This window comes from Trichococcus palustris, assembly GCF_900114465.1.
Taxonomy (GTDB): Bacteria; Bacillota; Bacilli; order Lactobacillales; family Aerococcaceae; genus Trichococcus; species Trichococcus palustris.
On the sequence record NZ_FOTD01000001.1, the window covers coordinates 230,685 to 288,355 of the forward strand.

A 57,671-nucleotide genomic window follows, 5' to 3' on the forward strand; every position below is an offset into this window, starting at 1 on the left:
AGCAGCGGTATAATTAAGGGAAAGAAATGGTGCGAGCGCTATGTTAAAGGGGAAAGACGAAATGATAAATAAATTCCATGAAAATACTTTCCATTTTGAATGTCCGAATTGTGGTTATCCTTTCAAACCACCCGTACATCTCTTGTTGTTTACTTTCCATATAGGGTTTAACGTATTTCTAGTGTGTCCGCATTGCGGTTATAGAGGTTTGATGCCTGTGATAAAGGATGATAAGTGAACTGCACCCACTCAGATAAAACTTGCGGGTTTGCGCTTGAACATGAAGCTTCCTAGCAACAGGGTCTACTTGCCGGGCGTATGACTTCATTCACAGTAACCAGTTCCTTTCCCATACCCCAGACTGTCTCGGTCATTCCGATAGTAGACTTATTTCCATAAAATAAAAAAAGGGAACCTTTCAGTTATAGATGAAAGGTTCCCTTAAAGTCTTATTATGACGTTATTTCGTTTCTTTGAGCCAATAGGTCGAACCGTCTTTGTTTCGATCCATGTAGCCGAGTTCAATCAAATAACGACGGAGCATGACATAGTCAGTATAGACAGTCTTCAAGATTTCGTTCACTTCTTTCTCGGTGTATAACGCACCCGGCGAAAAACGATTGAGTGCGTGCTTCAGGATGATGACTTTCCGCTTCTCTTTGCTTGGGAACGTCTCGATGGCACCATCCAACCCATTCGTGAAATACGTTGCCAATACTTTTTCTTGTTCTTTTTCCGTGATCATATATTTTGCATCCACAATTTTGTCCTCCTTACGAACCTGTTCATATGCTTGTTCCTTGGCCAGGGTATGCATTATTGCCATGAATACTTTGGCCTGTTTCTCTTTTTCTTTCAGTTTAAACCGGTGCTGCCGGATCGTGGAAACGCTGTTCGCATTCGTCCGGTTCACTATCTCCTTATCGGTCAACCCATTATAGAAGAGCTTTAATAATTCCGATTGGACTTCAGACAGTCCGGTGTGCTTTTTATCTAATTGCAGCAACGCTTCGAATACCGAGCCGTGGCTATCCCCCAAGTGCAGAGAAACCGTCCGTTCCGCATTGAAGAAACGATCTTCTATCTGGAATATTTCATCACTGTCAAATCGTTCACCGCAAAAGAGGCATTCGTACATACCCTCTTTTCCCAACAATCTGTACCCCTTGATTAATTCATCCAGAGTTACTTCCTCTAAATCCATCAGTCTGTCACCTCCTTCTTTATTCATAAACAATTATACTATTTGTTTACGAATAAGTAAACAAATGACGTTAGAAGATTATTTTCTCGCCAAGAAAATAGCCACCGCAGTTTTCCTGCAAAAACTGCGGTGGCTATCTGTTCAGATGATTATTTCGTATAAAGCATTTATTTCGGGAATACTGCCAACCGATTTTGGGACATGCGGAGTGTCTGCACAGGCTTCTCATAGAAGCCATTCAGTATTTCCTCATTCAATAGTTCGGCGGTCTTGCCGGTCTTATAGATTCGGCCGTCTTTCAAGAGCAAAAGGTTCTTGAAGCATGGCAAGATTTCTTCCGTATGGTGGCTGACATAGATCATAGTGGGTCCGGAAGGGGCATCCGCGATATGTTGGATGTCTTCCAATAATTTTTCTTTGGCGAAAAGATCCAGTCCATTGCAGGGTTCATCCAGAATCAATATTTCCGGTTCCGCCATCAAAGCACGCGCAATCAGGATAATTTGCTGCTGGCCTTGGGATAGAATGCCGTAGCGCTTGCCTATGAGCTCTTTGCCCCCGCATTTGACCAGCAATTCCTTGGCTTTCTCTTTTTCGGCTTCTGTCGTTAGGGCCCAGACGCCGATGGTCGCAAACTTTCCACTTAACACAATACTTTCGGCGATATCATTCGGACTGATCTGTTGCTGCAAAGCGGAACTTACCCAGCCGATCCTTTTCCGTAACGCAGGGATTTCCGTTTTGCCGAACGTTTCCCCGAGAACGATCAAGGTACCGCTGCTCGGCCAAATATATCCATTCAATAATTGCAGAAGGGTCGTTTTGCCGGATCCGTTCAAGCCCAGGATCGCCCAATGCTCTCCTTTTATGACATGCCAATTGATGTCATTCAGAATCTTCCGATTATCGCGTACCACATTTACATGATCAAATCTGATCATTCCCATCACCCCGCCTAATATTCTGTGCAGCCATCGTTTCTATTGAAAATATAACATAACTGAATTGTAAATTAAAGTTTCCGTTTGATCGGCTCTGCTGCATCCAAATAGGCACCCATGGAGAAACGACACCTCGTTTGTAAGGGGACAACGACTGGAAAATGAGATAAAATATTCGCAATCGCTCCCGATCATCTGACATCGGAAGAATCGGGAGAAATGTTCAGCGATTAGAAAGCTAGTATGGTTACGCTGCACACATCCCCTCCATTCGGCTTTTTTTCCGAACAATTAGAATTTAATGAAAATAAAATGAAATAAATTGTTGACACTCTCATGTAAATCTTATATGATTATATCAATCACTAACCAATACAATTAAAAAATAAAACAGAGATCAGGTATCCCATATGAAAAAGTCGAAACCACTTAACATTATTATTGTCTTAATAATCTAGGAGTTAAACACTGTAGAATTTATGCAGATTGTTTAAGTCCTATTTGTGGTAATCAAATGGGATGAAGCATCCCATCATATAGATGAGGATGCTTTTTTTATAACCTTGGTCCTAAAGGAATGCCGAATAAACGAGAAATGGGGAGATTATTATGGAACCAGAAATGAAAACTAAAACAAAACTAGGCGTTACCCTTCTTGTTGAAGCCTTAAAAAAAGAAGGCGTCGAAGTATTATTCGGTTACCCCGGTGGTGCCGTACTTCATATTTATGATGAATTCTTCAAAACCGAGGCCAATCACATCCTGACGAGACATGAACAAGGCGCTGTCCATGCTGCCGACGGTTATGCCAGAGCAACAGGAAAACCGGGTGTCTGCATCGTTACCAGCGGACCAGGGGCCACAAATGCATTGACCGGTATCGCTACAGCTCAGATGGACTCCATCCCGCTGATTGTCATCACGGGCCAAGTGGCTGAAGACGGAATCGGAAAAGATGCTTTCCAAGAAACCGACATGATCGGTATGACGACACCCGTCACAAAATATAACTATCAAGTACGCAATGCCAAAGACATCCCTCGCATCGTCCATGAAGCTTTCTATCTGGCGAATACAGGAAGAAAAGGCCCTGTTGTTATCGATATTCCAAAAAACATCGGCGTGCAGGAGGTTGCCTACGAAGAATATGCCAGCCAAAAAATGAATCTGCCGGGATACAATCCAAACGTCTTCCCTGTTCCTGGACAGATTGAAAAAGTGAACGAAGCATTGGCAGTCAGCAAAAAACCGGTTATTTTGGCTGGACAAGGCATCATCCATGCCCAGGCAGAAAAAGAATTGTTGGCATTCGCTGAATACTACGGCATCCCGGTTGTAAATACCTTGCTTGGTCTGGGAAGTTTCCCAGTTCAACACGAACTGGCCTTAGGTATGGGTGGCATGCATGGCTCTTACGCATCCAACATGGCCTTGATGGAATGTGACCTGTTGCTGAACTTCGGTTCACGTTTCGATGACCGTCTTGCCAGTAATCCTAACAATTTTGCGCCAAACGCAGTCATTGTCCATGTCGACATCGATAATGCTGAAATCGGCAAAATCATGCATACGGATATCCCCGTTTTATCGGACGCCAGATTGGCGCTTGTGCTGTTGAACGACACAAAACTGGAAAACCCTGCCGATATCTCGGAATGGTTCAACCATGTGATGGAAAACAAGAAGAAACATCCGTTCCACTATGAATCATCGGAAGAATTCATCAAACCGCAGCACGTCATTGAATATGTCGGCAAACTTACGAATGGGGAAGCAATCGTCGTAACAGACGTTGGCCAGCATCAAATGTGGACGGCGCAGTATTATCCATTCAAGCATGGGAAACAGCTATTGACCAGCGGCGGTTTGGGAACGATGGGCTTCGGCATTCCTGCCGCAATCGGCGCACAGATGGCCTATCCAGATAAGACCGTTGTCTGCTTCGTCGGAGACGGCGGATTCCAAATGACGACCCAGGAATTGGCGATCTTGAATTCAAACAACCTGAACGTGAAATACTTCCTCCTAAACAATGAAGTGTTGGGCATGGTTCATCAATGGCAAAACAAATTCTATGACAGCCGTTTCTCTCACTCCGAAATTCCCGATTCACCGGATTTCGTAAAACTTTCCGAAGCTTACGGTGTTGCCAGCGCACGCGTTTCCGACCCTAAAAAAGTTGACAAGGCGATTGAAACAGCGTTGAATTATCCTGGAGCCTATGTACTGGAAATCATGATTTCAAAAGATGAATTGGTATTGCCGTTTGTCATTACCGGAAGATCAAATAACGAAATGGAAGGTGTGTAGCCGATGTTAAGATTAATCCAAACTAAAGTTGTGAATAAACCAGGCGTGTTGAACCGTATCACACAGGTTATTTTAAAACCGCAATACAATATCGATACATTGACCCTTACCGGTACCGAAGATTACGATGTTTCCATGATTACGGTCGGAATCAGTTTTCAAAATTTGGCGGAAGCCGAACTTTTGACGAAGCAGCTTGAAAAACAAGTCGACGTCATCAGCGCGACCGATATAACGGAAAAACGATTCGGTAAGTATTGATCGTTTCCGTCCTACTCTGCTCCACCCTATCAATTGAATCAAATTGCTTTTTTAAGCATTGATAATAAAAAAAAAAACAGGAGGTCATTTAAAATGACAAAAGTATACTACGATCAAGACGTAACAGTAAAAGCACTAGAGGGCAAAAAGATTGCCGTTATCGGATATGGTTCTCAAGGACACGCACACGCACAAAACCTACGCGATAACGGAAATGATGTTATCATCGGAATCCGTGCAGGTAAATCATCAGATAAAGCAAAAGAAGACGGTTTTGAAGTATTCCCAGTTGCTGAAGCTACAAAACAAGCGGATGTCGTTATGATCCTTATCCCGGATGAACAACAAGCTGATGTTTATGCAGCTGACATCGCTCCAAACTTGGAAGCTGGAAATGCTATCGCATTCGGTCACGGCTTCAACATCCATTTTGGAACGATCCAACCTACTGCTGATATCGATGTATTCATGGTTGCTCCAAAAGGCCCAGGCCACATGGTTCGTCGCCAATTCGTTAAAGGCTCTGCTGTACCAGCACTTTTCGCAGTTAAACAAGATGCTACAGGCAACGCTAAAAACATCGCACTTGCTTGGGCACAAGGAGTCGGCGCAACACGCGTAGGCGTTTTGGAAACAACCTTCAAAGAAGAAACTGAAACGGATTTATTCGGCGAACAAGCTGTTCTATGCGGCGGTACAACTCACTTAGTGCAAGCTGGTTTTGAAACATTGGTAGAAGCTGGATACCAACCAGAAATCGCTTATTTTGAAGTATTACATGAATTGAAATTAATCGTTGACTTGATGTATGAAGGCGGCATGGAAAAAATGCGCTACTCTATCTCAAATACAGCTGAATATGGCGACTATGTTTCAGGCCCACGCGTCATCACTCCGGATGTGAAAGATCGCATGAAAGATGTTTTAACAGACATCCAAACAGGCGCATTCGCAAAACGTTTCACTGATGATTACAAAGCTGGATTCCCTGAATTCCACAAATTACGTGCAGAACAACAAGGACATCAAATTGAAGCAGTCGGTGCTGAATTACGTAAAATGATGCCTTTCGTAAACGAAGAAAAATAATTCGTTTGATCAGTTGAGAGCACCCTTATTTTTAAGCCTTCTCTCTTCATCATTGAATTTATAAAGATAAGGAGCAGATAGAATGACGGATGATTTAGTGAGCAAAGAAGACGTACTAAAAGCGTATAAAGTACTTCGCACGGTTGTCAACCAGACACCCATGCAGCATGACGCGTATTTATCTCAAAAATACCATGCCAATATTTTTTTGAAGCGTGAGGATTTACAGATAGTGCGATCGTTCAAATTAAGAGGTGCCTATTACGCCATTTCACAGCTAAGCGAAGCAGAAACAGAAAACGGGGTCAGCTGTGCTTCGGCTGGAAATCATGCGCAAGGCGTAGCCTACACTTGTCATCGCTTAGGCATACAAGCAACCATCTTTATGCCTACAACAACACCGGCTCAAAAAATTGATCAAGTCCGTTACTTCGGTAACGGTAATGTGGAAATTAAATTAGTCGGTGATACCTTTGATGAGTCCAATGCTGCGGCGCATGTTTATTCAGTGGAAAACAATTTGACATTCATTGAGCCCTTTAATGACAGAAACGTAATTGCTGGACAAGGTACGATTGCTGTGGAAATTCATCAGGACCTCGTTGCTGAAGGTGAAACGGCCGATATGGTCTTCGCTGCAATCGGTGGCGGTGGTTTGATTTCCGGTGTCAGCAGTTACATCAAAGAAGCAATGCCTGAAACAAAAGTCATCGGCGTTGAATCGCTGGGGGCACCATCCATGAAGGTTTCTCTCGAAGCAGGTGAAGTTACGACTTTGACCGATATTGATAAATTCTGCGATGGTACGGCCGTTGCTACAGTAGGCAGCCTTACCTTCAAACATTGCCAAAAGAATGTCGATGACATCATCATCGTTCCGGAAGGTCAAGTTTGTGGGACCATCATAGATTTATACACTAAACAAGCCATTGTGGCAGAACCTTCCGGTGCACTCTCTGTATCTGCTTTAGAACAATACAAAGATGAAATAAAAGGAAAAACGGTGGTCTGTATCGTCAGCGGAGGAAACAATGACATCAATCGGATGGCTGAAATTGATGAACGCTCCCTGCTTTATCAAGGCATGAAGCACTATTTCATCGTCAATTTCCCTCAAAGAGCCGGCGCTCTACGTGAATTCGTAAACGATATTCTAGGCCCGGATGATGATATCACCAAGTTTGAATATACCAAAAAGGTGAACCGCAGCGAAGGACCGGTATTGATCGGCGTTCTTTTGAAGAACAGTTATGATATCGAAGGTCTGCTGTCTCGATTAGAGAAATTTGACCCTCACTATATAGCTGTCAATGAGAATTCTAAGCTATACGCCTTCTTGGTCTAATGTGATCCTGATTGAAAAATAAAAGGCTTCAGAGCGCCAAAATGACGCTCTGAAGCCTTTTTTAATCCATCCGCAAAGAGGAGATTGTTTAACTCCAAAAAAAAACCGGAAAGGGCAGCCCTTTCCGGTTTTTTTGGTTTATCTTTTATTTTTCGAAATAAGCTCTGCTTAAATCAAATTCATTCCCAACGGAGTGGAAAAGGATTCCTTTTAATTTAGGGTTGCGCAATTGTGTTTCAGCTTCTTGATATAACGGAATGACTGCGGAATCTTCCATTATTAATTTGTGTGCAGCCATTAAGTCTGCCCAACGTGCTTCAGGGTTGTTTGCATCTGTTGTTTTGGATAGATCGATCAATGCGTCGAACGCAGCGTTTTTGTATTGGCCTTCGTTATAAGCGGATGTGCTGTACAACAAGTCCATATAATTGATGGCATCAGCAAAGTCAGCGCCCCAACCAGTTTGCAATAGGTCAAATTCATCTTGATTCGCTAACTCTAACCGGTTTTTCTTAGGTACGTTGCGTAATTCCACGGTAATGCCTTCCAAGTTGTTTTGGATTTGGCCTTGGATGTATTGGCTGATTTTCTTGTTCTTTTCATCGTCATCCCCGACAAGAGAGAACTTGATTTTATCGACGCCCAATTCAGCTTTTGCTTCCGCCCATAATGTTTTGGCAGTTTCGACGTCATAACCCAAGGATGAACCAGCTTCTGCTGCGAAATCTTCCCCGGTTGTCGGATCGCTGACAAAATCAGCAGGCAGGAAGCCGCCGATTGCAGTGGAACCATCGCCGATTACATTGTTTACCAATTCATCACGGTTGATGACCATAGCTAAAGCCGTTCTTAATTTCTTGTTTTGTAGGTACGGATTATCATGGTTGAATTCAATGTAGGCTGTACGTGCTTTCTTTTGAACAACGACATTAGGGTCGTCTTTGAATTGTTTAACCATTTCGCCGGTTACTTGGGCGTTATCAACTGCTCCCGATTGGAACAAGTTTACAGCAGTGCTTGTTTCTTTGATTACTTGAACCTTGATTTCATCGATGACAACTTCGTCAGCGGCATAGTAATCTTTGTTTTTAACAAGATCCCATGTTAAGCCAGTACCATCCCAGTTTTCGATTGTGAATGGTCCGTTAGCTAAAATAGCTTCGCTGCTGGTCCCGTATTTATCGCCTTGTTCTGTAACAAAAGCTTCATTTTGAGGGTAGAACGCTGTGAAAGCCAATAATGATTCAAAATAAGGCGTGGGTTGTGACAATTCAATTTTGATTTCATAATCGCTGACAGCCGTTACGCCCAATTCAGAAGGAGCTTTTTCCCCTGCCATGATTTCTTTGGCATTTTTGATTGTTTCTGCCAGATAAGCATAAGATGCACCAGATTTCGGATCCACTAATCTTTGCCATGCAAAGACAAAATCTTTTGCTGTTACAGGCTCGCCGTTTGACCATTTCACGTCTTCACGAAGTTTGTAGGTATAAGTCAAACCGTCTTCAGAGATGGTTCCGGCTTCTGCAGCGATTGCAGGAACGGCTTTCCCTTCGGCATCGATCTTCAATAACCCTTCAATTATATGGCTGATATAGTTCGAGCTGTTGATATCTGTCATTAAAGTTGTATCCAACGTCGACAATTCTGTCGGTGCCGTGTAGTTTATTACTTGTCCGCCACCTGTTGTACCAGTGCTTGCTGAGCTATCATTCGTGGCATTTCCTCCACATGCCGCTAAAACAAGAGCTGTTGTAGCTAAAATTAAAGAACTTTTCCATTTTCTCATATACTTCTCTCCTTTTTATATTGCGATTTTAACATTATACTATATTTTCTAATCTAATTCTACAAAATGAGGGTAAAATGAGGAGGTAAATTGTGAAAAAATGATAAATTGACGCTATTTTTGTGATTATTAAAAATTCGGGATAATAAACTCAGTCCTTAGAGGTCCTGACCCTCATTATGTATTGGGTTGGAGCCTCTTATTCATGTATCTTTCCCGTTCATTAATGAGCGAATTAAGTCATAAAAAAGCATCCAACCAAACGGCTGGATGCTTTTTCCGACAAGTATTCGATTGCTTCCCGGTACTTCTCGGCCCTGTCCTTATCCTTTTTTCATAATCTTTACCAAACGCCTCTCATCTGAATGATGAGCCAAATCCGCCGACTTAACAGTCGTGGCCAGTTTGTTCATTTATACGCCGGCAAAACACGGCTTCGACAACTGTTTTCGGAAGTCCTTTTGCCAATAATTAACTGTCTGTCATGTTTCAGACATCTCTGCTATTGATTCAAAATATCCTCTGTTGTCCCGAGTCCAATCTGCCAGGTTACCCCATATTTATCCGTCACGATGCCGAAGTGCTTCGTATAGAACGTTTCATGAAGCGGCAACTCAACGATTCCATCTACTTTGAGTGCATCAAAGTAGGTATGCAGCAACAAAAGATCTTCGATCACCATCGATAGGCTGATATTTTTCCCGGGAACAAATTTTGTTCCTAATGGGATATCCGCAAACATGATGATACTGTCTGCAATCTGCAACTTCGTATAGATGACTCGGTTATTGGCTGCTTCAGATTGCGGGCTGTTCGGATCCTGCGGAACATCACCATATGTCTGGAATTTCGGTTTCTCAATGCCAAAAACTTCTGCATAGAATCCCACAGCTTCTCTGCAGTCCCCATTAAAATTTATGAACGGATAAATCATAACCAATCACTCCTTATTTTTTTCTAATCGAATCATCCATTTACAGCAGCTACTTGCCTCTGGTCTAAAGTATCTTTTGCATGACAGGAAAGGATGGGATATGCCGAAATAGTTGTTTTCACAAAGTGCGCTGTCATCATAACTTTTCTATTACAAGTCAAGTATAGCGATTGCGAAAACGCTTTACAAATTTTAACGGCGAAAAACGTACGGAGTGATTAATGGAACGGTTCTTGGCGAATAACCAACAGGAATTCCTTTTGTTTCCCAGGCTATCAACCAAGCTTATCCACCCAAACGTTAAGCTGCAGTATAAGCACTGTTACGACTACAGAAATAAACCGCCTTTCGCTTCAAAAAATCTGAAAGCGATAGGCGGTTTATTTGATGAAGCGATGAGGTGGATTTGCACATCAGGAAAAATGTTCCATGATTTTTGCCCAGTTTTTTTGTGTCTCAGCAAATTCATGGTAGTGTTTCTTGGCATTTTTATCGTATTTATCCAATTCCTTTAAAATGTTCATGAATTTGGGTTCATCAAAATAAGCGCAGATTTCCGGAAGCGTCTTGATCAACTGTTCCCGCATCTCCATGATTTTTTGATCATATTCATCCCTCTGGGTAATGAAAAGCAGCAGCGGTTTATAGCGAATCCAGCCAATACAGGCTTTGTAAAAACGATTGACCACATGCTCATCATCGGCTGATATGAATTTCAACTGGATGGGCAAAACCCCCTCCAGAATGTTCTTGTAGGTGGAAAAGCCATCATGGAAGGCATAACAAGGTATGCGCAACACTTTACGGTCCGTCAGCAAAGTGCTTAAAAAGGTATCCTCACCTCGCGCTCCAGGCGGATTGTAAAACGGAAATACCCGACTCGGGTTGGTCAAATTGATGCACAGATTAGCTCCCGTAATGAACTTCGCGTGGTTCGTTTCCGGTACCTCGACAGCGATTTCGCTGGTCAAAATATCCGTATCAGCGTAGGTTACGCCCCCTCTTTCCATCGTTGCCTTGATCGAATCCCAATTGATGACATCATTGCTGATGGCCTCAATGAAGAAACGGAAATGCTCCTCCGGCAATGTCTCATTGAACTTGATATAGGGGATGGGGGATATGTAACCGCAGTGGTAACCATTCGTTATGTCCGCTTGAGCAATATGTTTCAAATGTTCCGTCAGGACGGATTGACCTCCCCAAATGGCTGTCTTCCGCGTTTTTGTAACGGCGACAGGATACTCATCATCATCCAGAAAAATCAGATAATCCATCCCTTGTTTAATGGCAAAATAAGAGATAGCATTCCGCTGGCCGGCATACCCTTTCCCAAAAATCCTTCGCGCCTCTTCATCATTCAGAACATTATTATGAACCAAACGTTCCGTCTCTTCCGTAATATCTTTAGCGCCAATGAATTGGGCGCTATCCAGTTGTTCCGCCAAATCCGGGCGGATGTTGGTGTAGTCCCGGACGTTTGTTTTATTATACGTGAGATCGTATGCCACAAACAGATTCAGACTGATTTCCTTATCATCCACTAACCCGGATTCTTCCCAGGTATGTATAAATGTTCTCAAGATCTTTTGAAAGCTTTTCCTCCCGGTTGCAAAACCGATCCCAACCTTTATTAATTTTTTTTCTGACAATGTCATCGCTACCTCTCATCAAACCTGTTGCAATTGCAGTTGTGTTCCCGATTGGCTTAATTTATTGGTTTCCATACATGCTCTTGCTTCCATTGTAACACATCCAACAAAGGGCCTCAGAAGCCTTGGGGGAGGTTTACCCGATGTATTCCTGCAGTATCAAGAAGTAAGGCTCTCGTCGTCTTTTTGCGAAGCTAAATTAACCGATTGACATTTCTGAAACCTTACGCGCAGAATTCTTCCGCAAAAAATCTCCGGAGAGTGGTTTCCCTGGAGATTTTTTCTTATATAATTTTTTCAAAAAGCTAGCGGTTCCGTTTGGTGAATAGACGGAAATTACCATTGTCTCCGAAGCCGTATTCAATGGATGGGCTTTATATAGAAGGGGAATAACTGAGACGCATTCTGAGACGTTTTCGAGTGCTGCCGCGGGTATTCCATCACGGAACAACGCCAAAACGCGTTATTTTAATCCCGCTGAAAATGACCGCGATATCCGGACGATCTTTGCGTATTTCATGGAAAGCCGCCCATTTTGTTTTCCTCATCCAAACAGATTCATCAGAATCCGAAGTCGATTTTCTTGTAGACGTTATTGATATTTTCTTGCGTGATATCGATGTACCGTAAGGTGACGGCTTGCGAAGAATGTTGGAAAATCATCTGGAGCAAGGAAATGTCGATGCCTTGTTTATAGGAATGATAGCCAAAGCTCTTTCGCAAGGAGTGGGCGCTCAGCGTGATGCCGATCATATCCCCAGCATTCGCGATGATGCGATGGGCCTGCGTCCGCTTGATATGCGATTTTTTGTTCATGTTCGAATAGAACAGATAATCGTCCGGATGCAACCCTTCTTTTTTAACATAATCGGCAATCGATTTTTTTAAACGGTCATGGATCGCCAATTCCTTCTTTTTCCCAGTCTTCTTCTCTATAACTTCATAGGAGTCTTTCCCTAAAACTTGTTTTACTTTTACGTTCAGAATATCGCTGATACGCAATCCTGTCCGGATCGCATATTCCAGCAACAGCCGGTTTTTCGAATCGGTTGGATAAACGTCCATCAAATCTTGCATTTTGCTCAAATCTTTAATCGCATGTGTGGTATTCAAGAATTTGCCCTCTTTTTCTTAATTTTTTAACCCCTTTTTTATGCCTTTTTCGCTAAAAAAAGCATACCATTTTGCCCTTGATATGACAACCTTTTTAGGGGAACACAACTATACATGTGTTCCTCTTTTTCAGGGCGAAAATCAGCGGATTATGCGGAAATGCATTGCATTCTGACGCGATTTCGCGAAAGGTCGTGACCGTTCCCCCACGAAACTCCCTCAGAATGCGCGAAAATGGAGAGTCGGAAAAACGATGCAGCATATTAGGATTTTTGTTTACCATTCGATTTCCTTCGTCATCTGGATGCGAAGTTTACCCTCCCCCGGTTTTTACGATTCGGCTTGCGGACAGACGACATAAAAAAACCACCCTATCGCATCCAGAAAAATCCGGAAATCGATAAGATGGTGTTTTGATAAGTATCTACTATAATTTTTTCAATACAATAGCGGTGCGGCTTGGAGAATAGACGGAGATTCCCTTTACGTTCGGATCCATATCCAATGGATGGACTTCATATTTTATGTCATGGGCGATACGATTAAAACCGCCGAATTTCTCTTCATCCGTATCCAGCACAACCTTGTACTTGCCGTCCCTATGGATCGGTATTTCCAGATTTGCATAGGATTCGGTCGGATGGAAGTTGAAGATGAAAATATGATCTTTCTTCCTGAAGGCGATGATTTTACGGTTTTCGTCCAGCCACAGTTGCTCAGGAGCCACGCCCATCATGCCTTTCCTGTCCATGAATTGGACCATGGCGCCGTCGAAGTGTTTCAGGTCTTCATAGCGCAACAATGGATTGTCTGAAATGCTCCACTGTCTGCGGCAATACTTGTAGCTCCAGCCGTTTCCTTCCCTAGGGAAATCGACCCACTCTGGATGCCCGAATTCATTCCCCATGAAGGTCAGATAGCCTTCGGTACCCATTGAGATGGTGATGAAACGGATCATCTTATGCAATGCGACGGCGCGGTCAATGGCCATATTTTGGCTTTCCTTGTCCATATGCCAATACATTTCCTTGTCCGCCATGCTGAAGATAAGCGTCTTGTCGCCGACCAAAGCTTGGTCATGGGATTCGACATAGCCGATGCGCTTCTCTCCTGGACGGCCGGCACTTAATTCTTTCCAAAGCGTCTGCATGCTCCAATCGTGGTCATTTACCTTGAGCATTTTGAACCAATAGTCCGGCATACCCATTGACAGGCGATAATCGAAACCTATTCCGCCGTCTTCGATCGGCAGGCACATGCCCGGCATTCCGCTCATATCCTCAGCTACGCTGAGCGCTTCAGGTTTGATTTCCTTAATCAGCTCATTGGCAAATTGCAGGTAGGTGACGGCTTCGACATCCGTGTTCAAGCTGAAGTATTTGGCGTAGTTATCGAAAGCTGTCCCCAGCCCGTGGTCATGGTAAAGCATGGAGGTTACGCCGTCGAATCTGAAACCATCCAAATGGTACTCTTCCATCCAGTATTTTACATTGGACAGCAAAAAGTGGATAACCTCGCGCTTCCCGTAATTGAACAGTTTCGAGTCCCAAGCGCTGTGGGTTCCCTTCTCTCCGGAGTGGAAGAACTGGTAATCGGTACCGTCGAATTCATTGATGCCTTCATATATGTTTTTGACGGCATGGGACTGCACGATATCCATCAGCACTCTGATCCCCATGTCGTGCGCCTTGTCCACGAGCGACTTCAGCTCATCCGGGGTCCCGAAGCGGGAGGAGGCAGCAAAAAAGTTGGATACGTGGTAGCCGAAAGAACCGTAGTAAGGGTGTTCCATCAGGGCCATGAATTGGATGGTATTGTAACCCAATTCCTTGATCCTTGGCAGAATATTTTCCTCGAATTCCTTGTAGGTTCCGATGGCTTCCTTTTCCTGCGCCATACCGATATGCGCTTCATAGATGATCGGCTCTTTAGACTTGTCGCCTTGGAAACCCGCATCTTGCCATTTGTAATTTCTGTAAGGCTTCCAGATTTGACCGCAGAAGTCGTATGTTTCGGGATCCTGTACTGCTCTGGTGACGTACAAAGGAACACGGTCCTTACCTTGGCCATCGTGCACGACATGGACCTTCACGCGCGATTGATGCTTCAACGTCCCCTTGCCAGGAATGAATATTTCCCAAATGCCGTTTTCTTTTTTGGTCATTTCATGGGTTGTCCTATCCCAATCATTGAAATCGCCGATCAAAAATAGCGCATCCGCGGCTGGAGCCCATTCCCGGTAAAACCACCCCGTATTCGTACGATGAAAACCGAAATAGTCGTGCCCGTTGGCGAAATCTTTGAAGCTCTTGTTTTCGCCCAACAGTTCTTTTTTGACTCCTTCATACCGGCTCATCCGCATTTCAAGATCGCCCTTATAAGGCTCTAACCAAGGATCGATTTCCAGTATCCGGAGTCCTTTTTCATCTACCATAACCTCTTTATTAACTGCTTCCTTATTTCGCATTTACACTTCACTCGCTTTACCATTAGTATTTTAATTTGAATCTTAACCATGTTAGCTTGTCATCCGGCTTTGCCGTTCCAACGCTTCTACCGGTTTATCCATGATACTCTCTTAAAAAGTAAATAATGTGACTATTGCTCGCCCAAATGACGGGTCTTATCCTTATTATATTCTAATTTCACTGTTTCTGAAACAAAATTTTATTCCAACAAAGATACATGATATTCCAAAATTGATTTCTGAGGAATAAAGTAATAAGGTTTACTTCAGTAAAATAAGGTATAATATATTTGTTGAAGAGATTCTCTTTAAGGACAAGAAAAGTAGGTGAACAAAGTGGGGAAATATCAATTGGATTACAAAGGTCAGGCAGCTGTGACGAAGTTTCATGAAAAACAGACGCCTGCCAAATTTGATAAAAAGCAACAACTTGAAAAAATACGTGCGGAGTATTTGAAAAAGAAGCAAAAATAAACAGGTGAACTACATCGGCACTGAAGTACCGAGCTTCTGGGAACACCCATAACTTGTCTAGCGAGCGTTTCAGCTCCAGGACAGCGGTTTAGGCTGGTTTTACCAAGGTTTGTCCCAAACCAATCGAGAGAATATTTTTTGCGGCGTTTACGTCGCGGTCGTGATGCGCGTGGCAGTTTGGACAGTCCCATTCGCGGATATCCAAGGCGTGCTTGCCGTCATCAAAGCCACAACTGGAGCAGATTTGAGAGGTCTTGTATGGGTTGACCACAATTAATTCCTTGCCGTATTTGACGCATTTGTACGCCAATTGGCTACGGATTTCACGCCAGAATTGTGCAGCTATGCTTCGGGCTAGTTGATGATTTTTCATAAGATTGGCCGTTTGTAAATCCTCCAAAACGATAACATCAAAGTCACGAACCAACTTCGTCGTCAGCTTATGCAGGCGGTCTTGCCGTTGGTTCTTTTCTTTTTGGTAGATACGCGCGCGTTGCTCTTTGGCCCGCTGATAGTTTTCGGCTTCCGTCAGCGTGGTGCCGTTTTGTTTGGCTTTTCGCGCACGACGGGCCACGCGTCTTTCCCAATATAATCGTTTCGGTGCGAGCTGTTCATGGGAACGAACGGTTTTGATTTTATCGCCCGTAGACAAGACCATAAGGTCTGACTCACCCATATCAATTCCGACCATCTGATGCGTTTAATGAAATTACCATCATCGAAATGGAAGTGGTGGACGACCACACCCACATGGTTGTGTCATTTCCGCCGCACAACTCCATTAGTTCCGTCATGAAAGCGCTGAAAGGTCCTTCTGCACGGGAATGGTTTAAGCAGTTCCCTGCAACGAAGCAACTCTTGTGGGGCGGCCCATTATGGTCGGGCAGTTACTTTGCTAGTACCGTAGGGGACGTATCCCAAGCGGTTGTACTGCAATATGTGCAAAACCAACTGACGCCCTTTATAAAGCGGAGCAAAACGCGTCAAAAAACCTTGGAAACGGAACGATGACGTGGGAGATACCCTTAGACCCATTTTGGATAACTATATATGAATTGAATTAATTTTTTCAATATAAGAAGATTATCCGAATTCACTGTACTAGTCGTTGTATATCCATTATAATTTTCATATCACATATTTAATGGAGGGTTAAGATGAAAATAGCATTTTCCAGTGACCACGCAGGCTTTGCATTGAAGGAAGAAATCAAAACGTTACTTGCTAAAGAAGGCCACGAAATTATTGACTTTGGACCGTATAACGAAGAACCTTGTGACTTATCAGACTATGTATACCCTGCTTCCCTTGCGGTAGCTGAAGAAAAAGCGGACAGAGGCATATTTGTCGATGGCGTTGGCTACGGAAGCGCTATGATCGCCAACAAAATATACGGCGTCTATGCAGCCGTCTGCCAGGATCCGTTTTGCGCTAAACTAGCACGTTCCCATTCCAATACGAATGTTTTATGCCTTGGAGGGAAGATCATCGGTTCTGGAATCGCCCTTGAAATAGTGAATGTTTGGATGAGCACGGATTATCTCAGTCATGTTGAGCGGTATACCAACAGGGTAGATAAGGTAAAACAGATTGCTGAAAAACATTTAAAAAGGTTGGATGAAGTTTAAAAAATGAAGATCACCGCTTTCAGCAACCAATGGTAGCACATTTTTCCCATTAAATGAGATATCTAAAATCATTATTGCATGCAAAAGCATCGAAGTTTCTTTTTAATAGGAAAATTCGATGCTTTTTGATTTTGCTTCCAGGTAAATCAATCGAAAGGGATAAAAACGAAACAGACCTGACTGCTCCCCACAGCTGTAGCAAGAGACTGGATGCTCATTCCAACAGATATTCGATTGCCTTGCGGTATTTTTCAGCCCGATCCCGATCCTTTTGGGTTATCTGCTCCAAACGGCTCAAATCCGAATTGTGCTTGAGATCCGCCAATTTTACGGCAGTGGCCAGTCGGTTCATTTTTACGCCTGCTAAATACTCCGCATAGGTTTGGTTGTGCTTTTTGGTCAATGCTTCAACGGCTTCGACAACCGCAACCGGCAGCCCCTTGGCCAATAGCCCGCTGGCTGTCATGTCCGTGTCCTCGATGATATCATGCAGCATGGCGACAGCCTTTTCTTCATCTGTCGTCACCATTGAAGCCACTTGCAGCGGATGCAGGATGTAATCCGCCCCGGCCTTATCCTTTTGTCCGGCATGCGCCTCTTTCGCAATTTCAAACGCCAATTTCTTTAACATGGTTGCGCCTCCCCTTTTGTTCATTATAATCGATAATCGATATTAATTTCTCTACTTCCTGATCAGACAGAACAGAAAATATTTCTTCAATGTTTTTAGCGTGTAATAGAAATATTCTGTCCATCAACTCACGCCCGTTATCTGTAATTGCTGTAAAAATCACATGTCGTTCGAATCATTGAAGATTAAGACGAGGGTGATTTATCGGACGGACAATCCGATGCTGCGCAGCATCGAAGAATGCCTACAATTAATCACAGATAAAACAAAATGTAGCCGCCTTGCTCTTGGGGGGTGCCCGCAAATAAGGCCCCATGAAGTTAGTGTTATAACCTTTTTCGTTTTCCAATTCCAGAAATCGGAAAACAATTGAACTAATCTGTAAGCGGTTTTATAATTTTGTGTATACCCGGGGAATACATAAAAGGAGAATCATTATGAATCATACAGAAACCGCAAAAGAAATCATTCAAATAATCGGTGCAGATAACGTCACTTATTTAACGCATTGCGCAACCCGCCTCCGTTTCAATGTTAAGGACATTTCCATCGTTAACATGGAGAAATTGGATAGAGTCGAAGGGGTCATCAAATCCCAATATAAAAATGGACAACTACAAGTGATCATCGGCGCAAAAGTTGGTGGAGTCTTTGAAGAAATGCAGAAGATGATAAACTTGAGCGAAGATGTCATCGTGCAGAAGACCGAAACGAAGAAAAATGTGCTTTCACAAATTATCGAAACGATATCAGGAGTTTTTGGACCAGTGATTCCAGTCTTGATCGGCTGCGGGATGATAAAATCCGTTACCGCTGTTTTGACCACTTTTTCCCTTATATCAACTGAAAGCAGCACGTTTGCCATTTTTAATATGATCGGTGATCTATTGTTTTATTTCTTTCCTTTCTTTCTGGCTGTCAGTTCGGCAAAAAAGTTCAAGACCAATGAGTTTTTGGCAATAGCTCTTGCCGGCGCATTGATGTATCCCACGATTCAGAATGGTGCTTTGCAGGCTGCAGAGACTGGCGTGAAAGCTTTGTCTTTTATGGGACTGCCGATTTTATTAGTGAATTATAAATCTACAATCATTCCCATCATCATCAGTGTCTGGATTATGTCTTATGTGTATCGGTTCATCAACAAACTAATCCCTGACACTTTTAAAGTGCTTTTTGTCCCGATGCTTGTGCTTTTCATCATGGTTCCGCTTGAATTGATAGCGATTGGACCGTTCGGCTCATACATCGGCCAAAGCGTGGCGCAGTTCGTCACGTGGCTATACAACGTCAATGGTGTTCTCGGCGCCTTCTTGTTCGGAACTTTCCGTCCATTACTGATAATCCTGGGGATGCACTATGCAATCACTCCAATCAATACGCAATTGATTGCAGAATACGGCTTTTCCGTCATCTCTCCGGCCAATCTGACCGGCAATTTGGCTCAAGCGGGTGCAACGTTGGCCGTATTCTTCCTGCTAAAAAATAAAACCGAAAAAAGTTCAGCCTTTACGAGTGGCATCACTGCCTTGTTTGGTGTAACCGAACCAGCAATGTTCGGATTTAACCTGAAATACAAAAATCCTATGCTTTGTGCCATGTTGGGTGGAGGTATCGGCGCAGCATACATGAACTTCTTCGGTGGTGGAGCTACTGCAATCATTTTGCCGGGCATCTTAGCTTTGCCAACATATGTTGCTGATAGCTATATTCATGTATTGATTGCGGTAGCGATCAGCATCTCCTTCGCGTTTGTAGGCACGCTCGCTTTAGGGATCAGACAAGCTGACGAAATTGAACCGAAAAACGACACAGAACAACTGCTCACGAAAAAAATCGCGATGGTCCAACCGATACCAGGAACGATCATTCCACTGTCCGAAGTGAAAGATACTGTCTTTTCAACCGACCGAAGGCACAGTATGCGCTCCATTCGAGGGCAACGTGATTATGCTGTTTGAAACTAAACATGCCATCGGGCTGCGGAACGATGACGGAGTTGAAGTTCTGATTCACATCGGGCTGGACACAGTCGAATTAAATGGTCAAGGGTTCCAAGTGCTTGTCGAAGAAGGGGAGCGAATCGCTGTCGGTGACGCCCTGGTCAGATTCGATAAAGATTTCATCCAATCTAAGGGCTACGACCTCACCACACCGGTCATTATGACGAATACAAAGGAATTCAGTTCATTGGATTTTACGGTAAATGACAAGCCAATAATCTTAAACGTAGGAGCAGTAAAATGACGGATACATTTTTATGGGGTGGTGCAATCGCAGCCAACCAAGCTGAGGGAGCATATTTGGAGGATGGAAAAAAGCTGACCGTAATGGATGTGGTTCCTCAAGGTGTGAACCGACGTAAAATCAAACAAGGGTTGATCGATTATAAAACGGTCTACGACGAGAACGCTTACCATTATCCATCCCATAATGGCATAGATTTTTATCACACTTACCCCGAAGACATTAAACTACTGGCAGAAATGGGCATCACCGCTTTTCGCACGAGCATATCATGGACTAGAATCTATCCCACGGGCGAGGAAAAAGAACCAAACGCCGCAGGACTCCACTACTACAAATCTTTATTCGAACTGTGCAAATCATATGGAATGGAGCCGGTAGTGACCATCAGTCATTTCGACGTACCGTTGCATTTGGTCGAAACGTATGGGTCCTGGAAAAATCGGAAGATGATCGACTTCTATTTGAAGTATGCCCGCACCCTGTTCGTTACGTTCAAAGGGCTCGTAAAATACTGGATCACCTTCAATGAAATCAATGTGATTCTGCATAATTCCTTTTCTGGAGCGGGGCTCATCCTATGTGATGAGGAAAATCCTGAACAAGTGAAATACCAAGCTGCGCATCATGAATTAGTCGCTAGCGCAGCGGCCACGAAAATGGCTCATGAAATCGATCGTGATAACCAAATCGGCTGCATGTTGGCCGCGGGAGACTATTATCCGTTTTCTTGCCATCCAAAAGATGTTTGGTCGGCCCTGAACAAAAATCGCGAAAGTTATTTTTTCATCGATATTCAGTCCCGCGGCGCCTACCCATCCTACGCCGACAGGTTATTTGCTGAAAAGGGGGTCCAACTTGTTACCGAAAAAGATGATTTTCGGATGCTGGCGAATTACCCGGTCGATTTCATCGCACTAAGCTACTATACCTCTCGTTGCATTTCATATGAAAGTACAGCAGAAATAACGGAAGCAAATATCATGACATCCGTAAAAAATCCTCATCTTGAAAGTAGTGATTGGGGATGGCAGATGGATCCCCTAGGACTCCGGACTACTTTGAACACTCTGTACGATCGCTATCAAAAGCCGCTCTTTCTGGTGGAAAATGGATTGGGCGCAAAGGATGTCCTTAAAAACGGCACGGTAAGCGATGATTACCGCATCGAATATCTCCGACAACATATTCAAGCCATGAGAGAATCACAGCGGGATGGTGTTAAGATGATTGGTTATCTAGCCTGGGGTTGTATTGATTTGGTAGCCGCTTCCACAGGGGAAATGAGCAAACGCTATGGATTCGTCTATGTAGACAGGGATGATGAAGGACACGGAACTAATGCGCGACTCAAGAAAAAATCTTTTAACTGGTATAAGAAAGTAATTGCGTCCAACGGCCATTGTCTCGATTAATTTCCAGATTCTGGAAATTCTTAGTCAGAGGACTGGTAATCTATTATAATGATTTCGACAACAACGATAGGAGGAAATAACTATGACAAAAGTAGCAGTATTGGTTGCTCCCGGTTTTGAAGAAGGAGAAACATTAACCATTGTGGATATCTTGCGTAGAGCTTCCATAGAGTGCGATATGGTCGGTTTATCGGAAGAAGTTACAGGAGGACATGATATTACCGTTCGGTGCGATAAGGTGCTCTACCCCACACTTAATGAAGATTATGAAATGGTCGTTCTTCCCGGAGGATACGACGGCGCAGTCAATCTAAGGGGTGATGAACGAGTAATTGTTACCCTTAAAGAAATGCAGCGCGCCGACAAATATATCGCCGCAATGTGTGCAGCGCCCATCGTGCTGGAAAGAGCCAATCTACTGGAGAACAAAGACTACACAGCATATGTAGACTATGATAAAAAAATTGCAAGCGGACATTACAAAGAAGACATCGTAGTGGTGGACGGGAAATTGATTACGAGCCGGGGTCCAGCAACAGCATACGCCTTTGGTTATGCCTTGGTGGATATTCTCGGTGGCGATTCAGCATCAGTAAAAGATCGCATGGTCTACTTCAATTCATTTGATCGTAAGGGGGACAAAGTTTATGCATAAAGTAGCGGTATTAATGGCGGAAGGATTTGAAGAAAGCGAAACGCTGACTATTGTGGATATTTTGAGACGTGCAGGCATTCTTTGTGATACATTCAGTTTTGGGGAAGAATTCGTCAAAGGAATGCACCTCATTTATGTAAAAGCCGATCTCCTGTTCAGCGATGCCATCAAAGACTATGATGTTTTGGTCCTTCCTGGTGGTCGGCCTGGCGGATCGAATTTGAGGAGAAATTCCGATGTGATCGAGATGGTTCGCTACTTCGATTCCCATAAAAAATACGTTGCGGCCATGTGCTCAGGCACCATCGTTTTGTCCGATGCAGGAGTAATAGACGGAAAAGCAGTTACCGGATATACAGGCTATGCTGAAAAGCTGAAAGGTGGTATCTTTAAAGAGGATGTTGTCGTCCTCGATCAAAATATCATCACTAGCCAAGGCCCAGCTACCCCCTACCCCTTTGCATACAAAATTGCTGAGGTGTTAGGAAAAGATGTTAGCCAAATGAAAGAAAAAATGTTGTACAACTTTGCCGGAGGAAAATAAAGGGAAGGTGAAAACATGCTTTACGGTAAGCTCCCCATCGTATTTCTAAGTGCCATTGCCGCAGAGAAAAGAGGATCGATCAACAGTACGATCGCGACTTATATTTTAGGACATCTGGACAGCATGAAAAATATAGGTATCAAAGAAATGGCCGAGAACTGCAATGTTGCTCCCAGTTCGATTTCCCGGTTCTGTAAAGAGATCGGTCTGAATGGTTTCGTCGAGCTGAAGGATTTACTTCAATCCACAGAATTTGACTATACCGGTTTTTCGGAAGATATTTCAATTGATAACCGCATCCACACTTTGGGTGAACATATCAAAACGAGCATCGATATGGTGGAAGGTTCAATTACCACTTCCAAACTGATGCAACTGACAAAAGATATCGAGCAATACGATGAAGTGGCCGTCTTCGGGTTATTGAAAGCTCAAACAGCCGCAATCATCCTTCAAAGCGATCTGCTGATGCTCCGGAAACAGATTTATACAAATATTTCCTACGCAGAGCAGATTAATTACATTGTTAATGCGGATTCAAGTCATTTGATTATCCTTTTCACCTATACAGGGTCCTACTTTGACTATGACAACCAACGAAATATTCTTAAAGGTAAGGATATCCCGAAAATATGGATGGTTACCGGACAGCAGAAGGAATATCCGAAATTCATATCGGACACTTTAACATTCTCTTCTCGTCAAGATTACGCCAGTCATCCTTATCAGTTGGATTACGTGGCCAGCTTAATCGGCCAGGAGTACGCGCAACTGAAAAAGGAATAGACTAGTATGAAAAAGCAGCAACCCTTCCTGAATGAGAAGGTTTGCTGCTTTTTCGGTTACTCATCTAATTGAACGATATTAGAAACATTACGTTGCCTTCCAACTCTTGCTGTCATTTAGGTCTGTCCTAAATACTACCCCCAAAGCAGGATGCCCATACACAGGCCGATACCGTCCAACAGTATAAAGATTGAGTTCGCTACGCCGTGTCCCGATTCACCCGCTCACCCTAATTCCCAGCGCCATCTTTCTGCCGTTGCCCAAAATATAGGCTTGGAACAGCATATTATTTATATTTCAATTTGGCAATCAAAATGACCAAGGCCAAACAGAAAGTGATGAGGTTCGCGATTAACAGTGCCATATCCCCCATTACGTATCCATGCGCCATCCATAAGAAGATACCTATAACTGACATGAGGTACATCCCTAGCGAAATGGCCTTCGTGTCCTTTGTCTGCAAAACTTTGATAACCTGTGGTACGAATGACAATGTCGTCAATACTCCTGCGATCGTTCCAATCATATTCTTTTCCCCCTATTATATTTTTATTCTATAGACTAAGCAGTCCAGACAATCGATTGCTTTCTGGTCCTCATGAATTTTAGCCAATAAGTTGTTCCTGTGTTTCTTCAGCAAATACATCTGTTTTGCCTGTTCGTTCGTTTGGCGGTAGTGCAGAAAGGCAGCGATTGTTTTGTCATCGCAGCCGGCATCCTTCAGATTTGTGATATGCATTTCTTCCGTTATGTCCACTCGTCTCACTCCTCTTGAGAATAGAATACATCGAATCAAAAGGAACATCAAATACCTATATCAGATATCTTGACATACTTGAAAGGCATATCAAGAAGCGCTAAAATAGTGCTGAAGGAGTTGATGACATGGAACTCAGAGTGCTGCAGTATTTTTTGACGATCGCAAGAGAACAGAGCATCTCCGGAGCAGCGGAATTTTTGCATATCACGCAGCCTACCCTTTCCAGGCAAATGAAGGAACTGGAAGAGGAGCTCGGCAAGCAGCTGTTCATCAGAGGCAACCGCAAGATCACTTTGACGGATGACGGCATGCTGCTGAGAAAAAGGGCGGAGGAAATCCTCCAGCTCGTGGAGAAGACCGAGTCGGAAATGAACGCGGATGATACTGAATTCAGTGGGGACATTTATATAGGCGGTGGTGAATCCAGAGGAATGAGAATCATAGCGCGCGCAATCAGCAGAGCCCAATCGGAGCACCCAATGCTCAAATTCCATCTGTTCAGCGGCAATGCCAAGGATGTCACGGACAGATTGGACAAAGGCCTGCTCGATTTCGGCGTACTTGTAGAGCCGACGAACATGACCAAATATGATTTCATCAAGTTGCCGACAAAGGACATCTGGGGTGTTCTGATGAGGAAGGACAGTCCGCTGGCTTCCTTGGAAAAGATCACTCCAAAGGACCTGAAGGATAAAGCAGTGATCTGTTCGAATCAAATGATGGTCAAGAACGAGATCGCTGGCTGGTTGGGAGGCAATGAGCGCGGCCTGAACATCGTCACAACTTATAATTTATTGTATAATGCTTCCCTTCTCGTTGAAGAAAGCCATAATTACGCGTTATGTTTGGATGGCATCATCCATACCGGGGAAGACAGTACGCTATGCTTCCTGCCGTTGGAACCAAAACTGGAAGTGGGGCTTCATTTCGTCTGGAAAAAATATCAGGTGTTCTCGAAAGCATCGGATTATTTTCTGGGGCTGGTGCAAGAGGAGGCAAGAACCCAAACCAAGCAATGAAAAATCATATATTCGTTACGAAATTCTCGATGAATAGAGCCTCATCGGGAAATTTCCGCTTTGCTCCAGCAAAAAAACGATCAGACGTCCTTCATCGTGAATTCAGATCCAGTTCCAATCTCAATTTCCCGGCGAAACGATCCTCGCCGGGCATCTAACCTCATTTGTTAGAAAAATATCGATATGCTTGATTCTCGTTGGAGCATCCTGCAGGGCAGCCTCCGCACAAAAAAATCAAACGCATCATCCTAACAAAATTAGACTTCCCCCGAGCGAAAAAGAAGCATAATACCCTCACTTGGGTGTTATGCTTCTTCTGTTTACCATCTTTCATTTTGCGCATGCAACTGCCCCGCTCGTTATTATGTCCCCTTCCTATGCGAACTGAAATTTGCGGCCATCTGTATTATGAACAACCCCAACAAAATACCGCCCTGCACGGCTGAATGTTTCCACGTCATTACGATGAAGCCGTAATTCATGGACCAGTACAGCATCAGATAAGGCGTCAATAACTTCCAATTATTACGGAAAGGCACCTTTAAAACGAAGTCATAGATGCCTTCCAGTATGAGGAAGGCTAGGAATATGCTCAGAAAGATTGTGTATTGGATCGGCTTCTGCTGCTGTTGTGCAATGAATATCCCATAGACGCCTGGAACCACCAACGCTAAATAGGCCTTCCCAAAAACCGCTACTTGCGCCATTTTGGAAAACTTGACCAGCAAAAAAATGGCGATCAAAAATAGGCTGTTCACGACCCCGAGCAAGAAATAATAATTCTCGAACATGCGCATCCCACCTTTCTACTTGCGCCGCCATAGGGAGCCAATCTACTTATCTGGGTGCTTTCTTGGATTTCGGCTGCGCCTTTGCTTTATAGAAATAATATTTGGCGATTTCCGTGACGATAACATACAGAGCTAAGATGATGAATAGAGAAAGCAGCAGTAAAGGTTGAATGGGCTCAATACCCAGAAATTCATGGAGCGGCAGGTAAGGGATCAGCAAGGTGAAGATACCGACCGCGATGGATGAGTACAGCAATATCGGAGCGGGTTTGCTCCTATAGAAGCGTTTTTGTGTCCGCATGACCAACAACACCAGCAGTTCCGTCAAAACTGAAATAGTGAACCAGCTGCTCTGGAATATCCCGTGTTTGGCATCGAACCCGAAGAACAGGACAGCAAAGGTCAGGTAGTCGAATACCGAACTGACCAACCCAAAGACGATCATAAAATCACGGATGAAATGGATATCCCATCTGAGCGGTCTTTCCACAATTTCCTTATCCACACTGTCATTGGCGATGGTTATCGCAGGGAAATCGCTTAGGAAGTTGATCAACAGAATTTGTTTGGGGAGCAGCGGCAGAAATGGCAAGAATAAAGATGCCCCCGCCATGCTGAACATATTGCCGAAATTGGCGCTGGTGGTGACCTGGATGTACTTGAGCGTGTTGGCAAAGGTTGTCCTTCCCAGCTCGATGCCGCGGCTCAATACCTCCAGACTTTTTTCGACCAGCACGAAATCCGCGGATTCCTTCGCCACATCGACGGCATTATCGACCGATAAGCTGACATCGGCTGCATGCAGTGCGGGTACGTCATTGATGCCGTCACCCATATAGCCCACGACATGATTTTTCTTTTTCAGGGCCAGGATGATCCGTTCCTTCTGGTTGGGATCCACTTCAGCAAAAACAGTAGTGGCTTCAATTCTGCTCCACAATGCTTCGTCGCTCAGCTTCATGAGTTCGGATCCGGTCAGAGCGCCCGTGACTTTCAGTCCTACAGCCTCGGCAGTGTGCAAGGCGATCAACTTATTGTCGCCCGTGATGATCCGCAGACTGACTCCCTGATGCACGAGGTTCGAGATGATTTGCGAAATGTCTTCTTTCGGATGGTCAAAAAGGAGCAGGAAGCCCATCAGGACCATTCCGTTTTCGTCTTCAACCGTATACTTTTCCTGCAGGGCCACCGTCTTTTTGGCTAACGCGATGATGCGGATCCCTTGGCCGCTCCACTCTTCGTAGTGTTGTTGGATGCCGGATAGGATCTGTTCATCCATTGCTTTTTCGGAACCGTCGATCGCAACCTGCGTGCAGATGGCGAGGATGCTGTTCAATGCCCCTTTCACGATCATTGTGTATTGACCGCCCTCCTGAACAATGACGCTCAGGCGTTCACGGTTGAAATCAAAAGGGATTTCCCCTTGTTTTTTGACCGCGCCGATATCCAAATCTTTGGAGGCACCTATCGCCTCATCCAGCGTATTCGCCATCCCGGTCTGCAACGTGGCATTCAAATAAGCCAGCCGGAACACTTCATCGGAGGGCTGGCCTGCAACATCGGCCGCGCCATCGAGACGGATGGTCCCCTCCGTCAAGGTGCCGGTTTTATCGGTGCAGAGGATGTCCATGCTGCCGAAGTTTTCGATTGCAGTCAACCGGCGGACGATGACCCCTTCCTTCGCCATGATGCGGGACCCTTTCGAAAGGGTGATGCTGATGATTGCCGGCAGAAGCTGCGGCGTGATCCCAACGGCAAGGGCGACCGAGAAAAGCAGTGCTTCGATGGCTGGCCTGTTCATGATGACGTTGATCGCGAAAACGATCAATGTGAGCACAAGCATGATTTCAGTCAATAAATAACCGAAGTGACGTACACCGCGTTCAAACTCCGTTTCCGGCGGACGCAAAGAAAGTTTATCGGCTATTTGCCCGAATTCGGTGCTCGCCCCCGTTTCCACCACCAACATCGTGGCGTTCCCGCTTTGTACACTCGTGCCCGTGTAGACGCAGTTGGTGCGTTCTTCCAGGCTGGCATCTTCCCTGACCTTGTCCGGCTTCTTTTCGGACGGCTGGGATTCTCCTGTGAGGATGGACTGGTTGACGAATAAATTCGTGCTTTCCAGAATCAAGCCGTCCGCGACAATGAGGCTGCCGGTAGAAAGTTTGATGACATCGCCTGGGACTACCTCTTTTGATGCAATCTCGATTGGCTTGCCATCGCGAAGGACGACGGATTTGGCTTGCACTTTCGCCCGGAGCTCCGCTATGACATTACCCGCGGTATATTCCTGATAAAAGCTGAGTGTCGCACTCGCCAAGATGATGGTCAAGATGATCATCGCATCGATCCATTCCCCTGTTGCAGCCGATATTCCCGTTGCGACAATCAGGATAAGGATGATGGGATTTTTGAACTGACTGAGGAATGCCATCAACTGTGTGTCTTTTTTTTGTTTCCTTAGCGTGTTTTCACCGTACTGTTTCAATCTTTCTGCCGCTTCTTCCCCCGTCAGACCGGTTGCCTTGGAATGAACAGCTTGTAGCGTCTCTTCCGGCGACAGGATCCAATATTTATCGCTTTCCTTTTCTTGCATAAAAAGCCCTTCTTTCCCAAATAACCATACCGAAGTCATTACCTATAGCAACTCCAGATGTGCCATGCAACAAGCAACTTTCGTCAACCATATTATAACGCAACCGCCACCAAATATAGAAAGATTAGGCCACCCTACATGCACCAGCTTGAGGTTTTATTTTGCTATTCTCTGCTGTGTTGCATCTCTTTTTACGAGCCACTGCAACTTACGCCACATTGCTGATTATATGAAAATCGCCCAAATTGACCGCGCTTACATTATGTGTTACATTGAGTTTAATGAAGGAAAGAGACTGACTAAGGAGGGATGAAGCTATGGGAAGAGGTGGCGGAGGCGGCTCAAGAGGAGGTGGCGGTTCTTTCGGCGGAAGCAGAGGTGGGGGCGGACGCAGTTTCGGTGGCGGTATGGGCAGAGGTGGCGGTTCATTTGGAGGCGGAGGCGGCTCTTTTGGGGGTGGCGGTGGTTTCCGTTTCCCAAGAAATATTGGTTCAGGCGGACCCATTATCCGTACCGGACCGATCATCACCGGCGGACCCATTTTTGGAGGCGGCGGGCGCGGCCGAAGAGGAGGCACTGGATGTGGTATCGGGTGCGGCATAATCGCGATCGTATTCATTGTGCTCGCCGTCATTGTGGCATTGCTTTTTTCATTCAACAGCGGGCCTTCCACCTCCGGTTCCAGCGGTAACAATGACATCACCAAATCCACGGTGGTGCGCGATCCGCTGCCGAAAGGATCGGTTAACGAGACCGGATATTATACCGATACGATCGGCTGGATCGGCAATCCTACCAAACTGACGGATGGCATGAAATATTTTTACCAGAAAACAGGGGTACAACCCTACCTTTATTTGACGGACAACATCAATGGCTCGACCACTCCTTCCACGGATGAGCTGAAAACTTTTACAAATGAGCTTTACGATAAACTTTTTACGGATGAGGCGCATCTCTTGTTGGTGTTCTTCGAGCATGATCCCGGCGCATATATGGACTATTATGTGACGGGTACACAGGCCAAAACGGTCATCGATACAGAAGCGGGAAATGTGCTGCTCGACTACATCGATAAGTATTACTACGGCAAGCTGACGGATGAGGTGTTTTTCAGCAACGTCTTCCGGGATTCCGCTGATCGCATCATGACCGTCACCCGTTCCCCTTGGATAATCGTGCTGACAATTCTTGGCGTCTTGCTGCTGCTTTCCTTGTTGTACCTGTGGTGGAGTCATGCAAAGAAACAAAAAAACCTGGAAGCACAACAGACCGAAGAAATGCTGAAAACCCCGCTGGATACATTCGGCAATACCGAAGCGGAAGAACTTGCGAAAAAATATGACGATGAAACCAAAACAACCGCAGATGTGACCATAAAATCAGAAGATGAAAGCAACAAAACAGAAGAAAAACCTTGAGGAGGAAATCAAAATGGCTATTTTAGAAAGATTCAGCGACATCATCAGCGCAAACATCAATGCTTTAATCGACAAGATGGAAGACCCCGGCAAAATGATCGATCAATATTTACGCGATATGATGGATGATTTGGCGGAGGTGAAAGGCAGCACAGCCGGCGTTATGGCGGAGGAAACCCGCACCAAACGGCTGGTTGACGAAAACCAAGCGGAAGTGATCAAATACACTGACTACGCCAAGAAGGCGCTGGCAGCCGGCAACGAAAACGACGCCCGCATCTTCCTCACCAAGAAGCAAGAGCTCGAAAACGTAGGAGCCGGCCTGGCGACCTCTTATGCTTCCGCCCATGAGAACGCAGTCAAGATGCGTCAAATGCACGATAAATTAGCATCAGACATCGAGACGCTTAAATCCCGCCGCGAAATGATCAAGGGCAAGATTTCTGTGGCCAAGACACAAGCTACCTTGAACAAGACCACCGATTCCATTACTAAAACAAAGGGGGCCATGGGCTCTTTCGAACGCATGGAAGAAAAAGCCAACAAGATGCTGGACGAAGCCAACGCCATGTCCGAACTGAACATGGCCCCTATCGACGAAGCCAAAGCGCTCGAGGAAAAATATGCTTCGCAAGGATCTGCTTCGGTTGAGGAAGAACTGAGCAAGCTCAAGAAAGATATGGGACTGTAAGTAATTTGCGTTCTAATCTCGACGCTATTTGTATAAGGTCCATTAAACACCATCCTATCGCTCTCAATTTTGTAATGCCTCCCGAAAGTTAGATTTTCACTCTAATTTTCGGGAGGCATTTTATGGATTTCCAGGGAAAATTGTAGCGAGCAATTTAAAGCAAAAATTGGCTGGCCTTAGTCCGGTTCGATACGGAATCCACGCCAGCCAATTAGCTATTTAAAGACTCTATGCCAGCTTTTGGGAACCCCAAAAGCTGGCATAGAGTCTTTTTTTTGATCATTCAACATCCTAAAAGTGACCTCTTACATATGTTCTGAAACTATGTGCGCGCCAGGGAGTAATCCACTTTTTCTCTGCGCGCGTTAAGATTTTTTAGATACAAAACAATCCGTTTTGCCTATTTCCCCATCAGCACTTCAATATCGTGCACCTTTCCATCATTGACCAATTCCAAAACGTTGCCTTCCCGTGTTTCCCTTCCTTCGCCTATCGTCTTCACTCCCTTGTTGACGCCTTCCGGATTTTTGACTTTTATGTTATAGATGGAATCAAAATACTTGTACCTTATCGTGTATTCTGGCCATTTTTGAGGGATGCAAGGATCCAATAGGAGCGTAGCTCCGTGTTTTTGGAACCCCAAAATGTATTCTAAGCCAGCTTTGTACATCCAACCTGCCGAACCGGTATACCAAGTCCATCCGCCTTGCCCCGAATGAGGGGGAACAGCATAAACATCAGCAGCCATTACGTATGGCTCAACTTTATAGGTAAAACATTCCCTCTGATTCCTTGAATTATTTATGGGGTTAATGAGCTCATATAACTCATAAGCTTTGTCTCCATCGCCAAGTTTGGCAAAGGCAATAATTACCCATGCGGCTGCGTGAGTATATTGCCCGCCGTTTTCTCTGACACCCGGACCGTATCCCTTAATATAACCAGGCTCCATTTCACTGGTGTCAAACGGCGGCGTAAGAAGTTTAATCACCCCATCTTCTCTGGTGATGAGGTAATCTTCGACCGAGTTCATCGCCTGTCTCGCTCTTTCCGGATTCCCCGCTTCAGAAATAATCGACCAGGTTTGAGCAATGGAATCAATCTTACACTCGCTGTTTTCGATCGAGCCAAGAGGTATGCCGTTATCAAAATAGGCTCTTATGTACCATTTGCCATCCCAGGCGAACTTCTCAATAGATTCGGTGATTTGATTGATGATAGTAGCGTATTTTTTTGAAAGTTCTGATGCTCCCATTTCCGTGCATACCGGAATAATTTTTTTAAGCACAGCTATTAAAAACCACCCCAGCCAAACACTTTCCCCCGAACCTTTATTTCCGACGGTATTCATACTGTCATTCCAATCGCCGGAACCCATTAACGGAAGTCCATGATTTCCAAATTTTAATGTCTTCTCCACGGCTGCGATACAGTGTGCGAATAGAGTAGCAGAGCTATTCGAAATGGAAGGAATCCCGTATTTCTCTTCTTCCCCGTCTTCCAGCAAGGGGCTTTCCAGATACGACAATTCGGATTTTAATATTCCTTTATCCCCCGTTATGCTTGCATATTCCATGGTCACATAAGGGAGCCAAAGAAGATCATCACTGAATCGGGTACGAACGCCTTTCCCGCTGGGATCATGCCACCAGTGTTGTACATCCCCTTCTACAAACTGATGCTCTGCATGAAGAAGGATCTGTTTCCTCGCAATTTCAGGGCTGATATGAACTGCCGCTAAAGCATCTTGAAGCTGATCTCTGAACCCATACGCACCGCTGGACTGATAAAAAGCTGATCGGGCCCACAGTCGGCAGGAAATGATCTGATATTGAAGCCAGCCATTCAGCATGAGATTCATTGAAATATCCGGGGTCGTAACCTGAATCCCTTCAAGTTTTTCTTTCCAGAACTCTTTAACAGCAGTCAGTGCCTGATACGATTCCTGAACATTCCTATATTTATTCGTAAGTTGATCCACTTCATCCGTTTTTTCAGCTGCACCAAAAGTGAGTACGATGTCTTTTTCCTCCATTGGCTTGAGTGAAATGTTGACTTGCATCGCGGCGCACGGATCAAAACCAGTTCCAACCGCTCCCGTAAGTTTTTCTTTTCTGAGGCATTCCGGATTGGCTAGATTCCCTGAGCCAATAAACTCTTTCCTGTTTCCTGTGACACTTCTACTTTCCAACGAAAGGTCCATGAAACAAACTCCTGCCTTATATTCTTCATTATAAGGATTTTCCACCAATAGGACCCCGGCTGCGTTCAAGTTTGTTTTTATATGCATCGCGGTAACCTGGTCTGTGACACCCAGCACCGGTCTAACGTAGTAGGTCAGAGATAGGTTTCGCTGTTCGTTGGATAAATTAGAAAGTTTTAAAATGCTGATTTTAATGGTTTCATTTACAGGAACGAATTGGACTAATCTTTGCTCAATGCCATGGCTAACGTGCCTAAATTCCGTATAACCAAACCCATGTCTTATTTCATAGGCTTCATTTTCCCTTACAGGTGACGAAGTGACCGTCCATGATTCGCCGGTATCATCATCTCTGATATACAAGACTTCTCCCGGCTCATCAGTGACCGGATCATTGGACCATGTAGATAGTTTGTTTTCGCGGCTGTTTCCGTACCATGTATACCCCGCTCCTGATTCAGAGACAATAAAACCAAAATTGGGATTTGAAATCACATTGATCCATGGAGCGGGGGTAGTTTTGTCTTTCTCCATTTGAATGACATACTCCCTGCCATCTTCAGTGAATCCGCCTAATCCATTTGGATATAATAGAGTTGGTTCTTCTGAAGCAGGGCTGCCGTATTCGCGGATTGCTTTGGAATATACGCTGTCTCTTTGCTGTTCCGGTTCTCTTTCACTTGTTTCTTCCATCTGCTCGCTCAGGGTTCCTCCATCGCCTCTTACTATTATTCTCGCCACGGCATAGAGCAGGTAGATTTCCTCCAGACTCGTTTTGCTTTTGTCGACAATAAAGGCTCCCCCTGATTTCCCTATCATTTGGTGAATATGACTTGAATTTAAGGCCTCGATGATAGAAGCATGTAGCGGGAGGTCATAACTGTTAACTTCCTCACATAAAATCACCAAATCTACCGTTAACTTTTTGAACATCCAATAATCGTGGGCTTTTAAAATTTGATCGAGCATCCTAATCTCATCGATATTCTTTAAAACGAGCAATACAATAGGGTCGTCTCCGGAAATGCCGAAACGCCATAGCGATGACTGCCCCAATGCGTTTCTTTCGATTAATTTCTGGAATTTCCTTCGGGAAGGACTGCTGTACAAGATGCTTGAGGTCATATTTTGGTAGAGTTCCATTTGAGAAGGCTCTATATCCAGGTAAGCAGCTTCGAGATAGCCGCTTGTGTGAGCGAGAGTGAACGCCCGATCAATGAAATCATTCTGGGAATATTTCTCTATTACGAGCGATAAATCTTCCATGCTTTCGCTGACCGCAGTGATATACGATATCTGCAATGACTTTCCGGGGAGCATTCTTCCTTTCAGTCTCATGCTCATGACCGGATCGAGCACAGTTCCCTCTGTCCCTGAAAGAGGCTGGTCATCATCCATAGCTGCCGGGGTCCCTAAATCACGGTTTCGGCCGATAAACTGCATCCTGTCCGTTTCGAATTGACTGTCCCCGATGGTTTCCCCTTCAACCACGGCAAAATTAGCGGTCCATAATTTGTTATCGGAGGCAGACTTTGGCCGGTTGCTGGCAATAATGCCATTTTTGTCTTTAAGAATCTCTGTTTTCATGAAAAGTTTATGAAAGGCAGGGTGGGCTATATCTTCATTTTGGGTGGTCATCACGGATTCAAAATAGCTTGTCACTTCGATATCACAGGTGCTGTCTCCGGCATTTCCCAGAGTCATTTTCCTGATCTCAACATTTTCCTTCGGAACAACGATAACTTCCGTTTGCGTATTGATATCCCCATCTGTTCTTTTGAAAACGGCTTTATCGTTTGTATAAATCACTTCATATTTTTCAGGGATTTGCGATAACGGTGCGTAAGCTGAAGACCATATTTTATTTGTAGATACATTTTTGATATAGAAGAACATTCCGTACCTGTCCGCTACATTCTCTTCTCGCCATCTCGTGATTGCTTTATCGTTGCATCTGCTATAACCGGTCCCTCTATCCGTAATCATAACAGAATAATTACCGTTTGAGAGAAGATGAACTTTCGGCAAAACAGGATCAGCAAGGTTGAAGGTCCTTATATGTCTGCTGTCTTTATACCCTTTATTTTTGTCAATTTTAATTTTTACTGTTTTCGCTTTCAAATTAAAGTTATAGACAGCAGATGGAATTTGCTCCTGAAGCAAAAACCGAGAAGCATACATTGCGGGGTCTTCGAAAAAACGTTTTTGCATGATAAAATCATGCAAAAAATTGTTCATGGCCATAAAACTCATCCCTTGATGATGGGACATAAATTCTTTGATAATACTTCTCTTATCGTCAATCAGAAGCCTTTCGGGTGTGTAGTCAGCCGCCTCATAAAAACCATAGGCTCCTTCCAGCCCTTCTTCCTTCAGGTATGCGATGTTTTGGACTGCGCTTTCGGCATCTATCTGGAGTGCTAAAAATGTTGAATAGGGAGATACCACCGTATCTTCCATCAGTCCTCTTTTTAAACCCAGCCAAGGCACACCAAAAGCCTTATACTGATAGCTTAAATTCACATCTGTATCGTTAAAGCCGGATTCGGATATTCCCCAAGGTATATCATTTTGTTTACCGTATTTTTTCTGGCTCCTGATGACAAAATGGTAGGTTTCGTCCAGCATCGTATTCTTGTAGCTCTTCATGATCAAAACGGGCATTAGATATTCAAACATTGTGCCAGACCAAGATGCAAGCCCCTTGTAACCGTCGTCTACTGTCAAAGACCTGCTCAATTTGAGCCAATGCTCAGGAGGTATTTCGTCCCTGGCTATGCTTATATAGCTTGCTTGGCGTGCCTCCGAAGCAAGCAGGTCATAATAGGAGTCTGTCAGTTCGCCTACCTCCAGATCGAAGCCAATCGAGAATAATTGTTTTTTCTCGTCATACAATGGTAAAAATTTTGTGGTTTCCGAGAGAGAATCCACTCGGTGAATCAACTCTTCATAATCCATTAAAAATCTGCCTACAGCTTCAAAGGATGCAGCAAAACTCTGATGTAATTCCGAAAGGAAAATCAGGTCATCCAGGCTTTCTGTTTCCGGCTGCGTAATGCCAAGCATAATTTTTCCGATGATTCCTTCCGCACGTGCATAAGCGCCTGGCAAATCTTCTAAAATCGGGTTGTTTTTTAACAGAGCAGCGATCTCTTCAAAGTCATCTTTGTAGTGTGAAAAGCAGCCAGCAGACAGGCTTTCCGGAAGTTTTTCAATCAAATCAATAGCCGGCATGAACTGCAGCCGCTCATTATTGAACGTCACTAACATTTCTTCGATTTTACTTCTCCAGGATAAATTGGTAATGCCAGCAAATTTACCGCTCGTTGAAAGTTCCCTCACAATCCTGTTCCATGAAAACATATCCATGGCTTGCATTTGTTCAAATCCAAGCGCTTGATAAATCTTCATTCCTTCTTCTCCGGCGTTGTACAAAGTATCCCTGATTCCATTTATAAATTGCAGGTCGGTTATCGGCTTTTTAAGGTATCCCTTTAATCCTTCAGATAAGGTTATCAGGTATCCTACTAAATTCCCGCTGTCAGCAGTGGAAATATACCTAGGCAGTAAGGGTTGCAGTGTTTTCGTATCGTACCAGTTATACAAATGTCCATTCCATTTTTCCATCTTTTCAATCGCTGTTATCGTATTTGAGACTTTCCCTTTCATTTCTTTTGTTCCGATGTATCCAAAATCTCTGGCGGTAAGGACAGCCATCAACCCCAGGCTGATGTTGGTCGGTGAGGTTCTGCGAGCGATGCCGTTAGGGGAATCTTCTTGAAAGTTGTCTGGTGCAAGATAATTGTTCTCGGCGTTGGCAAATTCCTCAAAATATCGCCACGTTTTCCTTGCGATCCTGCTGATTTCGCAAAGCTCTTCTTTGGTGAGTGTGGATGGTTTTTCTGCCTCTTTTTGGCTGATCCTATAGGCAATATAAGGGGCGCTCAATGACAGAGCAAAAAATATGAAGCTTAAAACAATCGCTTCCGATTTAAAATATAAAGCTAAAAGAAAAACAGCCAGTCCTATCCATATTGACGATTGCATTTCCAGTACATAGCTTTTAAGTGAATTGTTCTTTTTCCTTTCCTCAGCTGCCGAAGTAACCCATTCCAGCAAATTTTTTTTGGTTATAAAAACGCGCGAAAGAGTAACCAGCACTGCACGTATTATCAAATAGGATTGGTACGGCAAAAAAATGAGTTTCAGTATCGCCTGATAAAAGGTTGCTTTAACCCCCCCAATTGTCGGCAGGTACTTTTTGGTCCTTATGCGTTGGCTGTGTCGTTTCGACTTCACATACCTTGTTGTGCTTCCCAGAGCATTGGAAATAAGATACACCGCTAAGGTCAGCATATAAAAACCTATCCAGAACATTTTACTTCCTGGAAGTATGGTGAGAGCCAGGATAAGTAATGCAATCAGGCTTGGGGCTACCAGACTTCTTCTCAAATTATCCAGCATTTTCCATCTCGACAATGCCGATAGGTGGTTTTTACCGAAGATAAAAGGAAGCAACTGCCAGTCGCCTCTGACCCAACGGTACCCCCTCTTGACAAATGCATTGTACGTTGCGGGAAATGAATCCACTAACCTCACATCTGAAACCAGCGCCGCCCTCAAATAAGATCCTTCCAGAAGATCGTGGCTCAATATGGTATTTTCAGGGAAAGTGTCTTTCAAAAGGGTTTGAAAGACCTTCAAATCATATATTCCTTTTCCTGTAAATATACCTTCGCCGAAGATATCCTGGTAGATATCGAATTCAGCTTCAGCATAGGGATCTGCATATTTTTGCCCTGTAAATATTCGCGAGAAGAAAGTGGCATTTGTACTTTCCATTTCAATATCAACTTTAGGCTGTAAAATGCCGTATCCCTCTGTCACAATCCCTTTCTCTTTGTCAATTGAAGGTCTGTTCAAAGGGTGTGCCATGATGCCTATCATTTTTTTTGCAGCATCCATAGGCAGTATGGTATCGCTGTCCAGCGTTATCACATATTTAATGTTTTTAAAGGTTGGGAAAGGGGGCGAGGCATAAACAATCGACGTTCCATTTGAACCAAGGATCATATCGTTGAACTCCAGCAATGCTCCTCTTTTTCTTTCCCAGCCGATCCATTGATTATTTTCTTTACTGAATTGTCTCTTTCTATGGAAAAAATAAAACCTTTCGGTAATAGGATCGCTGTATTTTGTGTTCAGCTCTTTTATTCCATTGATTGCCTTTTCAATTATTTTCGAATCATCTTCTTCAACGGGAGAATCCCCATCTTTAAAACACCCCAATAACGCAAAATATAAATTATTCTCCTTGTTCAACAGATAATGTCTTTCCAGATTTCCCAACAGTTCTTCAACCCTTTTTCCGTCAGGAAGAATTGCCGGCATAACGATAATGGTCCCCATATCTTCAGGTATGCCCTCCTTCAGTTCCAATTTAGGGAAAAATGAAGGTCCCAGCCTGCTGCCGAAGATATGATTTGCTGCACAAAACGCTATTTCCGAAGAGGGAATCAAAACTGCAAAACCGGCAATGACTGCAATCAGAGCTGCATTTTGCGATGCATTTGAAATTGCATATCGAACAGCTACCGCAATAAAGGTTACCAACAGTAAACTGATTGAACCGAAGTATAACACCCCTAGGTTTTTCTTGATCATTTTCTTTATTTTAGGAATTATGCTTCTGCTTCCACCCAGCTTTTCACCTAAAATTTCTGTCCCTTTGCCGATCAGATAGTAGCCTACATGATGGGTTCGCTGAAATCCGCTGCATTCAGCATCTGATTCTTTCGATTCCGAATAAGCATTTTTAGTTAGTTCAATCGCTTCTTTCGCTACGTGAATTTCTGAGACGCCATAAATGTCTGCAAGTTCCTCCACTTTTCCTTTGTAATAATTTCTTGTGGCTATATCCATCAATGAATAAATTTCTGCGGGATCCTCTTTCAATATTTTGCCAACAAAGCTTATTTCCTCAAAAATAGTTGACCATTCCAGGGTTGAAAAATATTTAAGACTGGTTATATAATTTCCTATTGAGACTGTATTCGATGATTGGAGCTCGTGTTCCTTGCGAATGGATTTTTCAATGGTTGTGCCCTGATCTTCAAGGGTCTCTTCAATGACATTTAAAAATTCGGTATAATTTTTCCCCGATTTTCTGAGATGGTACAATAAATGTTCTATGAACAAAAAACTGGTTTCATCAAATTCTTTTATATTTGTTCTGACTAAATTGCGTATTTCACTCATGTCATCGCCAGTTAGCCATTTGTCAAATATCTCTTCGGCTCTGTGCCGCTGGTTCTGCGTTTCTTGGATATCCTCACAGATATGCCTTATATTCTCAATCAGTGCAATCTTCATAACTACAGGTATGGCCCATATTTCTCTGTCATAAAGAACATTTTCCCCCTGATAAACCTTCATATAGTTCAATAAATTTTCTTCATTTATTTTACCGTCAGTATGGGTCACCAGCTCCATAATTAACGCAAATATTCTTGGATAATTTTTAAAGTCTCCGCCTCTCAAATCCGGCAGTTTCGAAAATGTTTTCTTTGATAAATTTCGTTGTAGTTCTTTCACCAGTTCTTCAATAAAATAAAAATTGTCAAGAAGCCATTCTGAGACTGGAGCAAACTGTTCATTCAGCTGTATATCTGAACTCAAATCTCTATAAACCGAATGAATAAAATTATAGTTATCATCTAATCTTGGAATAGGCCAATTTGGAATATTGTTCGTCATGAAATTCGAATGCTCATCAGCCAAATTCTTTACATGCATCTCAAGTTCTTGATCATTGAGAGGCACCTTCTTCATCCGAAAGCTGTAAATATTCCTTAATTTTTTTAGTTCAAGCCGAAATTTAATCATTGCAATTATCGCAATGATAAGGACAGCAAAAATCACAACTGCAGCATAAGCATTTAGACGTATTTCCATTTATTGGCACCTCCCCAAAATATAAAAAAACCCAAAGCGCAATACCCAGAAAATAAAATTTATTTTCTTATCTGGTCATCACATTTTGGATACAATCTATAGCTTTAATATATCTTCAAATGCTCTGGAATGCAGCAAAGTGTTCTGCTACCAGCTTTTCCTGAATTTTATATTAGCCGATATGCTAGTTGTCAGCTTGTTGATAATGCGCTCTGCGTTTCAAGATAAAATCGATTTGTCGAGTTGGAGTTTACCTTATCCATAAACACAAGGCAGATCCCAAAAAAGCAGAGCGCACATCCCTTTCCGAATAAACTGTGGAATCTTATAATTTTTTGCCACTAACCAACTGTACGATAACCAGAATAACCGCAATGACCAAAAGAATGTGGATTAGCGAACCAGCAGCCGGTAGCATGATGAAACCTAGCAACCATAAAACAAGGATTATACCCACAATTGTCCATAACATGAGTCTCACTCCCCTCTATTAATCTGTTTGATTAAGCTAATTCTCTGCTGCGCCCTTCCTATACTTAAAGCTATGGCGAGCTGAGAAGTCGTTTCTTATCCTTAGGCATCCGTCTCCGTTTTCGATAATCTTCTTTCCATTTATGGTTTTGTTGCGTTATCAACATAGCTAAACTTATCTTCACCGGATTTGACACCTAAAACAAAGCTTGTCTCATCCATTGTTTTTTTATCGGTAGAGAATTGCATTTCTTTATCCTGTTCCCCGCCTTTGGAATCAGTTACACGTATATTGATCGTATTATCTGTCTCATTTGACTTCACAATCACATAGGTCATGTCTGTCTTTGTTCCATCGCCTTCAACTTTGACAAAATCCGATGCAGAAAAATAATAATCCAGGTTCCCATCGGTGTTAACCCAATGACCGATCAGGGCTTCGCCAACTTTCAATGAGTCCCTTTCAACCTTAACGCTAGCCTTACAACCACCGATTAAAAAAATACTTGCAACAAAAAGCAGAGACAATAAGATTTTATTCCTTCCCATATTCAACACTCCCTTTTTACTGTTTCTCCCCGCATGCAATGGTTGCGCTTTCATTTGTTTCCAAAATCATTTTAGCACTAATTAATTCTTTTGCATAATTTTAGTATTTCGTTCGATCAGTGTCCGTTCACTGTTCAAAGAAGTACTCTTTTTTTGTCAAGTAAGTGACAGGATTGTTCCCTTTTTTCCATTGAGGAGCCGCGAGGCAAAAACATGGAGAAACCCCTATATGCTAAAAAAGCTACTACAGATTTTTTTATCCGCAGCAGCTTTTCTTTTGCACCTAATGTTCTATCCTTCATTTGCATCGGTCATATTGTTTTGAATTTAGTCCATTTGCCACTGCTGTAACGCCAGACATAGATAACCGATTTTACTGCCCAATCAATGAACATGGCTACCCAGGTTCCGAACATGCCCATATGGAAACCGATCGCAAATAAGTATGAAAGTGCGATCTGGCAGAAGATCATAGACAGGATACTGACTATCATCGGGAATTTCGCATCACCGGCACTGCGGAATACCACGGGAAGCATATATCCCAGAGGCCAGATAAGAATCGTCAACTACCCTCACTGAACTGAGCCTAATGTCTTAACCTTTTCAGTGGGAGTAGTTGACTTGCTTCAACATCATGACATCATCACCTCTTTTTTAGCAATGCTTATCCTCTACAGCCTATTGCCCTCAGCAAAGAATCGAGAAGCCCGTCACTGATAGGCTTCTCGATTCTTAACTATGCACAAAACCGGATGCGCTTCGCTTATGCTCACGCTATTGTGCTTTATCCCATCCTTACTTATCCAACAGGGCCAAAGCGCTTGTCGCAAAATATTCTGCTGCCAGTATCAAGGCAGATTCATCTACGGTAAATGACGGATGATGCCAATCCTCTGTGCCATTTGTCCCGAAGAAGGCAAAGACACCGGGAACTTTCATCAAGTATTGCGCAAAATCTTCACCGGCAATGGACGGTTCGGTTTCAATGACGGTCAATCTTTTCCCCGCTTCAACCTTCAGCTTCTCGGTCAGCGCCTTGTCGTTGATGACGGGAGGTGGACCGGGATGCCACTCAATCGTTGCTTTTTGGCCAAAAGCCGCCGTAATATGGTTGACGATTTCATAAAATTCATCTTTCAATAGGCTGCGAACTTCTTTTGAAAAAGCGCGCGTCGTCCCTTCCATCACGACTTCCTCGGGTATGACGTTCCAAGTATTGCCGCCATCAATCCGGGTCACGCTGATCACTGCCGTATCCAACGGCGAGACTTTTCGGCTGACGACAGACTGCAGTGCCGTCACGATGTGCGAAGCAGTGACAATCGGGTCGCTCCCTTTATGCGGAAGAGCACCATGGCTGCCTTTCCCTTTGATCGTGACATAGAAACGGTCTACCGCTGCCATCAGGCAACCTGACTGCAACGCAACGGTTCCGACGGGCAGATCGGGTTTGTTGTGGATTCCTATAATGGCATCCACTCCATCCAATTGTCCATCAGCGATCACATGCAATGCGCCATCGCGCCCTTCTTCCGCCGGTTGGAAAATAAAACGGATGCGTCCAGGCAAGTCATCTTCTACTTCTTTCAGCAATTTGACCGCCCCCAGTAAGGATGCCGTATGAAAATCATGCCCGCACGCATGCATGACGCCGGCATTTTGCGATGCAAAGCTGACCGCCACTTTTTCCTGGATAGGCAGCGCATCGATATCCGCGCGTATGGCGATGGTCTTCCCTTTTGACTCTGAGCCGATGTCGGCAAAGACACCCGTTTCCATATGTGTCTCACGGATAGTAATACCCAACGTCGCCAAACAGTCTTTGATATATGCCGTTGTTTCGAACTCCACGGTCGATAGCTCCGGATTTTGATGCAAATGCCTGCGGATGCCGACGAGTTCCTCCTGCAAAGCTTCCCTTTCAGCTTGCATGTGTATGGCTAGTCTATCCTTAATTTCCATTTTTCAATGTACCTCCTTTAAAAAGCCTACCTATGCAAGGCGCTTATCACGATGATTCCGAGTGATTGTCCGATCCATTAACCTGGACAGCTCTTCGAATCTGTCTTCGCGTGTGACGGCTCCTTCAGCTGGATGGAAAATCAACTCTACTTTACCAATCATACCAGACTATGATTCCTCCAGGAAGTACGCTGCACCATTTTTCACGCAAATTTCTGCCTGGTTTTCGGGGAATTGCGGTTCTTTAACACATACAATGGACCCATACGAAAGAAAATGAAAATCGAAACAGGTGATCCTATGCAAATCTCTTTTAAAGCTTTTGGAACGTATAACCAGATCATCACGGAAGATGAACACTGCCAGGCGCTGCTTGATGAATGCCGGAGGATTTGTGAAGCCATCGAAGAAAAATTTTCAACATTCCGGCCTGCCAGCATCATTTCTGACATTTCAGCGCATGCCGGCGTTCGGCCCATCGCAATCGATGAAGAGACCTTTTTTATGTTGAAAAGAGCACAAGACTTTTCCAACCTTTCCAAAGGCGCTTTCGACATCACGATCCGTCCGGCCACTGCCCTTTGGGGTATCGGCAAGAAGGGTGATTTCATTCCTGACGGTCAGGAAATCGGCAGGCTCCATGAACTCGTCGATTACAGAGACCTCATACTGGATAAAAAAAATGGCACTGCACTGCTGCAGAAAGCCGGTCAGCAAATCGATTTGGGTGGCATCGCGAAAGGATATGCCGCCGATAAGACCAGAGAATATTTGATGCAAAACGGCTGTCGCACTGCCCTGATCAATTTCGGGGGAAACATCGCTACGATTGGGGGAAAACGGAATGGAGAGTTTTGGCAGATCGGCGTCCAGAATCCATTGGCGAAACGCGGTGAGTTCATAGGGACTGTCGGTCTGTCCGATCAAACGATGGTCACGTCGGGAGTAAACGAACGCTTTTTCATTCATGGCGGAAAAAGATACCATCATATTTTAGATCCCCGGACTTGTTACCCGGCCGATTCTTCCTTATTGAGCGTAACGGTCATCGGTACCCGTTCCATCGATATGGATGCTCTATCGACAGCCCTCTTTGTGCTGGGACCTGATGAGGGTGCCAAATTGGCGAACCAAATGGGCTGTCATGCGCTGTTCATCTTGACTACCCAACAAATCTTTGCCACGGAAGGCTTCACGAAAATACTGAAAAGGAAGGTATGACATCATGGACCAGCGATCAAAAAATAAACTGAAAAGAAAAATGCGGAAAATTAAAAAAATAAACTTCATCAGGAGGATTGTCCAGCTCGTTTGCTTCTTCTTGCTGCCCGGGCTCTTCATCCAGATCTATACCAGCACGAAGGCCCTTGTGATGGCGCTCGTAAACAGCAGCTTTTCGCTGCAGGCAAACCTCCTCGATTTGGCGGTCGTCCTGTCCGTCTATCCCCTCACCTTGCTGTTGGGCCGCTTCTTCTGCGGGTGGGTCTGTGCAATGGGCAGCATCGGCGATCTGCTGACAGCCATCCGGAACGGTTTGAAAATAAAGGAACTGAAAATGGAAGGATCTGCAGGCCAAAAGTTAAAAGCGGTAAAATATATCCTCCTGCTGTTCGCCATTATTTTCATCTGGGTTCTGCAGATAATCGCCATTCCCCAAGGAATCAACCCATTGGATGCCTTCGGGGTTTTGGTTTCCTTGAACAACTGGGATCTGCTGCTCTCCACTTTTCTGGTCGCGACAATCCTATTGGCCGCCATTCTCGTGCTGTCTTTCTTTGTGCCGCGGTTCTTCTGCAGATACTTGTGCCCTACCGGAGCCATCCTAAGCCTGCTCTCACTGCCGCGTATGCTCACCATTAAGAAACCGAGGGAAAATTGCCGCAACTGCACCCTATGTACGCAAAATTGCCCGATGGCGATCCCCCTTTACAAAACGGACAAATCACGCTCCGGCGAATGCATCGAATGCGGGCAATGCGTGATTGGCTGCCCCATGGATAACTGCCACATGCAGCTTGCGGGAAAGGACCTGAACACCAAGACAATCGGAACCATTGCAGCGACAACCATTGTAGGCCTGAATTATATCGGGACGATTTCAGCGAATGCGGTGGCATTTGAATCCACTCAAACGCTCACAATGGATGCCAGCCAATCCGCTACAGCTAGCAGCACCAAGTATCAAGACGGCAGCTACCCAGGCACCGCCCCTGGGTTCCAAGGGCAAATCACGGTAGACGTAACTGTGGCGAACGGTCTTATAACCGCCATCGACGAAGTATCCAACGAAGACACGCCCGAATTCTTCAATAGATGTTGGAATACGGTTACGGGTGAAATCATCCAGTCACAAACAACTGATGTGGACGCCGTATCGGGTGCTACCTACAGCAGCCAAGGGATCATGGACGCGGTCGCCGCTGCCCTTTACGGACAAACGGGGACAACCGCTGCCATAGGCGAATCTGCTGATAGCATCCTAGCTGAAAGCAAGACCATCGACAGCTCCAGTACAGCAAGCTCACAGAAGAGTTCAATGAGCAGCGATGCCGCAGCTTTGTTTACAGACGGTACTTATGAAGGCAGCGGATCCGGTTTGCGCGGCGAAACGCTTGTGGAAGTGACCGTTCAAGCCGGAAAAATCACGGCTATTTCCGAAATATCCAAACAGGATGATGACCAATTTTTCTACCGCGCTTGGGACACCGTCACCGAGGAAATCATTGCCGCACAATCAATCGAAGTCGACGCAGTATCCGGAGCGACCTACAGTAGCAACAGCATCATGGAAGCGGTCGCCGCTGCCCTTGATTTGACCTTCGAAAATCCGAACAGTTCGCTGCAAGGCGGCCACGGCAGACCGTAGGGAAACGGTCAAAAAGAAAGCCGTTCAGTCCGAAAAAGAGGGAACAGCATTTTCTTTTTCCCGCTACTTTTGAAATCTACCCGGAGTTTCCTTTAGGCCACAGCTCATGAAACGTTCGCAATTGTTGCAGAATGGGCTGCACCGAAACCATTTCCCCACCTTTTCAAGAAAGTTTCATGATAACTTAAACAAAAAATAATACTATTGATACCAGTTATTTGTTAAAATGCAATCAGTACCGAAAAAGGAAGTGGTAAAAAATGAAGCTCAAAAAAATGGTGACGGTTGGTCTTGCTTCAATGACCTTATTAGGCGTCACTGCCCCGATGGCCTTTGCCGACAAAGTAGCGATTGAGCCCGTCTTCACTTATGGGGAAAGCTTGAATGCAAGCCAACTGGAAAAAACCAAAACGACTTTGGGTGTTGCGTATGGGACCAAAAAACTCGTTGTGCAAGTCAATGAATTGAATGACCTTCTTCACGATGACTATCCATATAATCAAGTCTATTCGAGCACGTACATCACGCCGGCCGATAGCAACGGCGATGTAAAGGTGGAAATCTTGACGCCCGAGACGATTACGGCCATTACCGAAACGCAATATGAAAATGCCGCCATCACAGCTGGTGCGGTCGATGTGAACATTAAAGTAGCGTCCGCTGTTACCGTAGATGGATCTGGGGCCCTGGCTGGCGTTTATAAGGCCTTTGCTGCTTCGGGCAAAGCTTTGGACGATAAAGCTGTCGAAGTTGCCCAAGAGGAGCTTGCAGTAACTTCTACTGTTACGCAAGAAAATTCCGGAAACAGCGGCTATTCAGATGAACTCATGAATGCAGCCGTCGCCGAAATGAAACAAAACATCCAAGAAACAAAAGATGCCAATGGCGGTGCCATCACTTCCGATGCCATCCGTCAAATCGTTGAAGATGTTTTGAAGAACTACAACCTGGATAGCATCCTTTCTGCAAATAATATAACGAATATCCAAAATCTCATGGTCAATTTTGGCGATATCAATTTGACCGTTCAACAAAAAGAACAGCTCTCTGCTCTGGGGTCGGAATTGCAAGCCAAAGGCGGCGAACTTTTTGATCAAGCCAAGACAACGTGGAACAATGTCGATAAAACGCAACTGAAGAAAGATGGCCTCAGCATCTGGGAATCCATCGTCCGCTTTTTCACGAACCTGTTCGGGGGCAATGATAGCGCGACAAGCAACTAAAGTACCCTGAGGCTGCGAGCTAGCCCCATCACTGATCCATAACCGCATAAAATGGGAAAATCCCGTTAGAGTGGCCATTTCGGCCGACTTAACGGGAATTTTTGCTTATCTCTTTATTCGGTTCGAGTGCCTTTTCAACTCAAATGACATTAGTGGCAAAGCTGATGCTGGCCGGATTGAGCAACGTATCGCCTACCGGGCAATGCGTTTCGACATAATCCACAAATTTATTGATTTCCTCTTCGGTATTATCCGCCTTGATGTGATAAATTGCATGAATATCGGTAAACCCGACCTTCACGCTGTCATCTCCCAAAAAGCCGTCGGTGTTCAGGTTGCCTGATACCTCTACTTCAATCTGATGAAGTTTGATATTTAATTTTTGGGCAAATATTCTTCCCGCAATACATTTGCAGCTTCCCAAACCAGCAAGAAGGGCTTCCACAGGGCTCATGCCCACATCTGTTCCGCCGAAAGATTCCGGTTCATCAATGACGATTGCCTTTCCTCTTGCTTTGTTGATTACTTGAAACCCTTCATTTAAGCTTGTCGTTGTAACTTTAAAAGTTGTATTAGGCATATTGATATTCCTCCAGTGTATTATTTTGATTAAAGTAAAAATGCGTCATCCGAATGTGGCTTATCCTATTAAAATTCATAACGAGCTATAATAGCATCAATTTATACAAACCAGTCATAGCTTACCGATCTAAACATTAACGTTGTGTATTTCTTTATTAAACTTTACTTGCCACGATAAATGGCACACCTCCTTTAAAATATAAAAAACCCCTCATCCTTACCAATAGTTTTACCTATCGGAAGGACGAGGGATTGAATTTCCTCACGCGTTACCACCTTCATTTATAGAGACATTGCTGCCTCCACCTCATGCAGTATGCTGTTATTAAACACAACCATTACTGCGGCACTATAACGGGTGCACCCGTAGCTGTCTAAGGTTCCTAACGAACGTTCAACAACCCCACTCAAAGGCCATCTTCCACTCTTCTTTCACTTCCCCTTCTCAGCTTACCGGGGCTCTCTGATGCGTTTCAGAAAAATGTACTTTCCTTATCGATGTGTTTCAATTTATTAAAACTTGATAAGGAGAGTCTATCATGCTTGACCGCATTTGAATAACATCCGTTTCCGAACAAGTATGATAGGTTCTGTCGAACATATAGTGATGGACATCCTTTTTGGTTTGCGCTGAATAATGAACATAGATTTTCCCTTTCTCTCAGTTTTCTTATGGCGAAATGCATTTTATTATTCCCTTATTGAGGTTTATCCTTTAATATAGAGATTCAGGGAACTGGTGTTCTTCACCATCCCGCAAAGAAAGGAAATGTTTATGACAGGAAAAACACACGTAGCAGTGGGTGTTGCAACCACTCTGCTCATCACAAAACCCTCCACGCTGAAGGAACTATTATTATGCTTAGGTGTTTCCGTTATCGGTTCTGTTATCTGCGATATCGATGTAACTACTTCGGAATCCCATCAAACACTCAATAAAATACTCGGTATTATCCTAGTGGTAGCCGTTTTATTAGCTTTTGCAGAATATCAATGGTCTGTCGGCATTCTCTCGGCCATGTTGAATAACAGCACCTACTTCAGACTATTTTTGGGAGCCGTTATTTTCCTTGGGATTTGTATATTCGGGAAAGAACAACCGCATCGCTCTTTTCTCCATTCCCTATTGGGAGTTGCGCTGCTGAGCATGGCCGTTTATATTCTCTCTCCGACGTTGGTTTTGTATTTTGCCGTCGCAATGGCTTCTCATATCATGATTGATACGTTGAATCAAAAGAAAGTGAAGCTCTTTTATCCGTTGCCAGGAGGCATCCGTTTCGGTCTATGCAGCGCAGATGGCATCGTCAATTCCGTACTGTTCAAAGTCGGAAGCCTGGCGGTTTTCGTTGAAATTATCCTTTCCCTCAGCAGGATGAGCATGACCCTTTTTTCCTAGAGAAAAGGAAGACAACGATGCAGGGATAATGCAGAAAAATTTAATAAACGAACAGAGGGGAAAATCCAGTCTTATTGGATTTTCCCCTCTGTTTTTTTCTGTTCCCATGAAGCAAGCTTGGGTATTATAGATAGTATAGGTTATCGGATGGATAGTCTGGGTCAGTCGTGATATCGAGCCCCAATTTGCGGAGCGTCTGTTCATCATCCTTGTTCAACATGACCGTTGAGTGAGCCTGAACGCCCTTCAATTCCGAAAGCTTAGCATAAGCAAGTTGAGCCGTTGGATTGGTAACGGCGCTGATTGCAAGAGCAATCAATATTTCATTTGCGTTCAAAGCCGTAATTTTACTGTGAAGATCTTTGGCCTTAAGCATCTGGATCGTTTCCAAAATCATAGGAGACAATAGATGGATTTCATCCGAAATATTGGCAAGCGTCTTGATGGCGTTCAAGATGGCAGCGGAGCATGAGTCCATTATCGGGGTCGTTCTCCCGGTAATGATTGTGCCGTTCTGTAATTCAAAAGCGATGACAGCGGGCATATCGTTGTTTTCAGAATGCTTTCTGATGCGCTCTGCATATTTGCGGGCAGGCCTAACAGGAACGCGATCCTCTTTCATCAAATCAAGTTCTTCCATGATCATCTTCATGCGATTAAGGATTTCTTCATCGATGATTCCTTTTTTGAAGTCGCATTCCGTCGCAAAGCATCTGCGGATGATTTCTTGCTTGGATGCTTCTCTTACAGCTTCGTCATCTATGATGCCGAAGCCGACACGGTTAACGCCCATGTCCGTCGGCGATTGGTAGACTGACTCCTTTCCGGTAATCCTTTCGATGATGCGCTTGATGACTGGGAATGTTTCGATGTCACGGTTGTAGTTGACAGCCACTAGGTTGTATTTTTCGAAATGGAAGTTATCCATCATGTTTACGTCCTTCAAATCGACGGTTGCCGCTTCATAGGCGATATTCAGCGGGTGCTTCAACGGAACATTCCAGACCGGGAATGTTTCGAATTTTGAATAGCCGGCCACTCTGCCATGGCGATGTTCATGATACAACTGGTTTAAGCAGGTTGCCAATTTCCCGCTGCCCGGGCCCGGCGCCGTCACAACGACGATTGGTTTTGTGGTCGGGATATAGGCATTAATGCCGAAGCCTTCCTCGCTTACGATTGCTTTTACATCGGATGGATAGCCTTCGATTGCGGTATGCGTATAGACCTTGATATCTCTTCTTTCCAGTTTATTGATGAAGAGTTTTGTGGACGGTTGGCCTTGATAACGTGTGATGACAACGCTGTTGACCGCCAGTCCGTATCCTCTCAATTCATCGATCGATCTTAGGACATCCATATCATAGGTGATTCCATAATCCCCGCGGATCTTGTTGCGCTCGATATCCCCAGCGTAGACACAAATGATGATTTCGGCTTGATCCTTTAGTTTTTGCAAAAGTTTGATTTTTGCATCTTCGTCAAATCCCGGCAATACTCTTTTGGCATGTTTATCGCCAATCAGTTTCCCGCCAAATTCAAGATACAATTTGTCGTAATCATTTACCCTCTCAAGGATATATTTTGACTGTTCTTCAATATACTTCTGCGGATCAAATCCTATTTTTCCCATGCGTTCACTTACCTCCGGTTTTATTGTTTCCGTATTTTCTTCCTCGCATGCATTTCTGGAAAGGGCAGATAGAAAGGCAGAGATAAGCTTTCTACCTCAACTTCTTCCCTATTCCAGAGCAAGCAATCTGTTTTTTCATCCTTATCTATTATAGACGAATATGGCCTATTGGCAATGCCATTTTTTTGCAAGCGGTTTAAGCCGTTACAAATATCAGAGGGAATACGAGCGTCTTGGGGTAGCACATCCTTCCTGGCAACAAAAAAAGCCATTCAGGGATGGCTTTTTTGTTATCATTCCGTTTGCTTTTATTTTCCTTATGCCCGTTGATTAGCGCTATCTTTCGTATAGAGCATCATCAACTTATTATTCAACAGGTGATCGGTGTTGAAACGGCCTCTCAGGGTAGTCGTTATGGTTTTCGTGCCCGGTTTTTGGATGCCACGGGTGGTCATGCAGCCGTGTTCGCCTTGGATTAGGACGGCTACATCCTCCGATTCGGTTATCTTTTGCAGTATTTCCGCTATATCACTGCCGATCCTTTCCTGCAGTTGCAGCCTGCGTCCTACCATATCCGCTATCCTGGCTATTTTACTTAAGCCGATGACTTTTTGTTTGGGAACATACGCCACCGCTACCTTCATGTTGTACATCAAGGCCAAATGATGTTCGCAATGGCTGAATATCTCGATATCCTTCATGAAAACAAGATCATTGCCGTTATTATTTAGAGCTAAATCGTCCTCAAAAGTGGTATTGAGCATTTCAGAAATTTCGTCATTTGTGTAGCACATCCCCATGTAGACCTCTTCATACATTTTGGCTACACGTTTCGGCGTATCCTTGAGGCCCTCTCTTTCGGGATCGTCACCCAGGGCAATCAAAATTCCCCTTATGTGCTCTTCAATTGCTTGTACATCAATCGCCATCTGCTACACTCCTCTCTCGTTCGGATCCCAGATAATCTTGTGAAGCTGCACCTGCATATTAACCCCATTCATATTGTTGTCCTTCATAAAATCCACGATGCTTTCCAGCTGGATATCCCCAAACACGGGGCTGATGAAGATGTTGGTCTTTTCAGTCAGTTTGTACTTGTTGATCAATTCCTTGGCTTTCTCCAAATCCTCCAAGCTGCCCGATACAAATTTGACGGTGTCATTGTTCGTCAGATGATCGAAATTGTCCAAAGCCATCATCCTCTCCATACCGCTGGAAGGAAGCTTGTAATCCATGGTGAAGCTAGGGGGATTTTCCAAATCCGAAAATTTACTCAATAATACGCTGCCATTCGTTTCGATTTCGACATAGAGCTCCGGATCCTTTGACAGCAACGCCAAAAGTGTTCCGATGTCTTTCTGCAAGAGCGGCTCTCCCCCGGTCAAGGTTACGTTGGTGACCTTCGTGTCCTTGATGTATCCATAAATTTCCTCGGCTGACATCGGAACAAAAGCGACTTTTCTGTCATTCGCCCAGGCTGTGTCGCAATAACCGCAGTTCAGATTGCACCCTGCGAACCGGATGAATGTTGCCAATTGCCCGCACCTGCTGCCTTCGCCATTGATGCTGACGAACTTTTCGACTACTTGTAAGACCATTTTATTTAACCCCGCTTTCTTCGTAGGTTGCGCTGTTTGTCGGCGTTTCATAAATAATCGCCCTCTTAACGTCATAACCCAAGCCCGCCATCGTTCGATAGAAATGGGCAGCGAAATTTTCGGCTGTCGGTCGGGTCGGGAACTCTATGACGGAAAATCCGTCTTCCTTGATGCATTGCAATGTTTTTTCCCTCATGGTTCCTTGCTCGATGATCAACGAATGGTCAAAATAATCCACGGCAGCCTTGAGATCCTTTTTCAAATCGCCGAAATCCACTACCATTCCGCCTAATTGGCCGGAAGCAACGAGTTCTTCTGACTGCACCTCGATTTCAACCCGCCATCTGTGACCGTGGATGTTCCCGCATTTGCCGTCATAATCAGCAAGAAAATGGGCACTGTCAAAACTATGTTCTGTCTTTAAAATATACATATTTCTCCTCCTAAGGTTGTCCTGCAGCAGTTAATGCCTACTTGCATTCGCTGATGCCGTTGTGCCTATCCGTCATTCCCAGAACTGACCTTGTCTTTAATGGCTTTGAAATATATACATAGCATTTTTATATTTTTTTGCACAAAAAAAGGGCATAGAATGCCCATCAACAAAATGACCACTGCTTTTAGCGGTCAGGTCCTAGTTTTGATTATAGACAGGATGGTTACGAACTGTCTTTATTCTGTTTTCGCTACTTATACAGACTACTACAGGGAAAATGGATAGTCAAGTTGTCCTGGAATAAAAAACGGTATGAAATAAGTTCCCGCTCCCGATTATTTAAAGCTTGTGTTCTCATTCATTCCGTTCCTCATTTCAGCACTTTTCCGTCAGCCGCGGCACTACTTCATACTTTTTAATATCGAACTGTCTGTCACCCACCGATCGGGCAGGCATGATTTCCATGAGCGAATTGGTGACGAATACCTCGTCCGCATCCAAAAGCCCCTCAAGGTTGTACGCGCCCGTTCGGATAGGGATGTCAAGAGCAGCGCAAAGGCTGATTGTGCGTTCCCTTGCGGTTCCAGGCAGGATGCCGCAACCGATGGAAGGCGTGTAGACGATGCCCGCCCTCGCCCAGAAGACATTGGATACGCAGCCTTCAGCAACCTTTCCGTCCGTATTCAGAAAGACTGCTTCGTCGAAGCCGAGACGGAGCGCCCTTTCCTTTTCCATGATGTTTTCGGCATAGTTCATGCTCTTGATGCCGACAAGCTTTGAATGCTCGTTTCTTCTGGATTCCGCCAGGCATAGCTTGAGTCCCGTTTCATACTCCTTTTTGTAGACCTTCGTGCCCGTCAAAAAGATGACGTCCGTTCTGTCCTGATTGCCGCGGCTGGCCACGATTTTCACAAATCCGTCCGCAACAACATTCAGCCTCAGCAATTTCCCGATGATAGCTTCACATTCCTCGATGCTGTACGGCAGCTTCAGGCTCAGCACCGAACAGGCATGCACCATGCGCTTGTGGTGTTGGCCCAAATATAACACTTGCTGGTTGCGCACCCTGATCGTTTCAAAAGCCCCAAATCCATACATGAAGCCATTGCTGAACGGGGTGATACGCGTTTCGCTTTCTTCGATGTAGGCATCGTTCATAAATATTTTCATTTTCCATCTCCTACCGGCAGTTCGGCATGCAATGCCTCCATCAGCGCCTTCGCCTTCACGATCGTTTCCTGATATTCCGATTCCGGATCCGAGTCCCAGACGATTCCGCCGCCAACCTGAAAATAGGCGTCGTCATCCTTCTGCAGGATTGTCCGGATCACGATGTTCAGATCGGCATCTCCATTGAAGCCGATATAGCCGATGGAGCCGGTGTAGGCGTTCCGCTGCGTCGGCTCGATTTCATCGATTACCTCCATGGCCCTGATTTTGGGAGCGCCGGTGATGGAGCCGCCCGGGAACGCCAACTTGATGCAATCCACGGCGTGAACCCCTTCCTCCAACTCCCCTTCTACTGTGGAAACCAGTTGGAAGACCGTGCTGTAGGGTTCGATATGGAAGAGCTCCGTCACTTGAACGCTCCCGGTTTTGCATACCCTGCCCAAATCATTCCGCATAAGATCCACAATCATGAGCAGTTCCGATCGGTCCTTTTCGCTTTCAAAAAGCTGCTGGCTGTTTGCGCGATCCTCCTGCTCCGTGGCCCCTCTTGGCAAGGTTCCTTTGATTGGCCGCGTCTGCACCTTGCCTTGCCTGATCTGCAGAAACCGCTCCGGCGAGCTGCTCAAAAGATGGCCGCTGCCGAAATCGAGATAGGCTGCAAAAGGTGCTGGATTGATGGTCCTTAGCTTGTTGTACAGCGCATAAGGGGATTCGTTTGTCTTACACTGGAATCGCTGCGTCATGTTCGCCTGGTAAATATCGCCGGACCGAATGTAGTCTTTGATGGTATCGATGGCTCTCAAATATTGTTCCTTCGGCATGTTGCCAGTTAACTGCTTTCTCGGCCGTGCTTCCACCGCCGGGAAACCCACAGAGGTCATGACGTCGCCCGCGCCAGTCAGGATTTCCCGTTCCACCTTCGCTACCCATTCTGCCGGATCACCAAATAATCCCGGGGATGCAACATAGACCTTATCCAACAGGTGATCCACCGCAATGACACCGTCGTAGATGCCGAAGAAGCAGTCAGGAATCTGAACGTCAGCGACTGCCGTTCTCGGCAACCGTTCCACATGGTGGCACAGGTCATAGCCGAGGTAGCCTACAGCGCCACCGATGAACGGTAGTTCCACCTCATAATCCAAGTGATAATCCGCAAGCAACGCTTTCAACTTGTCAAATGGATTTCCCCCAACTTCGACCGTCAATTTCGTTTCCGGATCAAAACCGATGAAGGAGTAACGTCCCAGCTTTTCGGGATCCATACCGCTGTCGAGGAAAAAACAGTGTTCCCTATCCTTGAACAGCGAAAATAATTCCGCGCTGGATAAGGTCGTATCGATTTCCTTTACCACAACATCAGTTGCTGTTTTTCCCATAACGAATTGCCCCTTCCTCATGATACTGTTGTACTCTTCCATAAAAATTGCGGAGCATATCCAATCCGTGCTCCGTCAGAATGGCCTCAGGATGGAACTGTACCGCCTCGATCAGCTCATCGCGGTGCAACAGCCCCATTATTTCGCCTTCCGTGGTCCAAGCCGTTATCTCAAGAGCTTCTGGAACGCTTTCTCTCTCGACCACCAGTGAATGGTATCGCGTGACAGGCAATGGATTTCGCAGCCCCTCAAAGACACCCTTGTTGATATGAGTGATTGAATGGACCTTTCCATGGACCGGCTGGATTGCCCTTACGATTTGCGCACCAAACACGCTTGCTATCGTCTGATGACCCAGACAGATGCCCAGAATCGGAATCCTACCCCTAAATTTCTTGACGACAGCCAGGCTGATGCCGGCTTCTTCTGGGGTGCAAGGCCCCGGTGAAATCAAGATCATCATCGGCTTCAGTTCCTCTATTTCATTCATTGTTATGCTGTCATTTCTCTTCACCACAACCGCATCGTCCAGCTGTTTCAAGTATTGGACCAGATTGTACGTGAAGGAATCGTAGTTATCTATTACAAGTATCATAGTTACCTCATTGATTGCGAAATTTTTCCTGCGTATTGCTTTGTCTATTCTATCAGATTAACGGCACGAGGAGAAATGTTGGCTTTAAAAAATCACAAAAAAAAATATAGATAGGCGCTTACTGGCATAACCAGCAAGCGCCTATCTAAATCATCATTCATTTTTATCTTCAATCCGACAGAAGACTCCCGCCTCAAGGAATGATGCGGGCATAGCCCAATGAGTAGGCGGGAGATGAATGTCGGTAGGCGTCAGCCTATTTGTTTGTCTAAAAATCTTTGCCCTTCCTACAACTTCACACTCGATAACGAACGCACGTTCGTGTATGATGTATGATATAAGGAGGTAAGCGCCATGATCATCCACAAAGCGCACAAGTTTCGACTCTATCCCTCGGAGGAGCAACGGATTTTGATTGGGAAGACCATTGGCTGCTCCTGTTTCGTGTTCAATCACTTTCTGTCCGAATCGAAAAACTATCAGAAGCAACGCGTCAAAGTCGCCGGAATCCATGAACAAATCAGCAATGCCAGAACCGATTACCTGCAGAAAATATCGACCGAAATCGTCAAAAACCACGACATCATCGGCATCGAGGATCTGCAGGTTTCCAACCTGGTCAAGAACCACAAGCTAGCAAAAGCCATCAGCGACTCCAGTTGGTCCAAATTCCGGGCCATGCTGGAATATAAAGCGTGCTGGTACGGCAAGCAGATTATTGCGGCGGCCCGAAACTTTCCGTCCAACCAACTGTGTTCCGGCTGCGGATACCAAAGCAAAGACGTGAATGGGATTGCCCGGAATGCCACACCCACAATGACCGGGATCTGAACGCAAGCATCAATATCAAGAGTGAAGCCTTAAGGCTTCTAACCGCAGGAATCTGCGGGGATAGCCTACTCAATTAACTGAGGGATACTTCGGTGTTCGTAGGAATCCTCCACCTCTAAGCGAATGCGTAGGTGGGGGTAGTTCAAACTTTTAGCTTGTTACTTTCTCTTTAGGGTATTATACAAGCGTTTTGTAGGGTTCCCCAGAAATGTCCGAGACAACTTGAGCTACAATGTCGCCAAATTTAATGTGCTCTTTGGGAGCTTCCTTGTTGTAGATGATGTAATCGGAATCTTTGGCCAATTTCCCAGTCAAGGCTTCTTCCTTGAAGTAGTAAGGGGTGTTGGGGATCGTGGCCAACAGTTTGTTCATAAACGGAACCAGGTTAGCGACAGTCAAAGGTACATTGTATTGGAACATGAACCAATCATTCAAAACAAAAAACTCATCATTTTCCATCCTATTTGATAATTCTGTTTCCAACAAGCTAGCTAATTTATCCATGATCATTCTCCATCCTATAATCTGGTAGCAGTAAACTTCAAAATTGTTCAATTGTCTTGTGGATTTCCTTGAAAATAGTCCTAGATATTTTTCGATTTCTGCTCATCGCTAACAGCCTGCGCTGTTTGAATTGGCTCCTTTCCATCAAGTTGGCAGGATTTATCGCTATCCCCAAAATGGCATTCAGTCGGAAATTTAGTGTTGGTACTTCCCACGTCTTTCCTAACCCTATCCTATATCTATTTTACACTATTTCCTATAAATATCATCACTTAAGAATCCTGATTGTGTGAGCGATGGCTTCATCCTCAAGGATTCTGCTGTTACCGAGGTTGTTTGTTCAAGCGTGCTTATGGTTGCGAAAACCTTTGAGCAGCGGCTGCCTCAAAGAAATACATGGCAGAAACAAAAAAAATTAGGGCAGGACCTAAATCAATGTGCGATTTCGTCCTGTCCTATTTTTTTCCATCCATATGTGTTGAAATTATTTACCGGTTCCTTTTTTTATTTCCCTATGCCAAAGATAAAAAAGCGAACCAGTGTATAGGTATTGCAT

49 protein-coding genes, 1 pseudogene and 1 other annotated feature (1 of these 51 only partly in view) are annotated in these 57,671 nt (G+C 44.6%); of the genes and pseudogenes, 22 read left to right on the forward strand and 28 right to left on the reverse strand.

The window, feature by feature from the left end; translation table 11 throughout:
* Window positions 1-460: 460 nt before the first annotated feature.
* Both BM101_RS00960 and BM101_RS00965 read right to left on the reverse strand, forming a co-directional pair.
* The gene (locus BM101_RS00960) at window positions 461-1,204 is read right to left on the reverse strand and encodes a DUF2087 domain-containing protein (RefSeq protein WP_087031503.1); all 744 of its coding nucleotides are present in this window, start codon (window positions 1,202-1,204) and stop codon (window positions 461-463) included.
* Between the two features lie 167 nt (window positions 1,205-1,371).
* Complete coding sequence (locus BM101_RS00965; protein ID WP_218149846.1) at window positions 1,372-2,151, reverse strand: ABC transporter ATP-binding protein; 780 nt, start codon at window positions 2,149-2,151, stop codon at window positions 1,372-1,374.
* A 603-nt stretch (window positions 2,152-2,754) separates the two neighbouring features.
* Between BM101_RS00965 and ilvB the strand changes: the two genes are divergently transcribed.
* The 4 genes from ilvB to ilvA all read left to right on the forward strand — a co-directional run bounded on the left by ilvB (window position 2,755) and on the right by ilvA (window position 7,150).
* Window positions 2,755-4,455, forward strand: coding sequence for a biosynthetic-type acetolactate synthase large subunit (gene ilvB / locus BM101_RS00970; RefSeq protein ID WP_087031508.1), 1,701 nt, complete (start codon window positions 2,755-2,757; stop codon window positions 4,453-4,455).
* A gap of 3 nt (window positions 4,456-4,458) precedes the next feature.
* Window positions 4,459-4,716 carry an acetolactate synthase small subunit gene (gene ilvN / locus BM101_RS00975; protein WP_087031510.1) on the forward strand — a complete coding sequence of 86 codons (258 nt, stop codon included), beginning with the start codon at window positions 4,459-4,461 and terminating at the stop codon, window positions 4,714-4,716.
* 93 nt (window positions 4,717-4,809) lie between these two features.
* Window positions 4,810-5,805, forward strand: coding sequence for a ketol-acid reductoisomerase (gene ilvC / locus BM101_RS00980; protein WP_087031513.1), 996 nt, complete (start codon window positions 4,810-4,812; stop codon window positions 5,803-5,805).
* Window positions 5,806-5,887: 82 nt separating this feature from the next.
* The gene (gene ilvA / locus BM101_RS00985) at window positions 5,888-7,150 is read left to right on the forward strand and encodes a threonine ammonia-lyase IlvA (protein ID WP_087031516.1); all 1,263 of its coding nucleotides are present in this window, start codon (window positions 5,888-5,890) and stop codon (window positions 7,148-7,150) included.
* Window positions 7,151-7,295: 145 nt separating this feature from the next.
* Here ilvA and BM101_RS00990 read toward each other — a convergent pair whose 3' ends face one another.
* From BM101_RS00990 to BM101_RS01010, 5 genes are all read right to left on the reverse strand, one after another.
* A complete protein-coding gene (locus BM101_RS00990; RefSeq protein ID WP_087031519.1) occupies window positions 7,296-8,939 on the reverse strand; it encodes a peptide ABC transporter substrate-binding protein in 1,644 nt (547 codons plus the stop codon).
* A 502-nt stretch (window positions 8,940-9,441) separates the two neighbouring features.
* Window positions 9,442-9,873 (reverse strand): VOC family protein, encoded by a 432-nt coding sequence (locus BM101_RS00995; RefSeq protein ID WP_087031522.1) that lies wholly within the window; start codon window positions 9,871-9,873, stop codon window positions 9,442-9,444.
* Window positions 9,874-10,286: 413 nt separating this feature from the next.
* Window positions 10,287-11,531, reverse strand: coding sequence for a hypothetical protein (locus BM101_RS01000; protein ID WP_087031524.1), 1,245 nt, complete (start codon window positions 11,529-11,531; stop codon window positions 10,287-10,289).
* A gap of 555 nt (window positions 11,532-12,086) precedes the next feature.
* Entirely contained in the window at window positions 12,087-12,638 is a 552-nt protein-coding gene (locus BM101_RS01005; RefSeq protein ID WP_087031527.1) for a tyrosine-type recombinase/integrase, read from the reverse strand.
* 427 nt (window positions 12,639-13,065) lie between these two features.
* A complete protein-coding gene (locus BM101_RS01010; RefSeq protein ID WP_218149847.1) occupies window positions 13,066-15,072 on the reverse strand; it encodes an alpha-amylase family glycosyl hydrolase in 2,007 nt (668 codons plus the stop codon).
* A gap of 384 nt (window positions 15,073-15,456) precedes the next feature.
* Here BM101_RS01010 and BM101_RS14300 point away from each other — a divergent pair, with 384 nt between their 5' ends.
* Window positions 15,457-15,579, forward strand: a complete 123-nt coding sequence (locus tag BM101_RS14300; RefSeq protein ID WP_256212095.1) for a hypothetical protein — start codon at window positions 15,457-15,459, stop codon at window positions 15,577-15,579.
* Window positions 15,580-15,667: 88 nt separating this feature from the next.
* On the opposite strand, the gene BM101_RS01020 is transcribed toward BM101_RS14300, so the two are convergent.
* On the reverse strand, window positions 15,668-16,270 hold the full coding sequence (locus tag BM101_RS01020; protein WP_087031532.1) for an RNA-guided endonuclease InsQ/TnpB family protein: 603 nt from the start codon (window positions 16,268-16,270) through the stop codon (window positions 15,668-15,670).
* Between the two features lie 23 nt (window positions 16,271-16,293).
* On the opposite strand from BM101_RS01020, the gene tnpA reads away from it, so the two are divergent.
* Window positions 16,294-16,590, forward strand: coding sequence for an IS200/IS605 family transposase (gene tnpA, locus BM101_RS14515; RefSeq protein ID WP_409373486.1), 297 nt, complete (start codon window positions 16,294-16,296; stop codon window positions 16,588-16,590).
* A gap of 146 nt (window positions 16,591-16,736) precedes the next feature.
* Window positions 16,737-17,207: a ribose 5-phosphate isomerase B gene (gene rpiB / locus BM101_RS01030; protein ID WP_087031538.1), complete on the forward strand. Its 471-nt coding sequence runs from the start codon at window positions 16,737-16,739 to the stop codon at window positions 17,205-17,207.
* Window positions 17,208-17,421: 214 nt separating this feature from the next.
* Here the strand turns inward: rpiB and BM101_RS01035 are convergent, their stop codons facing one another.
* Window positions 17,422-17,838, reverse strand: a complete 417-nt coding sequence (locus BM101_RS01035; RefSeq protein WP_087031541.1) for an HD domain-containing protein — start codon at window positions 17,836-17,838, stop codon at window positions 17,422-17,424.
* Between the two features lie 437 nt (window positions 17,839-18,275).
* Between BM101_RS01035 and BM101_RS01040 the strand changes: the two genes are divergently transcribed.
* The 6 genes from BM101_RS01040 (at window position 18,276) to BM101_RS01060 (ending at window position 23,482) form a co-directional block, all read left to right on the forward strand.
* Window positions 18,276-19,796 (forward strand): PTS transporter subunit EIIC, encoded by a 1,521-nt coding sequence (locus tag BM101_RS01040; RefSeq protein ID WP_245825622.1) that lies wholly within the window; start codon window positions 18,276-18,278, stop codon window positions 19,794-19,796.
* The gene (locus BM101_RS14305; protein WP_245825624.1) at window positions 19,786-20,082 is read left to right on the forward strand and encodes a PTS sugar transporter subunit IIA; all 297 of its coding nucleotides are present in this window, start codon (window positions 19,786-19,788) and stop codon (window positions 20,080-20,082) included. Before BM101_RS01040 ends, BM101_RS14305 begins: the two co-directional genes overlap by 11 nt.
* The gene (gene ascB / locus BM101_RS01045) at window positions 20,079-21,497 is read left to right on the forward strand and encodes a 6-phospho-beta-glucosidase (protein ID WP_087031544.1); all 1,419 of its coding nucleotides are present in this window, start codon (window positions 20,079-20,081) and stop codon (window positions 21,495-21,497) included. Before BM101_RS14305 ends, ascB begins: the two co-directional genes overlap by 4 nt.
* Window positions 21,498-21,579: 82 nt before the next feature.
* Window positions 21,580-22,152 carry a DJ-1 family glyoxalase III gene (locus BM101_RS01050; RefSeq protein ID WP_087031546.1) on the forward strand — a complete coding sequence of 191 codons (573 nt, stop codon included), beginning with the start codon at window positions 21,580-21,582 and terminating at the stop codon, window positions 22,150-22,152.
* Window positions 22,145-22,696 (forward strand): DJ-1 family glyoxalase III, encoded by a 552-nt coding sequence (locus BM101_RS01055; RefSeq protein ID WP_087031550.1) that lies wholly within the window; start codon window positions 22,145-22,147, stop codon window positions 22,694-22,696. The genes BM101_RS01050 and BM101_RS01055 overlap by 8 nt, the downstream gene beginning before the upstream one ends.
* 15 nt (window positions 22,697-22,711) lie before the next feature.
* A complete protein-coding gene (locus BM101_RS01060) occupies window positions 22,712-23,482 on the forward strand; it encodes a MurR/RpiR family transcriptional regulator (protein ID WP_087031552.1) in 771 nt (256 codons plus the stop codon).
* A gap of 286 nt (window positions 23,483-23,768) precedes the next feature.
* Here BM101_RS01060 and BM101_RS01065 read toward each other — a convergent pair whose 3' ends face one another.
* Entirely contained in the window at window positions 23,769-24,008 is a 240-nt protein-coding gene (locus tag BM101_RS01065; protein WP_087031554.1) for a SemiSWEET family sugar transporter, read from the reverse strand.
* 15 nt (window positions 24,009-24,023) lie between these two features.
* A complete protein-coding gene (locus tag BM101_RS01070; protein WP_218149848.1) occupies window positions 24,024-24,239 on the reverse strand; it encodes a hypothetical protein in 216 nt (71 codons plus the stop codon).
* A gap of 128 nt (window positions 24,240-24,367) precedes the next feature.
* On the opposite strand from BM101_RS01070, the gene BM101_RS01075 reads away from it, so the two are divergent.
* Window positions 24,368-25,261, forward strand: a complete 894-nt coding sequence (locus tag BM101_RS01075) for a LysR family transcriptional regulator (RefSeq protein ID WP_087031559.1) — start codon at window positions 24,368-24,370, stop codon at window positions 25,259-25,261.
* A 362-nt stretch (window positions 25,262-25,623) separates the two neighbouring features.
* On the opposite strand, the gene BM101_RS01080 is transcribed toward BM101_RS01075, so the two are convergent.
* Window positions 25,624-26,052 carry a hypothetical protein gene (locus BM101_RS01080; RefSeq protein ID WP_087031561.1) on the reverse strand — a complete coding sequence of 143 codons (429 nt, stop codon included), beginning with the start codon at window positions 26,050-26,052 and terminating at the stop codon, window positions 25,624-25,626.
* A gap of 46 nt (window positions 26,053-26,098) precedes the next feature.
* Complete coding sequence (gene mgtA / locus BM101_RS01085; RefSeq protein ID WP_087031564.1) at window positions 26,099-28,648, reverse strand: magnesium-translocating P-type ATPase; 2,550 nt, start codon at window positions 28,646-28,648, stop codon at window positions 26,099-26,101.
* A gap of 317 nt (window positions 28,649-28,965) precedes the next feature.
* Between mgtA and BM101_RS01090 the strand changes: the two genes are divergently transcribed.
* A complete protein-coding gene (locus tag BM101_RS01090; protein WP_177194307.1) occupies window positions 28,966-30,069 on the forward strand; it encodes a hypothetical protein in 1,104 nt (367 codons plus the stop codon).
* Between the two features lie 13 nt (window positions 30,070-30,082).
* Window positions 30,083-30,760, forward strand: a complete 678-nt coding sequence (locus BM101_RS01095; RefSeq protein WP_087031567.1) for a PspA/IM30 family protein — start codon at window positions 30,083-30,085, stop codon at window positions 30,758-30,760.
* 400 nt (window positions 30,761-31,160) lie between these two features.
* Here BM101_RS01095 and BM101_RS01100 read toward each other — a convergent pair whose 3' ends face one another.
* The 4 genes from BM101_RS01100 to BM101_RS01115 form a co-directional block, all read right to left on the reverse strand.
* Entirely contained in the window at window positions 31,161-39,917 is an 8,757-nt protein-coding gene (locus BM101_RS01100) for a GH36-type glycosyl hydrolase domain-containing protein (protein WP_087031570.1), read from the reverse strand.
* 325 nt (window positions 39,918-40,242) lie between these two features.
* Window positions 40,243-40,389: a lmo0937 family membrane protein gene (locus BM101_RS14520; RefSeq protein WP_143084396.1), complete on the reverse strand. Its 147-nt coding sequence runs from the start codon at window positions 40,387-40,389 to the stop codon at window positions 40,243-40,245.
* Between the two features lie 140 nt (window positions 40,390-40,529).
* Complete coding sequence (locus BM101_RS01105) at window positions 40,530-40,937, reverse strand: hypothetical protein (RefSeq protein WP_087031573.1); 408 nt, start codon at window positions 40,935-40,937, stop codon at window positions 40,530-40,532.
* A gap of 798 nt (window positions 40,938-41,735) precedes the next feature.
* A complete protein-coding gene (locus BM101_RS01115; protein ID WP_087031576.1) occupies window positions 41,736-42,902 on the reverse strand; it encodes an amidohydrolase in 1,167 nt (388 codons plus the stop codon).
* Between the two features lie 300 nt (window positions 42,903-43,202).
* Between BM101_RS01115 and BM101_RS01120 the strand changes: the two genes are divergently transcribed.
* The 3 genes from BM101_RS01120 to BM101_RS01130 all read left to right on the forward strand — a co-directional run bounded on the left by BM101_RS01120 (window position 43,203) and on the right by BM101_RS01130 (window position 46,991).
* Window positions 43,203-44,123, forward strand: a complete 921-nt coding sequence (locus BM101_RS01120; protein ID WP_177194310.1) for an FAD:protein FMN transferase — start codon at window positions 43,203-43,205, stop codon at window positions 44,121-44,123.
* A gap of 4 nt (window positions 44,124-44,127) precedes the next feature.
* Window positions 44,128-45,768 carry an FMN-binding protein gene (locus tag BM101_RS01125; RefSeq protein WP_087031582.1) on the forward strand — a complete coding sequence of 547 codons (1,641 nt, stop codon included), beginning with the start codon at window positions 44,128-44,130 and terminating at the stop codon, window positions 45,766-45,768.
* 260 nt (window positions 45,769-46,028) lie between these two features.
* On the forward strand, window positions 46,029-46,991 hold the full coding sequence (locus tag BM101_RS01130) for a DUF1002 domain-containing protein (RefSeq protein WP_087031585.1): 963 nt from the start codon (window positions 46,029-46,031) through the stop codon (window positions 46,989-46,991).
* Window positions 46,992-47,130: 139 nt separating this feature from the next.
* Here BM101_RS01130 and BM101_RS01135 read toward each other — a convergent pair whose 3' ends face one another.
* Window positions 47,131-47,571: an OsmC family protein gene (locus BM101_RS01135; RefSeq protein WP_087031587.1), complete on the reverse strand. Its 441-nt coding sequence runs from the start codon at window positions 47,569-47,571 to the stop codon at window positions 47,131-47,133.
* Window positions 47,572-47,810: 239 nt separating this feature from the next.
* Window positions 47,811-48,081, reverse strand: a binding site (T-box leader).
* 267 nt (window positions 48,082-48,348) lie between these two features.
* Here BM101_RS01135 and BM101_RS01140 point away from each other — a divergent pair.
* The gene (locus tag BM101_RS01140) at window positions 48,349-48,969 is read left to right on the forward strand and encodes a metal-dependent hydrolase (RefSeq protein ID WP_177194312.1); all 621 of its coding nucleotides are present in this window, start codon (window positions 48,349-48,351) and stop codon (window positions 48,967-48,969) included.
* 124 nt (window positions 48,970-49,093) lie between these two features.
* On the opposite strand, the gene BM101_RS01145 is transcribed toward BM101_RS01140, so the two are convergent.
* From BM101_RS01145 to BM101_RS01180, 8 genes are all read right to left on the reverse strand, one after another.
* Window positions 49,094-50,602 (reverse strand): DUF1846 domain-containing protein, encoded by a 1,509-nt coding sequence (locus BM101_RS01145; RefSeq protein ID WP_087031593.1) that lies wholly within the window; start codon window positions 50,600-50,602, stop codon window positions 49,094-49,096.
* Between the two features lie 20 nt (window positions 50,603-50,622).
* Window positions 50,623-50,874, reverse strand: coding sequence for a hypothetical protein (locus BM101_RS01150; RefSeq protein ID WP_087031596.1), 252 nt, complete (start codon window positions 50,872-50,874; stop codon window positions 50,623-50,625).
* Window positions 50,875-50,919: 45 nt separating this feature from the next.
* Window positions 50,920-51,531, reverse strand: a complete 612-nt coding sequence (gene folE / locus BM101_RS01155; RefSeq protein WP_087031599.1) for a GTP cyclohydrolase I FolE — start codon at window positions 51,529-51,531, stop codon at window positions 50,920-50,922.
* 3 nt (window positions 51,532-51,534) lie between these two features.
* A complete protein-coding gene (queE, locus tag BM101_RS01160; RefSeq protein ID WP_087031602.1) occupies window positions 51,535-52,200 on the reverse strand; it encodes a putative 7-carboxy-7-deazaguanine synthase QueE in 666 nt (221 codons plus the stop codon).
* A gap of 1 nt (window position 52,201) precedes the next feature.
* Window positions 52,202-52,633, reverse strand: a complete 432-nt coding sequence (queD, locus tag BM101_RS01165) for a 6-carboxytetrahydropterin synthase QueD (protein ID WP_087031605.1) — start codon at window positions 52,631-52,633, stop codon at window positions 52,202-52,204.
* Between the two features lie 378 nt (window positions 52,634-53,011).
* A complete protein-coding gene (locus tag BM101_RS01170; RefSeq protein WP_087031608.1) occupies window positions 53,012-53,806 on the reverse strand; it encodes an aminotransferase class IV in 795 nt (264 codons plus the stop codon).
* Complete coding sequence (gene pabB, locus BM101_RS01175) at window positions 53,803-55,185, reverse strand: aminodeoxychorismate synthase component I (RefSeq protein ID WP_087031611.1); 1,383 nt, start codon at window positions 55,183-55,185, stop codon at window positions 53,803-53,805. The genes BM101_RS01170 and pabB overlap by 4 nt, the downstream gene beginning before the upstream one ends.
* Window positions 55,166-55,780, reverse strand: a complete 615-nt coding sequence (locus tag BM101_RS01180; protein WP_087031614.1) for an anthranilate synthase component II — start codon at window positions 55,778-55,780, stop codon at window positions 55,166-55,168. The genes pabB and BM101_RS01180 overlap by 20 nt, the downstream gene beginning before the upstream one ends.
* A 354-nt stretch (window positions 55,781-56,134) precedes the next feature.
* Between BM101_RS01180 and BM101_RS14205 the strand changes: the two are divergent.
* A pseudogene (locus BM101_RS14205) lies at window positions 56,135-56,500 on the forward strand (RNA-guided endonuclease TnpB family protein); the annotation flags it as partial.
* Complete coding sequence (locus tag BM101_RS14600) at window positions 56,476-56,688, forward strand: zinc ribbon domain-containing protein (RefSeq protein WP_425445259.1); 213 nt, start codon at window positions 56,476-56,478, stop codon at window positions 56,686-56,688. The pseudogene BM101_RS14205 and the gene BM101_RS14600, both read left to right, overlap by 25 nt.
* A gap of 100 nt (window positions 56,689-56,788) precedes the next feature.
* On the opposite strand, the gene BM101_RS01190 is transcribed toward BM101_RS14600, so the two are convergent.
* Together BM101_RS01190 and BM101_RS01195 are read right to left on the reverse strand one after the other, a co-directional pair.
* Complete coding sequence (locus BM101_RS01190; protein ID WP_143084398.1) at window positions 56,789-57,115, reverse strand: hypothetical protein; 327 nt, start codon at window positions 57,113-57,115, stop codon at window positions 56,789-56,791.
* Between the two features lie 484 nt (window positions 57,116-57,599).
* On the reverse strand, window positions 57,600-57,671 hold the end of the coding sequence (locus tag BM101_RS01195; RefSeq protein ID WP_087031619.1) for an FTR1 family iron permease. 756 nt of this gene lie beyond the right edge of the window; only the last 72 of its 828 coding nucleotides appear in the window; the start codon falls outside the window, past its right edge; its stop codon occupies window positions 57,600-57,602.

Coding starts and splice junctions, on each gene's coding strand:
- ilvA (WP_087031516.1), top strand. CDS start 5,888: ATGACGGATGATTTAGTGAGCAAAGAAGACGTACTAAAAGCGTATAAA.
- BM101_RS01050 (WP_087031546.1), top strand. CDS start 21,580: ATGACAAAAGTAGCAGTATTGGTTGCTCCCGGTTTTGAAGAAGGAGAA.
- folE (WP_087031599.1), bottom strand. CDS start 51,531: ATGGCGATTGATGTACAAGCAATTGAAGAGCACATAAGGGGAATTTTG.
- BM101_RS01000 (WP_087031524.1), bottom strand. CDS start 11,531: ATGACATTGTCAGAAAAAAAATTAATAAAGGTTGGGATCGGTTTTGCA.
- BM101_RS01060 (WP_087031552.1), top strand. CDS start 22,712: ATGCTTTACGGTAAGCTCCCCATCGTATTTCTAAGTGCCATTGCCGCA.
- BM101_RS01190 (WP_143084398.1), bottom strand. CDS start 57,115: ATGGATAAATTAGCTAGCTTGTTGGAAACAGAATTATCAAATAGGATG.
- BM101_RS01080 (WP_087031561.1), bottom strand. CDS start 26,052: ATGTTCGAGAATTATTATTTCTTGCTCGGGGTCGTGAACAGCCTATTT.
- BM101_RS01170 (WP_087031608.1), bottom strand. CDS start 53,806: ATGAAAATATTTATGAACGATGCCTACATCGAAGAAAGCGAAACGCGT.
- BM101_RS01065 (WP_087031554.1), bottom strand. CDS start 24,008: ATGATTGGAACGATCGCAGGAGTATTGACGACATTGTCATTCGTACCA.
- mgtA (WP_087031564.1), bottom strand. CDS start 28,648: ATGCAAGAAAAGGAAAGCGATAAATATTGGATCCTGTCGCCGGAAGAG.
- queE (WP_087031602.1), bottom strand. CDS start 52,200: ATGGTCTTACAAGTAGTCGAAAAGTTCGTCAGCATCAATGGCGAAGGC.
- BM101_RS01140 (WP_177194312.1), top strand. CDS start 48,349: ATGACAGGAAAAACACACGTAGCAGTGGGTGTTGCAACCACTCTGCTC.
- ilvN (WP_087031510.1), top strand. CDS start 4,459: ATGTTAAGATTAATCCAAACTAAAGTTGTGAATAAACCAGGCGTGTTG.
- BM101_RS01095 (WP_087031567.1), top strand. CDS start 30,083: ATGGCTATTTTAGAAAGATTCAGCGACATCATCAGCGCAAACATCAAT.
- BM101_RS00965 (WP_218149846.1), bottom strand. CDS start 2,151: ATGGGAATGATCAGATTTGATCATGTAAATGTGGTACGCGATAATCGG.
- BM101_RS01150 (WP_087031596.1), bottom strand. CDS start 50,874: ATGGCTTTTTTTGTTGCCAGGAAGGATGTGCTACCCCAAGACGCTCGT.
- BM101_RS00960 (WP_087031503.1), bottom strand. CDS start 1,204: ATGGATTTAGAGGAAGTAACTCTGGATGAATTAATCAAGGGGTACAGA.
- BM101_RS01010 (WP_218149847.1), bottom strand. CDS start 15,072: ATGGTAGATGAAAAAGGACTCCGGATACTGGAAATCGATCCTTGGTTA.
- rpiB (WP_087031538.1), top strand. CDS start 16,737: ATGAAAATAGCATTTTCCAGTGACCACGCAGGCTTTGCATTGAAGGAA.
- BM101_RS01055 (WP_087031550.1), top strand. CDS start 22,145: ATGCATAAAGTAGCGGTATTAATGGCGGAAGGATTTGAAGAAAGCGAA.
- BM101_RS01040 (WP_245825622.1), top strand. CDS start 18,276: ATGAATCATACAGAAACCGCAAAAGAAATCATTCAAATAATCGGTGCA.
- BM101_RS14520 (WP_143084396.1), bottom strand. CDS start 40,389: ATGTTATGGACAATTGTGGGTATAATCCTTGTTTTATGGTTGCTAGGT.
- BM101_RS01020 (WP_087031532.1), bottom strand. CDS start 16,270: ATGGTCGGAATTGATATGGGTGAGTCAGACCTTATGGTCTTGTCTACG.
- BM101_RS01125 (WP_087031582.1), top strand. CDS start 44,128: ATGGACCAGCGATCAAAAAATAAACTGAAAAGAAAAATGCGGAAAATT.
- queD (WP_087031605.1), bottom strand. CDS start 52,633: ATGTATATTTTAAAGACAGAACATAGTTTTGACAGTGCCCATTTTCTT.
- BM101_RS01105 (WP_087031573.1), bottom strand. CDS start 40,937: ATGGGAAGGAATAAAATCTTATTGTCTCTGCTTTTTGTTGCAAGTATT.
- BM101_RS00990 (WP_087031519.1), bottom strand. CDS start 8,939: ATGAGAAAATGGAAAAGTTCTTTAATTTTAGCTACAACAGCTCTTGTT.
- ilvB (WP_087031508.1), top strand. CDS start 2,755: ATGGAACCAGAAATGAAAACTAAAACAAAACTAGGCGTTACCCTTCTT.
- pabB (WP_087031611.1), bottom strand. CDS start 55,185: ATGGGAAAAACAGCAACTGATGTTGTGGTAAAGGAAATCGATACGACC.
- ascB (WP_087031544.1), top strand. CDS start 20,079: ATGACGGATACATTTTTATGGGGTGGTGCAATCGCAGCCAACCAAGCT.
- BM101_RS01135 (WP_087031587.1), bottom strand. CDS start 47,571: ATGCCTAATACAACTTTTAAAGTTACAACGACAAGCTTAAATGAAGGG.
- BM101_RS01035 (WP_087031541.1), bottom strand. CDS start 17,838: ATGTTAAAGAAATTGGCGTTTGAAATTGCGAAAGAGGCGCATGCCGGA.
- BM101_RS01120 (WP_177194310.1), top strand. CDS start 43,203: ATGCAAATCTCTTTTAAAGCTTTTGGAACGTATAACCAGATCATCACG.
- ilvC (WP_087031513.1), top strand. CDS start 4,810: ATGACAAAAGTATACTACGATCAAGACGTAACAGTAAAAGCACTAGAG.
- BM101_RS01100 (WP_087031570.1), bottom strand. CDS start 39,917: ATGGAAATACGTCTAAATGCTTATGCTGCAGTTGTGATTTTTGCTGTC.
- BM101_RS01130 (WP_087031585.1), top strand. CDS start 46,029: ATGAAGCTCAAAAAAATGGTGACGGTTGGTCTTGCTTCAATGACCTTA.
- BM101_RS14305 (WP_245825624.1), top strand. CDS start 19,786: ATGCTGTTTGAAACTAAACATGCCATCGGGCTGCGGAACGATGACGGA.
- BM101_RS01115 (WP_087031576.1), bottom strand. CDS start 42,902: ATGGAAATTAAGGATAGACTAGCCATACACATGCAAGCTGAAAGGGAA.
- BM101_RS01145 (WP_087031593.1), bottom strand. CDS start 50,602: ATGGGAAAAATAGGATTTGATCCGCAGAAGTATATTGAAGAACAGTCA.
- BM101_RS01075 (WP_087031559.1), top strand. CDS start 24,368: ATGGAACTCAGAGTGCTGCAGTATTTTTTGACGATCGCAAGAGAACAG.
- BM101_RS00995 (WP_087031522.1), bottom strand. CDS start 9,873: ATGATTTATCCGTTCATAAATTTTAATGGGGACTGCAGAGAAGCTGTG.
- BM101_RS01180 (WP_087031614.1), bottom strand. CDS start 55,780: ATGATACTTGTAATAGATAACTACGATTCCTTCACGTACAATCTGGTC.
- BM101_RS01090 (WP_177194307.1), top strand. CDS start 28,966: ATGGGAAGAGGTGGCGGAGGCGGCTCAAGAGGAGGTGGCGGTTCTTTC.